The following is a 57671-nucleotide window of genomic DNA, read 5'->3' on the forward strand; positions in this document are numbered from 1 at the left end:
AACCATTTTCTTGAAGTTTAAGTCGTACTGCTTCTTCTTCATATCTCGTTCCCCTCCGCTTGATTTCATTGTATCTAAGTAAGGGGTGTACTGTCCAAGTCTAAATAGGGGCTAAATAGATAGGGCAACTCGCACACTTCCCAGGATCCGAGGCATAGTGCCGGTAGCCTTTCCGGTCAGTTGTTCGGTAGTGAAGCTCTTGTTTTTGTGAACAGACATACAAATCTCGTTCTTTATCGTATGTAAATTGCCATTTGTGGTACAAAATTTGTGTGGAATGGAAACGACGATGTGCAATAACCCCAAAAATTTTACGCGTTTCAAGTCCTTTACAGATAGGTGCTGTCAAATAACCTGAATCTAAAGCAACTGCTTCTACATGAAAACCAAATCGTTCACTTTGACGATCTAAACGAGAGAGGTATGGCACAGAATCATGTACATTTCCTGCTGTGACGAAAACATCGGTTATGAGATTGTACTTCACATCGACGGTACGGTGATCCAGATAAAAGAAGCCCTCCGGTTTCCCATCTCGCATCATATAGCCGCTGTCTTGGTCCGTCGTACTCACCTTCACTTCTTTGTCTTCGTTCACCTCCTCTCGTGGTTTTAAAGCTTTTTTCCATGTGCTTTCCGGTCAGCTTCAATGGCAGCATTCAGTTCATCTAAATAGTCTCGTGTGTTCTGCTGTACCTGTTCTTTCGTGTGCTTCTTTTTATTTGCATTCGCTTTTACGTGTGTAGAATCGGAAACCAGCACACGACCGCCTACCATGCGATGAGAGATCGCTTGCATCACAATTTCATCAAAGATGTCTTGAAAGACAGTCGTATCCTTGAAGCGAGTCCGGCGGTTCCAGCTAATGGTCGTGTGGTCTGGCACACGATCCGTTAATCCCAATCCCAAAAACCAGCGATAAGCCAGGTTGGTTTGAACCTCGCGTTCCAGTTGGCGCTCCGAACGAATGCCGTAAAAATAGCCTAAAAAGATCATCTTAAAGAGTACAAGTGGATCAATGGCAGGACGTCCATTATCCTGAGAGTAAAGATGACGGACCTTTTCATCAACAAAGGAGAAGTCGATGTACTTATCGATTTTGCGAAGCATATGATCGGCAGGCACTAAATCCTCAATAGAAACCAATTCAAAATGTTGCTGTTTATCGCGATTAGAACGCAGCATATCTAACACCTTCCGATCGAATGAGTTAATATAATTATACTAAATTAACGCGGTGTCGTGTTAAATTATTTGAACATAAACAAGGCCGTCGAGACTTTCTCGACAGCCTGAGGATGCCTTTTAATAAGGCATCCTTTTTAATCTTAGCCTGAATACCCTAAATGTTTTACAACAAAATATTTGCTGCAACAAGAATCATGATCACCGCTTTCTTAAGGTTGCGATACCACATTAACTATAAAATACAATTATATATACTTTACAATTTGGAAATGATCTTAAAAAGAACTCATAATAGGAGGATCAATCTTGGATATATGGTATGTATGGGAATGTAATCAATGCGGTTCAACAATGACAATAAACTACGATGCAACCGATGAAGATTATAACAGGATTAAAAATTGCGGTTGTAAGTTTGATGGTATATTAGAGTGGAAGCATAATTATGATGATGTACATTATAATTAATATTAAAAATTGACTCAGACAAAAGTCTAACAAAACTATTGTCTTGAGGAGTATCGAGCAATTGAACCAAACGAAGCACAGCATCCAATATAGATAATTCGATCTGACCGACAAAGCTGCCCGTTAGCTTAATAAAATGAGCAGGCCACCGCAGCACCTGCTCATCTACTTCTGTTTTTCAACTATCGTTACCCGTTAGTTGAACGATCACACATTTATGATTCATGCATTTTGTTGCTGCCATTCGTCTTTGATAAGCCCATAAATTACCCTATCAAGAAACTGGGTATGTAACTGCTCATAATTCCTAATAGTTCCCTCCTGAGTAAATCCTAGACGTTCAGGAATAGCACGACTCTTGATGTTGTTCGTCGCTACACCGATCTCAATTTTTCGCAAATTCAAATCATTGAATGCGTGAACTACGAGAACATTACATGCTTTTGACATAAGACCGATTCCCTCGAATTTCGAGCCTAACCAGTACCCTATTTCTGTTCGTTGAGCATCCCAGTCTATCCTTAAAAAACCTATGGATCCCGCAATCTGCCCCTTATGCCATATCCCGGCCCAGTATCCATTATTATTTGCAAACCTATTTAAAGATCTGCTAATAAAAGCTTTCGTATCGTCGACGCTATTGGTTTTATCAGGGAATTCAAGCCATTGTCTTATGGACTCACGACTACTATTAATTAAATCAAATAGTTCTTGAGAATGTCTCTCTTCAAGAATAGACATGTATGTATCTTCATCAATTATTGCCTTGTACATAGGGCTAAACCTCCTTTTCAAAATCACACCAGCTTCGTTTGTGATGTGATTCATTAAGCTCTCGTTCTTCGTTAGCTCAATGGTTAAGACACACGGTTCAGGATGGTAATAACGATAAAACCTGTTTAATTGAATCTATTTGGTATAAGGGTTCATCATGTCCTTCAAGCCACGGATGAATGCCGCGTATCCAGACAGGGGTTAATCCAGCAGTATATGAACCAATAACATCATTAGCTGGATTATCCCCTATATACCATGTTTCAGAGGCACTGACATTTATTTTTTCAAGTGCAATAGCAAAAATATCGCTATCGGGTTTCTTCACTTTAACTGTTTCAGAAATAATAATCGTATCAAGATAATCACGAATACCTAAAGCATCAATTTTGTTGTTCTGCGAGAAAGTGCCACCGTTTGTAATAATCCCGAGTATAATGCCACTAGATTTTAGGGTATCTAAAACTTTATACAACCCGGTTGTTGCAACACTACAAAAGGGAAATCTTGATGCCCAATGCTCACTAATTTGAAAAGTTTCAAGCGGCTTATGTGCCCAAGGAAGCTCCTCAACGAGTTGGGCAAAAACATCGTCTCTCAATCGGTAACCATTTTCGTCTGCACTTTTCAATAACTGATAGAGATCTTCAGAAGATACATCCGTAAAATAACTTTTAAAGATTTGTAAAAACTCAATACTATACCTCATGAGCGATTTGTTTCTATCCGTCAAAGTTTCATCTAGGTCAAAAAGAATTGCCTTAGGTGGCATTATTTCACTCCTCTCAAAAGAATTCAATCTCACTAGATATATTCTCTTGTCATTTAAACTATCCTGCCCGTTAGCGTGGAAAAGGCAACCGATCGTTTTGGCCAGCTGCCGCGGTGCCTTTCTTTATTCAGCTATCGTTTTACCCGTTAGTTTAATAACAATCTCGCATACGAACAAGCACCGTAAGGGGAGCATATCAGTAGCAAACTGTTCCTCGGCCTATGCAATATACAAGCAAACATTAGCTTTGATTGCTGGCTCTTTGCTGCAGGATCCGATCAGCTAAAGGGAACGCAGTCAATCGATACTGGAATCGCATACTAAATATTTTTACGGTATTCATTCGGCGACATGCCGGAGTATGCACGAAATAACTTATTGAAGTAACTGGAATTGTCATAAGCAAGCTCTTGCGAGATTTGCTCAATCGTTTGATTGGATTTATCCAGCAGCTCTTGAGCCTTCTCCATTTTTCTTTTGGTAACGAATTCAACAAAGGTTTCACCGGTTTCTTTTTTGAAAATGCGGCTGAAGTGCGTAGGATTTAGATTTAATCTTCTTGCCATTTCATCCATACCGATTTTTTCGTTTAAATGCATGTGCACATATCTTTGCGCTTCAGCGATTTCTTTACGAATGGATTGATCCTTGCTTACTCTGACCGAGTCCATCTTATCAATCAGAAAATGATATAACCAATCTCCAAGATGGTCCAGCGTATCCATGGCATAAATTTTTTGCTGCAGCAATTCCGCATTGTAATTCGTCAAAAAATGATGTATAACGGAATACTTCAGCTCGATGTCAGATACGATTTTCAGCACCCAGCCGCGCACGGAATCTACGGGATACCTCTGCGATTCAATATGCTTCGACCATTTTCCGACCATGCTCTTCAGAAGCTCCGCATCGTCCGATTGTATACCCTTTCTCATATCATTTACTGCCTCGATATAGTGAACAAATAGTTCATTCTCTGTCGGCTCCATCGGCTGCACATTTAGAATACAGTGCTCCCCCGAATAGAAGCGGAACGTCTGGGTGTTTAACAGTAATCTAATCTGCTTCTTCAACGTTGTCATTGAATCAAAGCCTTCGCCCAAATAAAAAGAGACCCCGATTTTCAAGCTGCGAAGGAATTTTTTTTGGACCATCAGCAAATCGTCGGTTATCATACCCTTTGTATTTACTTTAATCGACTTCGGAAAAGGATATAGAATGTAAAAAGTTCTCTCATTAAGGGTTAACACGATAGGATCAGCCATTTGAACAGATTCGTTCAACGCGTTTTCCGCAACAAAACGGATCTGATGCGCTCCTCCAAAACGATCCTCTAAATCCGAGAAACGCTCAAGTTTGCAAAGCACAGGCAAATAGCGGCCGCCAGCCGTTAGATGAATGCCCAAACTCTCGGCTCTCTGCTCCCACTCCTTCTCATCCCATAAAGGCTGGTCGATCAGCGATTGCAAAAATGTTGTTTTTAGCGATGAGAGACCATGCGAGACGATGGCTTGCAGCTTCTGATGATCGTTTTGTATCGCTTTTTCTTTTTCAAGCTGCAAAATGAGCTGGTTTACAATGTCCGATAACTGTTCGATATGCATCGTTTCTTTCAAAATATAATCATTTACATTCAGTTTTACCGCTTGCTGCGCAAAATGAAATTCTTCATGGCAGGATAAAATGACCGTCTTAAGACCGGGATTTAGCTTGCGCGCTTCTTCAATTAACTCTAAACCATTCATGATTGGCATCCCGATATCCGTGATTAAGATATCAGGCGGTTGGCTCTTGCATGCTTGAAGTGCTTCCTCCCCATCCGAACAGGCCGCTATGAGTTCTAATCCCAGCTCCTCCCATGGGAGCTTGGCTCTCAAATATTCAAGAACCGGCATGTGATCATCTGCAATGATTACTTTATACATTTTGGTTTCCCTCCAATACGGTAGCGGGGAAAATGAATAGAACCGTCGTCCCTTTTTGATATTCGCTTTCCATTATCATCTGAAAATAATCGCCATATATTAATTTTAGCCGATCATACACATTCGTCAGCCCTATCCCCGCCGGTGTTCCTTCGTTTCGATCATATCTCTCCATGATTTGCAGCTTACTGCGCTTTAAGCCAACATTTATGTGTTCCAATGTGTCAACGCTCATACCGGCGCCATTATCTTTAATCGTGATGTGTATAGCTTCTTCCGTTTTTTCCACACGGATAGAAATGATACCGCCTCGCTTTGAAAAACCGTGCTTATAGCAATTCTCGATAATAGGCTGGAGAATAAATCTTGGAACGGTTTCCATATGCAGCTCCGCATTGATTTCGATCGTTGACTCGATCTGATGCCGCAAAGAAAAGTTCATCAGCTCCATATACTGCTGGGTAATTTCGATTTCGGTTAGCAAAGGAACAAATTCCTGCTGGGTGGAGAGGGTTGCCCGCAGCAGCGAAGATAACGATCCGACCAGCTCGGCATTCTCATCATCACCCTTGAGAAGCAGCTTTAATCGAATCGAACTTAGGACATTAAATAAGAAATGCGGATTAATTTGTACCTGCAGCATCGCAAGCTCCGCTTGTCTCTTAAGCTCTTGCTCCAGCTTTATTTGCTCGATCATCTCCGAGATGCGGTCGAGCATATGATCAAAGGATTTGCCAAGTCGTCCTACTTCATCCCCTGCCCTCACATTAGATCGGATTTGCATATCACCTGATTCTACCTTGAGCGCTACATCACCTAAAATTTTTATCGGTTTGGTAAATTTACGGAGTAAATAGGTAAGAAAAAGCAGAAACCCCGTGGCAAACAAGATTTGCAGCAGCAGACCTGATCGATATATCCGGTTTACTTTGTCCGTTAATTGCTCGTAGGGGATCAAGCTAACCAATGACCAATCGGCGTATTGTACGGGCATCGATACATAAATTTGATTTTCACCTGCAATGTTAATCATTTCAGGTGAACCGCTTGTCCTTGCCGACATAAGGCTGCTGAAGTTTTTGCCGATATAACTGTCGTCGCGGAAAGATAGAATCCGTTGATTCTGATCCAATAAATAGATGTCTTCAGTCAGGTTATCAATCATATCGCTAACCGTATTTTCCGAACGGCTGACAATCAAATAGGCGAACGGCTCTGCGGAATAATCTGTCAATGCGCGGGCTGTCATGATCACATAGGGATCTTCCTCTGCCTGAAATTTCAAATAATTGGGTTGTACACCCAAATACATGTTTTCGAACGGCGATAATCCAGATAAGCTCTTGAACCATGGCAGCTTGCGAAAAGAGGTAGGATCAAACTCGTAATAAGAATAGTTGGAGTAATAACGTCCATCCTTTGTGAGCAAAGTGAGGCGGATATCCGGCCGGGCGCTCGCCATCTGTTCAAGTAGGGCTGTAATTGACATGGTGTTTAACGGTTCTTCCGGACTTCGGAGTAAGATCTTTAGCTCATCATTGAATTGAACTCTATTCGATACTTCAACCATTTCTTCGATAATGCTGTGAATTTGGTACTGAATAATTCTTAACGACTGATTCGCGCTGTTCAATGCTTGTTCGCGAATGATTTGTTGTGAAAACAAGCTCGTGTTATACAGCATAATAAGCGTAGGAACCATCAAACAAGCCATGGATGTCGCGATCAGTTTTTGCCTAAGCGACAGTTTTCTCAAGAAGTTGATTTTCATTCGATGCACTCCTTTCCCTATAAACTGACGAAAGCTAGAGCACCGTAAAGGCTGCTCCAGCTTAGTTAACTATTCACTTCTATCCTTCAATAAAATGACCTCTAGGTTGTATATTTCCATGGGAGTAATTATTGATTCGAATCAATCAGTTTTTGAATTCTCCCCTGCGCCGAATTCATCGTTTTTTCGATGTCTTGGCCTTGAAGCATCATTTTATCGAATTCTTCCTGCATCATTTTCTCTACTTCAGCTGAGTAGGCTGGTGGATTTACGACGGGTACCATCACGCTGTTTTTCAAAAAGTTCAACGCCGATTCCTTGTCAATCATTTCAGGGCTGGACGTTGCAGCGATAATTTTATCTAGGACCTCTTCCATATTGGCTTTTTTCCAGGATGGAATATTCCTGCCCTGCTCCACGAGCCCATTTGTTGTAAACCAACGGATGAACGTATACGCTTCCTCTTTATGCTTGGACTTACTGTACATCGTCAATATATCTGCTGATACGGATGTCGTGATCGGATCTTCTTTATTTACTTTTGGATATGGCGCAAATACCGTTTTGAACGCAGCCGGCACTTTTTCTGTGCCCCCCGTCTCGGGAAGGAAGAACGTTCCTGTCACGATCATACTCGCGTCTTCATTGAAATACTGAGGACGATAGTTCAGCTTTTGGCTAACCACCTCGGTGTAAGGAGTTGCCGATTTGTCCTTCTCTGCTTGCAAGCGCACTTCCAGCGATTTAAGCATAATCGGATTCATAATATTGGCCGATTTGCCATCGTCCGTGACAAGGTAGGCGTTTTGAGGTTGGTTCACGAGCCCAATCATAGCATACGGATTAGTCCAGCTATGGAAATACGTTCCATACCGTTTTTTCCCGTCGCCGAGTTTTGTCATTTTCTTGGCATAGTCGAGATACTCGTCCCAAGTCCAATCTGTCGGAATTGGCAGTCCCGCTTCATTCAAATGATCTTCGTTAATCGCAACGAGCATATTGACCGATTTCCCTGGCAGACCGTAGATTCTGCCGTTCTCTTGCGTATTGACACTATATTCATCCTCAAATTTGATTCCCTCTTTGTTCAAATAATCATCAAGCGGCTCGATCATGCCGAGCTCGACCCGCTGCACGTAAAAAGAAGGCTGTGAGAACATGATGACGTCCATGTCTTCACCAGAAGCTGCGGCCAAATCGACTTTTTTCACTTGTTCGGTGGCATTGTTATCTCCTGCCGATACGAATTCTACTTTGATGTTCGGATACTGTTTCTCGAACGCCTGCTTCACGATATCGAAATTTTCAGCCTTTAGATTGTACCAGGTGTGAACCTTAATCGTGACCTGTTTTTCATCCTTGTCTTTAACGGTCCCGGCATTTGTTTCATTCGTTCCCGATGATGAGGAACAGCCTGCCAAAAATAATACCGCAGCCATAAATACGATGGTCGAACTCGTCATCCATTTCTTAATCATGTCGTTTCCCCCTGGTTTCTCTTTTCTATCCTTTGACGCTGCCTGAAGCCACACCTTCAATAACATGTTTTTGACCGAAGATGAAGATGATCAGCAATGGCAGGATAGCAGATACGGCACCTGCCATCATGAGCGAATAAAACTCTCCATTCACGTCGGAAAATTTCGTCATCCCTAACTGAAGTGTATACAAATGATCTGACCGCAGGAAAATCAACGGATTCTGATAATCGTTCCATGTCCATATAAAACGCAGAATCATTACGGTAGCCAAAGCTGATTTTACTAACGGCAGCGTAATTCGTACAAAGATGGTCCAATGGTTGGCCCCGTCTATGCGCGCCGACTCGATAATTTCGTTATGAATACTCATATAAAATTGTCTAAGCAGGAAAGTCCCGATCACGGAGGAACCGCTCAACAACACTAAGCCGGCATGACTGTCAAATAGGCCTAACCAACGGTACATAATAAATTGTGGCACTAAGATCGCTTGACTCGGAATCATGAATGTAGCGAGAATAACGATGAACAGCAAATCGCGCCCCTTGAATGAAATTTTTGAAAAACCGTACGCAGCCATTGCTGAAATAATCAGGGAGAACACGGTGGTCAGTATGGTAATCTTGATCGTGTTCCAATAGTACAAGCTGAAGGGCAGCGAGCCCAACCAAACTTCCCGGTAATTTTCAACGATATTCCAATTTTTCGGAATCCATTGAATAGGATAAGCCAGCACATCAAGCTCCGGCTTGAAGGAAGCGGAGAGCATCCATAGGAATGGCATGACGAACATGATTCCTGCGGCACTCATTAATAAAGTCACAATAATACGGCTAAAACGCAACGAGCTCATAGGAATCCCCCCTAGTAATTTACCCATTTCTTCTGGCCGATCCATTGCACGACGGTGATTGCCAGAATTAAAAGAAGAAGTGCGATGCCAATCGCCGACGCATAGCCGGATTTCAATTGAATGAAAGCGACTTCATACAAGTAGAACACGATGACGGACGTCGATCCCGCAGGCCCGCCATTCGTTAAGATCATAATCAGATCAAACACCTTAAAAGAACCGACAATGCCGGTAATGAGCAGGAAGAACGTCGTTGGCGAAAGCAGCGGTATCGTAACTGTGAAAAATTGACGAATTTTCGTTGCCCCATCGATGTCAGCTGCTTCATAGAGGTCAACCGGAATGTTTTGCAGCCCCGCCATGAAAATAATCATTTCAAAGCCTATCCCCGCCCACACCATAATAATCATGACGGATATAAGAGCAAAGTTCGGATCTGCCAGCCAAGCCGGCGGATGATCAATTCCGAGCGACATCAGGAATCCGTTAATGGGTCCGCTGCTTGGATGGAATAAAACCCGCCACAGAACGGCTACGGCAACAAAGCTAGATATGAAAGGCATGAAATAAATGACTTTAAAAACACTTTTAAAGTAGGTTGCTTTATTGATGAGCACCGCCAGAGCTAATGAGATAAATAAGGAGACGGGTATAACTAGAATCAAAACAAAATTGTTGGTTAACGACCGGATAAAATTTTCATCCGAAGCCATTTTTGTATAGTTATCTAATCCAATAAATTTGATATTGCTTAAGCCCGCAATAAAGTTCCAATCGGTAAAACTGATTATTCCGGAAAGTATAATCGGAATGATCGTGAGTATGGTCGCCGTAATTAGCATTGGCGCGATAAACAAATACCCGGCTAACGTGTCCTGCAAAAATTTCTTTCGTTTTTTTAGGGGAACCTTATTTCTAGCGGTTCCGGTTTCATGCAGCACTTGTTCCAATTTGATCACCTCATGTTGTTTCGTCTATGGTTTCATTATAGGGAGGACTGCATTCGAATACAGGGCAATAATTTTTCTCTATTAGAAATAATTTGCGCAAAATTCGACAGCTTGGCGAGAAGTCATTTCTAAAAGAACGAAAAGGCGATTCCCCGCATCACGCGGTAAGAATCACCTTTTCGCCCCGGGTTAATGCGATATTGAACGAATTAATTCCATTGGTTATTGATTCGAATCAATCACCTTTTGAATTCTTTCTTGGGCAGCATTCATAGTCTTATCGATGTCCTGTCCCTGCAGCATCATGCGATCAAACTCTTCTTGCATCACTTTTTCTACTTCTGCCGAAAAAGCAGGCGGGTTTTTCGCTGGGATCATCACGCTGTTTTTCAAAAAGTGCAACACGGATTCCTTGTCAATCATTTCAGGATTAGCTGTCGCAGAGACAATCTTATCCAGCACTTCTTCCATATTGGCCTTTTTCCAGGATGGAATATTTCGCCCCTGAACCATAAGCCCTTCCGTGGTAAACCAGCGGATGAACGTATAGGCTTCCTCTTTATGCTTCGACTTGCTGTACATGGTGACATAATCAGATGAGATCGTTGCATTCATAGGGTCTTCTTTATTTACTTTCGGATACGGCGCGAAAACCGTTTTGAACGTCGCCGGCACTTTTTCCGTTCCACCTACTTCGGGAATAAAGAACGTGCCTGTCGCTATCATACTTGCAGCTTGCGTGAAATATTGCGGGCGATAGTTCATCTTTTGGCTAAGCACCTCGGCGTAAGGCGTCGCCGATTTTTCCTTCTCTGCTTGCAAGCGAATTTCCAGCGACTTACGCATAGCCGGATTCATAATGTTCGCAGATTTGTTATCATCCGTGACCAAGTAGCCATTTTCTGTATTGCTAACTAATCCGAGCATCGCAAACGGATTAGTCCAGGTATGGAAGTAGGTGCCATAGTGTTTTTTCTCGCCATCCTGTTTGGTCATTTTCTTGGCATATTCCAGATATTCGTCCCAAGTCCAATCCGTCGGAAGCGGCAGCCCAGCTTCCTTCAAATGGTCTTCGTTGATAGCCACGAAGAAACTCACTGATTTTCCTGGCAGACCATAATACTTGTCATTCTCTTGCGTATTGACGGCATATTCGTCGTCAAATTTGAGCTGTTCATTATTTAAATAATCGTCAAGAGGCTCTAACATCCCGACTGCGATCCGCTGTACGTAGTGTGCGGGCGAAGAGAACATGATGACGTCCATGTCCTCGTTTGAAGCTGCGGCCAAATCCACTTTTTTCACATGTTCGTTAGAATTATTATCCCCCGCGGATATGAAATCAACTTTGATGTTCGGATACTGTTTCTCGAATTCCCTTTTCACAACATCGAATTTCTCGTTTTCAAGGTTGTACCACGTATGAACCTTAATCGTGACGGGTTCCTTATTGCTCCCAGCATTGCTTCCGGCGTTTGTGTCTTTCGTTCCAGTTGATGAGGAACAGCCTGACAGTAGCATGGCTGCAGTCGTTAAAACAATTGCAGAGCCCTTCATCCAATTCTTAATCATTCAACTTCCCCCTTAAATGAATGAATCTATTTTTTGACACTTCCCATGGCCTTGCTGTATTCATTTGTTTTTGGCCATGATGAAGATGATCAACAGAGGTAGGATTATAGACACAAAGCCTTTAAAGCGCTTTCAAACCCTATGGAAAGCTGTCTGATTGCGGTTCGTCTATGATTTGATTATAGGGAGCGCGAAGTTCAAAAACAGGGCAATATTTTTTCTATTTTGAAAATAATTTGCGCAATAAACGTCTTTTTGGTCGGTTATGAATCTGTTTAACTCTGAACAGCTTTACATATAGAAGGCGCAGCCATCGGCTGCGCCCGTTCGTATATCATTCCAGCCTTTTACAGTTATTACTTCTTCCCAAGAAAGCGCCAAAAATTCCGGTTCAGCATATCATCCAGATCTCTTTGTATTTCATCTTCCGTAACGGTCCAGCCGCTGTGATGCAGCTTCTCATATTTGTCCGCCAGCACATTCCCGATAATTCTTCTGGAATGCTCCCATTTATAGATCAGCTGCTCGAAGACGCGGCAGTCAGAGTGCTGCGGAATCATCGATGTCCCAAGAAGCTCTAAGCGGAACCGCGTCATTTCTTCGACCATTGACTCGATGTGAAGAAACCACCAGCATCCGAAAATCATCAGATTACGGAACTTGCGGGCAAGCACCGTCAGCTCATGCTGGTTTTCTCTTGCCAGCATCGTAATAAGAAACTTCTGCTCCGGGTATCGGCGGCATAACGCTTCCACTGCCGACACGTCGGACTGCATACTCATATCGCCTGCCAATCCCAGTGACGGATTCACTTTTCTCCGAACGCCAATCATCAGAGCAAACGGAATGTCTTGCTCTTGGCATACCGGAATCATAACCTCATCAATCATTTTGCTCCGATGATCATCGGCTGGATATGTGAAATCGCCCGTCATGGACACGGCAAGGTAGAGCGCATCCATGCGAGTGATCCATTCCGATAGAAAACGGCGGGTCTCCTCTTTCGTCCGTTCCGTCCACTCCGCCTGTACATCATAACCTAGACCTTGAAGCTCGCTCACGGCATGAGGCCAATCATTGAGCAGTGCATCCACTCGAAGCGCTGCATAAAACCGTGGATCCGTTTTACCTTTCCCTGATTGCCAGACAGGACGTTCTACGGGGTCGAACGGGTCGTTAGTCATCACGATTTTCTCGATTCCCGCGATTTGCATGACCGTATCGACCTGTTCATGCACCGTGCGTTTCTCTAGCGCTAGGCGGTAATCGTCAAGGTTACGAGAGGATACGTCCAGTCCAAGCCGTTTGAGAATCGTTATAAATCCGGTAGCCGCCTCGCTTACTGGTGAATGGTCAAGGAAAAGCAATTTCCATATCCAATCCGCTTGCTCCCGCTTAGTCATAGACCAGAAGTGGTCGTACTCTTCCTCCGACCACCTGAAACTCTCCGAAATCAAATAATGATAGGTTAGTAATTCATCAATGCCCCATAAAAGCAAACTCCCGAATTCAGGCGCATATAAATGCGTATGCATATCGGTGACGGGCGTGCTAAGCGCCAAGCGCTCAACCGTCTGCCGAAGATCAACCAAACTCATATCCATTTGTGTACTCATTTTCATTTCCCCTTTTCTTAGCTATTCCATTGATAGTGATAACTGCCGTCTTTATCAATACGCTCAAACGTATGGGCTCCGAAATAATCGCGCTGAGCTTGAAGCAGATTTGCAGGGAGATGCTCCGTGCGGTACGCGTCAAAGTAGGATAATGCCGAAGCGAATGCAGGTACAGGGATGCCATTCAGCGCCGCGGCTGCAACCACTTCCCGCCAGGCTTGCTGATAGTCATTCACGATATGTTTAAAATAGCTGTCTACGAGCAGGTTCGGAAGATTCGCATCGTGATCAAAGGCATTCTTAATGTTTTCAAGGAATTGCGCACGGATAATGCAGCCTCCGCGGAATATCATTGCAATGCTGCCGCAATTCAAGTCCCATTGATAAGTATCGGAAGCCATTTTCATTTGGGCGAAACCTTGCGCATAGGAGCATATTTTGCTTGCATACAGCGCTTTCCGCACTAGCTCGATGAAATCATCCCGGTTTCCGCTATATTTCGATACAACAGGCTTGTCAAACATCGCCGAGGCTATCTTGCGCTCTTCTCCCATAGACGATAAATAACGCATGAACACGGACTCCGTGATGACAGGCAATGGAACGCCCAGATCCAGAGCATTTTGCGATGTCCATTTTCCCGTGCCCTTCTGCCCTGCAGAATCCTTAATAATATCAACCACTCTTTTACCCGTTTCCGGATCGATCTTCGTGAATATATCCTGCGTAATCTCAATCAGGTAGCTGTTTAGCTCCCCCTCGTTCCATTTCTTAAAAATTTGATGGAGCTCCTCCGGCTCTGCACCGATGACTTCTTTCAGCAGATGATAAGATTCGCATATCAGCTGCATGTCCCCATATTCGATACCGTTGTGTACCATTTTGACATAATGGCCCGCTCCGTCCGGCCCGATATACGTACAGCAAGGCACGCCCTCGACTTTGGCAGAAATAGCGGTCAAATATGGCTCAACATGTGCATAAGCCTCCTTGGTTCCGCCCGGCATAATCGCGGGTCCCTCCAACGCGCCCTGCTCCCCGCCGGATACGCCTGAACCGATAAAACGAATGCCTAGCGCCTCCAGCTCCTTCGTTCTACGCTGTGTATCAACAAAGTACGAATTGCCGCCGTCAATGATAATATCTTCTTTACCCAGGAATGGAAGGAGCTGTTTAATCGTATCATCCGTCGCATTCCCGGCTTTAACCATCAACAGGATTTTCCTTGGCAGCGCAAGCGAAGCGACAAAGTCCCCTAAAGATTCATATCCGTATAGCTTTCGGCCGTCAGCTTCTGCAAGTAACTCTTTTGTTTTTTCATAAGATCGATTAAAGACGGCAACCTCAAATCCACGGCTCTCCAAATTTAATGCCAGATTTTTCCCCATGACAGCAAGGCCAATAACACCAATCTGTTGTTTATTCAAGTACTTCTCTCCCTTTGTTCAAATGAGCTTAATATTTTAATTGCATATATAGAGAAGGATGACAGGCATCCTATCAATAACAACGTTGTTAAAATAAGCCGCGCTTACTCCAGCAAATAGCTTACCCCGAGAACAAAACTGAATAAACAAGCGGCATACATCGTAACCGGAAGCAGCGGCCGAATTTTTTTGGCAAGATCATGAAACCAAAGGCTGACAATCGCTATAAGTGTGTGTGAGAGAAGCAATCCTATGCTAAACGCGGCTACCGCAAGCATACCGTGGTTCGCTGCGGCTGCTCCGGCGACCGTGGTGAACAAAAGAAGCTGCGTTGGCGTTTCCGCACCGATGCCATGGATGACTCCGACCGTAAATACATTCCGGCGCGTAAAAGTAAACGGCTCGTCGTTTCTCCGCCTAAGCTTCTGAAATATAGCAATCCCGCGGCTCCAATAGACACCGCTCCCATTTCTTCTGCCAATCAAAATAAGGATTGCCATAAAGATCAAAGTAATGCCTACCGCCTTGCCCATCCAGTGATCGGCCCAAATCGGCACGGTCCAAGCAAATAAAAGAATACTGCAGCCAAGCACGAAAACGACCGCTTCATGCCCGCCCGCGTACCAGAGAGACAGCTTCATCCTCTCTTTCTTCGAGCCCGAGCTGCCTCCTGTTATATCAGCTAAAGCTGCGACATGGTCCAAATCTATGCCATGGCGCAGACCCAGCAGTATAGACAAAGCTAACAAACCTATTAACTCCACTTTTATCCCTACTCCTATTCGCTGAGCTGTTTATAGACTTCGCTGTAGACAGTTTCGAGAGGAATGCCGTACGTTCTTGCGGCTTGAGCCGCATCCTCATATTCCGGCGATTGGCGAATGATTTTTTCTCCATCTAGAGCCTGCTTCACTCTCACCGATCCGAAAGGAGTTTCCACCTGAATCCACCGGCGTGCAAGCGCCTTGCGCTGCCATTCGCTTCTTCGTACGCCGAAAGTCGATGTTTCTGCAAGCATCGTCTCCTCGCAACGTGCGCTGTTTGCTGGATGGCATAGAACGGTGATAAGGACGCCGGGACGATTTTTTTTCATATAGACCGGCGTATGATAAACATCGAGAGCTCCGGCTTCGAATAGCCTCTCCATGGCAAAACCAAGCGTCTCCCCCGTTGAATCATCTACCTGTGCTTCGAGGACGACAATCGTCTCGTTAAAACTTTTCTCTTGCTCTTGCTGGTATAAAACAGCTCTGACAACGTTCGGATGATCGAAATTTTTTGTACCTGCGCCATAACCGATTCGATCAATCGTTCCTGCGGGCAATGGACCAAAGCTTGAGGCCAGCGCTTTGACAATCCCGGCACCGGTTGGCGTTGTCAATTCCCCTTTCGCCGTGAACTCAGACAATGGCACTCCTCGCAGCAATTCTGCCGTCGCGGGAGCAGGAATCGGGTATAAGCCGTGGGCCATACGCAGCCTGCCCGTTCCCGTTGGTACGGGAGAGACAATGATTTTGCCAGCATCCAAGCTCTCCAGTGCAAGGCAAACGCCAATGACATCCAAAATGGAATCCATCGCTCCTACCTCATGAAAGTGGACATCGGCTGGGTCCATGCCATGGATCTTGCCTTCCGCTTCAGCGATTAAGCGAAAGATGGACAGACTTCGCTCTTTCACCCGATCCGGCAGCGTTGAACTCTCGATCATTCTCATGATGTCAGATGCTTTTCTGTGCTCATGCGAATGCTCATGATGATGGTCATGTGTGTGAACATGCGAATGCTCATGATGATGGTTATGTGCGTGAGCGTGTGAATGCTCATGATGATGGTCATGTGTGTGAGCGTGCGAATGCTCATGATGGTGATCGTGTGTGTGAGCATATGAATGCTCATGATGATGGTTATGTGCGTGATCATGCGAATGCTCATGATGGTGATGGTCGTGTCCGACGTTATGCTCACTGTGATCGAAGCTTAGCTTCAGCCATTTCGCGGTTATTCCTCTTCGGTCGACCTTTACGAATTCCATCGTGAAAGGATCGATCGGTAATTTCGATAAATGGCTGATAATATAATCCGTATTTGCACCCAGGTCCACGAGTGCGGATAGTGCCATATCTCCTGCGATGCCAGAAATACAATCCAAATAAACCGTCCTCATCCTAAGTGCCCTCCGCTACCAATTGTAAAATCATTGCTGCTTGAAACCCTGCCCCGAAGCCGTTATCGATATTGACGACCGTCACGCCGGCGGCGCAGGAGGTCATCATGGCAAGAAGCGTTGTAATCCCTTGAAGATTAGCGCCATAACCGATAGAAGTAGGCACCGCTATAACCGGCCTGCGGACGAGTCCTCCGACAACGCTGACTAAGGCGCCCTCCATACCGGCTACCCCAATCACAACAGACGCTTCCCGGATACGTTCCTTTTGGCTAAGAAGCCGATCGATTCCCGCGACTCCGACGTCAAAGATACGATCAACCTCGCAGCCCATCCATTCCGCTGTCCCTGCCGCTTCCTCCGCCACCGGTATATCCGAAGTCCCTCCGGTCAGAACCGCCACTTTTCCTGGGAGCTTGCGTGCCGATTGACCCAGCGAGATAAGTCGAGATCCGCTATCATAACGAGCCTCAGGGTACCTTGCGATCACTCGCTCCGCCATCTCGGCCGTTGCCCGGGTGACAAGCGCCCTGCCATGAATTTCAACGAGCCTTGAGAAAATGGTTTCAACCTGATCCACGGTCTTTCCCTGTCCAAAAACGACTTCCGGATGTCCCGTCCGCTCGTTGCGCCCCACATCCAGCTTACAAAATCCAAGATCCTCAAACTCATTCATATCGCCGAGCCCCCAAGTTCAAGCACTTTATTCATACTGCCGCTGCGGTAACCGGAAAGATCCATCGCAACGTAGATAAATCCAAGCTCTTTCAATCGCTCTGAAATGATGGAGGCGTGGCTAATGAGCTGCTCCATTGCTCTCGGCTCTACTTCGATTCGTGCGATATCGCCATGACTCCTGACCCTTACTTGCCCAAAACCTAGTGAACGAATATAGCGTTCAGCTTCTCCAACACGTCCAAGCTTCTCGATCGTAATCGTCTCGCCGTAGGCAATCCGGGAGGAAAGACAAGCGAATGACGGCTTATCCCAAGTCGGCAGACCGTGCTCACGGGAGAGATCACGGATTTCTTCCTTATAAAGTCCGGCTTCCTGCAAAGGCCCCCGCACGCCTCGTTCTTTCGCCGCTTGAACCCCAGGCCTATGTTCATTCATGTCATCCGCAATAAGCCCGTAGACGATATGGCGGTAAGCTCCGTCCTTGATGAACGGCTCGATATGCTCGAATAGACTCTTTTTGCAAAAATAACAACGGTTTGCATTATTCTCTTTGTAGCCAGGAATACTTAATTCAGACGTTTCGATCACCTTATGAGTCGCGCCAATGTTCTTCGCCAGCCGGATCGCTTCCTCAAGCTCTTCCGTCGGATAGGTTTCCGAGTCGGCCGTGACCGCCAAGACCCGCTCGCTTCCCAATGTTTTTATTGCGGCATCCAGAAGAAAAGTACTGTCAACGCCTCCAGAGAACGCCACCACAACCGATTCCATTTCCGTTAGAATCGTCTGCAGCTTGCTGTATTTATCATGCATAGTATTGACACCGCCTTCCGTTAAATTCATCCAACCGACATATGCTGCAGTTTCGATATTTCCCTCATAGGCTCTTTCAATCGATCGTATAAGCTTAAATATAGCGGAAGTATTTTTTGATAAAGCTTATGATTGGTCATATCGGGTTCATAGAAGCTGCCTTTCTGCTCCTTCCACCTCAGCAGCGGGCCGCGGCAGCCATCCATAGCGTATAATCCAAGCTGAGCAGCTCCGAGTCCTGAGCTTTCTACTGACTCGGGTACCCGTACGGGCACGCCCAGCATGTCGGCCATCATTTGGCACCATAAGGCAGAACGGGCAAAACCTCCGGATGCCCTGACCTCTTTAGGCTTTTCACCTGCCTGCTTCATTAAGGAAACGATTGCCGTAATCTGAAACAGAACGCCTTCCATTGCAGCGCGAAGCATATCCGTTTCCCTATGCGCAAGCGTCAATCCGAACATGACACCTTTGGCCTGGGCATCCCAGAAAGGAGCCCGTTCTCCCGATAAGAGAGGCAGAAAGAGCAGGCCGTTGGATCCTGGAGGCACAGAAGCGGCTAAAGGAAGCACCTCATCAATCGATTTCCCAGGGTAGAGGCGATCCGAGATCCACCTGGCTACGATAGCACCGTTGTTGGAAGGTCCTCCGACAAACCAATGATCTTTCGTCAAAGCGTAGCAGAACAGTTTCCCATCCGCATCGAAAGTAGGCCGTTTTACGGTCGTCCGTACAGCTCCGCTTGTGCCAATCGTCACTGCCAGCACACCTTCCTCCACCGCGCCAATTCCAAGATTGGCTAATACTCCGTCCTGCGCCCCGAGAATGAATGGCGTGTCCGTACCAAGTCCCATCCGTTCTGCCGCTTCACTGTTCAGCCCATCGATTCGCTCCGTCGAAGGAACAAGCTTGGGCAATTGATCCTCACGAATGCCTGCCAGAATTAATGCTTCCTGATCCCACGTCAACGTCTCGAGATTAAATAAACCGGTAGCGCTTGCTATCGAATGGTCCATCATCATAATTCCAAATAACTTATTCAAAATATATTCCTTTATTCCGGCGAAATGATGCGCGGAATGAAATAGATCCGGCCGTTCCTCCCTCATCCAGACCAGCTTGACGAGCGGTGACATCGGGTGGATCGGCGTGCCCGTCCGCGAATAGACCGATAATCCCGTTCCGTCATTCATCAACCGCTCGGCCTGGGCCGCGCTGCGCAGATCCGCCCAGGTGATGCTGGGCGTGAGCGGAAGCCCGTTCGCATCAAGCAGAATCAAGCTGTGGTTGGCCGAGCTAAAGGCAGCACACCGTATTTCCCCAGCCTGAAAACCGCCTTTCTTCATAACATGACCAACACTATCAATTACAGCCTCGCAGATGACATCGGGATCCTGTTCGGCATACCCTTGCCTCGGAGTGTGCAGCGGATACTCAATCGAGTGGCTTCCAAGGATCTGTCCTGTCAGGTCGACGGCCAACGTCTTCGTGCTCGTCGTTCCGATATCAATGGCTATGACTATTTTGGCATCCGCATTCATTTTGGCAAAAATCCTTCCTCGTCGAACTTCCACTCGTAAGGCCCTTCCAAAATCTCGATGCGCGGATTTCTTTTTGCTTCCTCAAGCAGTGATTCGGAAATTTCAATCGTTCCAAGATGCAGCGTATCCCGAATACGAACCAGCTTGCACTGTGTGTAATCCAAAATGTTGCAGGTTTTGATCGCTGCCTTAATGGCATCGCGGTCATTCTCAAGCGTTGTCGCTTGTTTCGTCGGCGCACAGACCGTTGAGGTTAGTCCATTGGCGTAAGTAGCTGGCCAATCCGTCTTGCTAACTAGTCTGCTTGTCGTGAAATCGGCTGTGCCCACTCCGTTTGCATTGCCCTGGGACTCTGGCGTCAGGTCGAGAACGACCATCTTGTTCACCTCAGGTCCCCCATGCGCATAAGGCGTCGGATACCTGCCCGTGATATTGGGATCCGCTCCGTCACCGCTAATATTTTTACCGATGTAATCAATAACTAGAACGTCCAGATCATTGAAAAAGATTTGCGGGAGTCGGCTCTTCGCTTCGATTAACAGCTCCTTCTCTCGTTCCTCCATCGTATCCGTTCCGAGAACCTCAATCCGGCAGATTTGGTCATACGCATTTTCCACGACCGCTACCCCAAACCGGATCGGAAGCTTCTCGATCATCACGCGAGCCATTGCCGGTACATTCTCAGCCATATACTTGAAGCCCAGCTGATGGCAAGCCTCCGCTCCTTTTTGCTTCCCAAGTCCGATCGAGATCATTTTAAACATGCCGCTTTCAATCGCCCCTCGAAAAGCCGTATGCGGTTTGATGCGGTTAATGACGATGATCGCATCCGACTCCGTGGCGGCGATTTTGTCACAGTAAATCGGCAAGCCGTTCGGCAGGCGATCAAGCTCTACGACCTCCATCGATGAACGAACCGGACAACCCATTCGCTCCTCGTCTATGCCCAGATGGGCAAGCACCTCGGTTTGCCCTTCTGCCGTGGCTCCCCCATGACTTCCCATACAGGGCACAATGAAAGGCTCGGTGCCGATTCTCTTCAATTCGTCAATAACAGTTTTTGTGAGCTCATCGATTCTGGAAATTCCCCGGCTGCCTACAGCCACCGCAACCCTCTGTCCTGCAGTAATCCCGGTCATGGAATCGGCCGTAAGCAGCCGCCCGATCAATTCTCCGATAGGATCCTCAAGTATAGTGTCATCAAACGACTGACGAATCTTCACCATTTTCGGTATAGGCGTATTTTCAACTAAACTTCGAAGTAAATTACTCATATGGTCATCGCTCCAAACCCTCCGTCAACCCGGATCATCGCTCCGGTGACAAATGATGATGCTTTTGCTGAGGCCAAGTAAACAATGGTTCCTTTAAGTTCCTCCGGATCTCCGAAGCGGTTCATTGGTGTGTGCTTCATAATCGATTCCACTCTGTCCGGCGATAAGATTTTTTTGTTTTGTTCTGCCGGGAAGAAGCCGGGAATGATGGCGTTAACCCTTACCTTGCTTGGAGCGAACTCCCTGGCCAAATATTGGGTTACGCTATTTACCCCAGCTTTCGATACCGAGTAAGTAAATACCCGGGACAGCGGAGGCGAAGAGGATACGGAAGAAATATTGATTATGGAGCCGCCATACCCCTGCTCGATCATCCTTTTACCAAAAACCTGGCTGGCCAAAACTACGCTTTTGAGGTTAACATCCATAATCCGGTCCCATTCCTCCATTTCGAGATCAAAAAACGGTGTCGCGCTATTCGTCCCCGAGGCATTAACAAGCGTATCCACACGGCCGCCCCATTCAAGCACTTTATTCAAAACCGACTGCAGTTCCTCTTTTTTTGTCGCGTCCGCCTGCAAAGGAATCGCGATTCCGCCATTCCGTTCGATCTGCTCACAAACGAGCCGAGCTTTTTCCATGTCCCTGCCAACGACCGCCACTTTTGATCCTGCTTCCGCAAGCGCAGCAGACATGGCACTGCCTAACACGCCATTGCCACCGATAACGACAGATACAGTATTTTGTAATTCTAACATCTATAAAACCACCTTTAACCCCAAATTAACAACGTTGTTATTTTTATGATATCCGAATATCCCATTGCTGTCTATACGAAAAATATGCCGCTTTCATTTGCAAAAAATGTATTCTATGATAAAGTGAACGACATAAATGAGAACTCGGACTTGTGCCTTCCGGAGGGAATCCATGGTAACCATTAAAGACATCGCAGACCGAGCCGGCGTCAGTTTCTCCACTGTCTCCAAGGCATTGAGAGACAGCCCGCTCGTACAGAACAAAACAAAACAGCATATACTTTCTATCGCAAAGGAAATGGGTTACCAACCCAATATCGCAGCCCGAAGCCTCGTCTCCCGAAGAAGCGGAGCGATTGGCGTCGTATGGCCATCCATTGAACGAGCCGCCCTTTCCTCCCTGATTACAAAGATTAATGAACAACTTGAAAAAAAGGGTTATGTTACTTTGCTTTCCATAAGCCATTTGGAATCAGCGATCGAAATCTTCCGTCGTTACCAAGTAGACGCCATCCTCGTCTTTGGGGACAGGGATAGTATTTCCAGCTTCAACAAGTTAAATCCGCTGCAGATCCCTATTCTGACTTATGGCGCTGCAGGCTACACACCGTACTCTGCCGTTGACGTAAACCGAGGCCAAGCCGTTCGTCTTGCCGTACGTCACTTGGTTGAATTCGGTCATAAGGATATCGCCTATATCGGCGAACCTAACTCGCAAGATCCGCTGCAGACCGTTAAGATCGAAGCTTTTCGCGACGAAATGATCCGTCTGGGCTTACAGGTCAGGAACGACGCCGTGCTTCACATGAATGGCTTAGAATTTCACGACGGATACATGGCCGCACGTACGATGCTGGAGCAAACGGCATGTCCTACAGCCGTCATCAGCGGCGGCATCGATTTGACACGCGGCATCATTCGGGCCATAGGAGAGCATGGACTTCGCGTTCCGCAGGATATTTCCGTTGTCAGTTATGACAACCTTCCTCAAATGGAAGACCTTGAAACGCCGATGACCGTTGTCGGCGTAGCCATAGACACGATAACATCCGTTATTTCAACAACCATTCTCGAGCTTATTGAAGACCCGGAATCACTTAAAACCGTGTACTTAGAACCAGAGCTCGTGATCCGCGACTCCACCTCCCAAAGGTGATTGACGAAGCAGGTAAGTGATTATTCTTTTCTCAAATAACCTTTTACAAGAGTTGCAGCCAATAAAAGCAATGGCAGGGCTAATCCAAACGTTAGATTAAAAAACGGGAAAATGGTTCTGCTGAAGTTAATCATGTAACTTGAATTCGCTACAAAAAACAAAGCAACATTCACAATTAGAATACCAAGCGGAATTATTAAAAATTTGCTGTCTTTTAAATTTAAAGTTTGTGCTAAACCATAAACGATCAGATAAAAATAAGTACACATTTTAATAAAACAGGTGAAAAACCAGGCGAACGCAATCGTTGACTCTACCCGTTCGAAAAATTTGCCAATGCTGATTTTTTTGGCTAACGCATAACTTGGGTAGGTTTCACTCGATGTAATCTCTAAGCCTAATACAAGAATCGAAAGAATCGTAATCAAGAACAACAGCGACCATCCGATAAAAGCACCTGATAATAGAGCTTTTCTAACCTTTGCTTGCTCGTTTGCATGAGGGAAGATCAACAAAAAGAGCACGAGCTCTAAAAAGGAAAAACTCATCAATGGAACAGCGCCTCTTATGACAGGTTTAAATCCATCTTCGAGGATGGGCAATAGATGTTCAATATGGACTTGGGGTATAAGAGAGATAAACATAAAGGCGAGCAGGAAAAGACTTATGGCCACCAGAATTTCGGCAGTGCGGGAAATGGATTCTATCCCTAATTTCACTGCGTATATGACAACTAAAATAAAAATGACGTAAATCGCTCCGATTGGCGTTTCTGGCATCGTTTGATGAACAAATCCTCCCATCCCCATTAAGGTAAGAGCACTTAATAAGACAGGATAAATCATAATAAATAGCAAGGAAGTTATCTTTCCAACCCATTTTCCCAACACCGCTTCAAAAATCTCGGTTAAAATTTTCATAGGATGCTTTTTATGTAAGGCCAAGTATAAAAAAAGTATGGGCAGTGTTAGTAAGAGCGCCAGAATTGCAGCTAACCAAGCATCTTGTTTGGCTTCCATTGCAAGAATTGAAGGTATCGTAAGTATCGAAGTACCTGTTACATTCATGATGACCAATATTGAAAGCTGCCTGGCCGAAATCTCGCTTCGATGCTCCATACCTCCGCCCGCCCCCTCAGTTATAGTTAATTTAATAGATAAAGAGATGGAAGCTCAATGCACGCAATCAAAGTTGACAGAGCGATCATACTGGAAACGATTAGCATGTCTTATCATTCCTTTCCAGCTACTTTTGACATCGAATGAATGACTGTACCCATATTCTGGATTTTCACTTCAGCTTTAACTGCAACTTGGAGGTCGGAAAACTTCTTATCCCAATTCTCGTTTAACTCTCTCCATGCTCTTGGATCTGCACGATGCAGAACTTCGCCGAAACCAAAGATATCGGTTTTATATTTGGTTTTCACTGTTTTGATCGTATTGAACAACAATTGCTCAAGATACCCCGATGCATCCTCCTGAAGTGCGACAATGTTGGCCGGATTTGCTAGATCCATATGGCATGCGATCTCGTCAATGCTTATCTCTGTTCGAACGAATAGTTCAACCCGGGGTACACCCTGCTGAATTTTTCCTTTGATCTTCGTTTTAGAGCGCATGACCTCATACGAAATTTTTTGCTTTCCGCTCGGGCAGTCGATGACTAAGCCCGAATGGGTTACATTATCAGTGATGTAGTTGAAGCCTAGGCTCTCCTGCTGACTTAGCCAGCCAATGAGTTTGTCATCCTTAAATACGGATAGCCCCAGTAGTTCAATTTCGCTGGAGGGCTCTATCGTCTTTAGATTATCTTCTGAATTGCCTTTCTTCAAGCTGCCGGTTACTTTGAGACCAGGTAATACCGCACTTTTCCCCGTGCTCGACAAGGTGGTAATGAGGGCATCCAATTTCACTCCCGCCGCTGACGACAAATAATCTTCTGAAGTTTCAATCGATTGATATACCTTCGCCGCTGGGACATTATCAATTGGGCTCATCACCGTTAATATATTTTCAGCAGCTGTGCCTTTTGCTATGACGATGTCAAAGTCTGCTCGAAAGTACCAATTCCTTCTCAAAAAATCTATAATTTCATTTAGACCCTCTCTTGCTGTTTTTTCACCGATTGCGAGTATACGTATATGCCCTAAGTGTATCCTTCTTGGACTCGTCTTTGTCATCTTCCGCAGTGCCTCTGAAATGGAATAACCTTTCGCTTTAAAAAGGATGACGGGAGATTGCCCTCCTCCCCCTTTTTTATTAGTTGCATATTGTTTCGGTTCTAAGACTTGTACGGCTACCTCATACATATCCCCTTGTTTATCGACGGACATCCCGGCAGCTAAAGAATATTCATTCAATTCGTTACGACTCCAACAGCCTGTTACAAATGCTAATAAGAAAACAGGCAATAAAATGACAGCTAATTTTCTTTTCATCCTATTCCCTTCTGAATACGTCGCTTGGCCTGATCTGCTTTTATTTTGGCGGACGCACGCGCTGCCGCATTAGATTATGTCGTGCAATTAATTTCGGCCGGAAAATCATGAACCTGATCGGTGCCCTCAATAAGCCATCTTTCTGACCTTGCAGGTCAAATGGTGCAAACGGACTTAAATAGGGAACGCCAAACGAACGTAAGCTGCTTAAATGAAGGACCAAAGTAATGAATCCTAAACTAATTCCAAATAGTCCAAATGAAGCGCCCAAGAAAATAAAAGGAAATCGCAATAACCGGATAGATATGGCCATATCATTCGATGGAATAACGAAGTTGGCAACTGCAGTTATGGAGACCACGATGACCATCGCAGGAGAAATAAGTCCCGCTTCAACTGCTGCAGTTCCAAGAACGATTGAGCCAACAATGGACATCGCTTGTCCAATATTCCTAGGCATTCGAATACCAGCCTCACGTAAGATCTCAAAAGTAATTTCCATGATCATGGCTTCGATAAAAGCGGGAAAAGGTACGCCTTCACGTTGAGCAGCCAAACTACCGAGAAGTGTGCGCGGAATCATTTCAATATGAAAAGTGGTGACGGCAACGTAAACAGACGGCGCTAATAGGGCGATAAATATCCCCAAATAACGTAATAATCGAATAAGTGAACCGATATCAGCACGATGATAATAATCTTCCGCAGAATGTATAAAGGAAACAAATAATGCAGGTACTACAAGTACATAAGGAGTACCGTCAACTAATATAGCCACTTTGCCCTCAAGCAGCGATGCCGCTATCACATCCGGTCTCTCCGAGTTAAATACAGTCGGGAAAGGGGTCTTCGCTTCGTCCTGAATCAGCTCTTCTATGTAATTGCTTTCAAGGATGCCATCTATGTCGATTCGCTTTAGACGCGTGAGCACTTCTTTTACTATCTTCTCGTTAGCAACTCCGTTGATATAGAGAAGCGCTACATCTGTTTGTGTCAAACTCCCGATTTGTATGGTTTCCAACCACAAATTCGGGGATTTTATCTTCCTTCGGATCATGGCCGTATTCGCCCTCAAATTTTCCGTAAAACCTTCCTTAGGCCCTCGAATAACCGTTTCTGAGGTTGGCTCTGTAATTCCGCGCTCCTTCCAGCCGCTCAGGCTGATTGAAAATCCGGATAAATATCCATCCATCAGCAAAATAACGCTTCCTGACAACATCGAATGAAACATGCCGTTAAAATCATCTACATCATGTTTAACTGCCGTTGTTGTTAAAATATAATCTTTCAAGTATTGCAAAACGTTTGCTTCGGATTTTAATTCTTCGGAAGATAAATAATCGTTTTTTATCATCAGTGATTCCAGAACAAAATCGTTTACTGCATTTGAATCGATCAGCCCGTCAATAAAGATGACGCAAGCTTTTACATCCATCATCCCTAGTTTGATTTCACGAACAATAACATCTGTACTATTACCCATTCGTTGTTTCATTTTATGGATATTCTCTTGTAGGTCAGCAGCCAATAGTTCATTGGTTTGCATGAGATCACTATCCATCAAAACACCGCCTTCTATACTTTCTTTGCTTAAAATTCCCTATTGTCTCTTTTTCATGCATGGGATAAACCCTCGATCCGTATCCCAAACCAAAACAAATAAGCCCGAGGCTAGGCCCCGGACAATTGAAAACGCAATCGAATATTCTCTATAACCGATTATTATTTTTTAACTGCTCATTTAACCAGACCAAACGCTGCTTCGATAAATTGTAAATCCACACAATAGCAACTAACGCGATCAGCGAGCCAAGCGCGGGAATCAGTGTGATCAAACTCTTTATTCCTATCGCAGCTTCTTCCGTTTGAATCTGCAATCCGGAATTATACCCAACGGCAACGAGCGCAAAACCGCCGAGTCCTCCCGCAACCCCTTGACCAATTTTACGAACTAATGAGTAAACGGAATATACGGTCCCCTCTTCGCGTTTGCCTGTAATGAACTGCTGATAATCGATGCAATCCGAGACCATGGCCCAAACCAATATATTTAAGAAAGCCATGCCAAAGCTTGAAACAAAGTAAAAACCAATATACACATAGGGGCTTGTGATCGGTAGAACAAACATAATGAAATTAATGACAACCGCAATAATCAAGCCGATGACAGCGCTCTCTTTCTTCCCGTATTTCTTTACTAGAGGAGAGACGAGCGGCATGGCAAGGAGCGCGGAACCCAATCCAATTAAACCTGCAATAGAGATTAGTCCCGGTGTTTTGAAATAGTCTTTGAACAAATAAGGCGTTATTGCGGATACCACCATCAAAGAGACCATCATTCCGAAGGAAGCGAGCATGATGCCGAGTAGTGCTTTGTTTTTAAATAAGCCTTTTACTGTTATCAATAAGTTTACTTTCTCAGAGGCAGGCTTAACTGTTCTTATTCTTTCTACCGTCAACCGGTAGGAGCTTAAGTAACAAATAATCGCCAACACGGCGCAAATGATGGCTATCGTTACAAATCCGTTTGCTGTGGGCGTTTTTCCGCTGCCGAATATAATAATCGGCGCCACCGTCATAATAAAAACATTAGCTAGAATAGCACCCATCGTCCTGAATGTAGAAAGCGATGTTCTTTCCACGGGATCCGATGTGATAACGGATGCTAATGAACCATAGGGAATGTTTATTGTAGAGTAAGCCAAGCCCCATATAATGTAGGTTGCCGTTGCCAGAAAAACCTGCCAGCCTGCGGCGACCGGAAAATAAGTAAAGGTCAGAATACCGAAAGCGGTTACAGGAATTGCACTATATAACAGGTAAGGCCTAAATTTACCTTTCGCCCCGACAGGCCTGGAATCGACATAAGCTCCCCATGCCACATCAAATAATGCGTCCAGTATTCTAGCCACGAGCAAAATCATGCCGGCAGTCGCAGCGGATATTCCATAAATATCCGTATAGAACAACATTAAATAACCGCTAATTAATGTAAAAAACAAATCGTTCCCAACGTCTCCGAACATATAGCCGACTTTATCTCTGATCCCGAATTTTCTTATGCCCTGAATGGCCGGAGCCTCCGTCTTTTCCAACAGCTTCGCAGTTTGTTCCATGTCTTATCCCCCGAGTAGGTACAAAATCTCGGGAAGGGATAGACGTTAGCCAGCGGCCTTCATCTATCCGAATTCCCGAGTTTACATTTACTTTCATTACATGGTGCAAGGCCAATCGCAATTATTGCTTATAACCGAAATCCGGAATGGCAGACCATCTTTCGCGCAGTGAGTGGGCTGCGTATTTAGGCTTTCTATCCCTTGTGAAAATACCCTTCTTGTTCCCTTGCACACGGATAAATCCTTGGCTTGTATTAAAATCGGCAAAGTTCCACACCTGCTCGCCGACGAAATTATCGAATTCATCAAACACTTCGTGATTCGCACGCAGGTACTCGACTTGATATTCTTCCGTAAACATGACGGCATCGATATCATGTAGTCCTGCAACCGTATCAGCGCCGTATTCGGTCATCACAATCGGTTTGTTTGGACAGCGCTCGCGCCATCCGTTCAGCTCCTTACGGAGATTCACTTTCGCATTTTCCAAATCCCCGCCATCCACATACCAACCGTAATACCGATTTAATGCGAGTACATCGACAAGCTCTGCTACTTTGCATGTATCGGGTGTTGACATTAAATGCGTGACGATGGTTACCGGTCTATTTTGCGGGTCAATGGCTTTAGTCAGTTCAACAAGCGGTTTAAAATACTCGTATGCTCCTTCTTCCTCAGAAGCCGGTTCATTCGCAATCGACCACATGACCACGCAAGCATGGTTCTTATCCCTAGCAATCAGCTCTTTAATTATTTCTTGATGATGTTCCTGCGTTTTTAGTTCAGCCCAAGTATTCCTTTTTGGACCTCCGCCAAACAGCGCGGCCATAAAATTCAAATGAAGTCCTACAGCAGGAGTCTCATCGATAACGACTAAGCCTTCTTGATCGGCTAATCTCATTAACTCTTCCGAATAAGGATAGTGTGCCGTACGGAATGAATTAGCTCCGATCCATTTCATTAATCGGAAGTCCATAACATTGGCCGATTCATTAAAGCCTCTTCCGTTAATAGGGGTATCTTCATGCTTGCCGAATCCTTTGAAATAAAACGGCTTATTATTAATCAGGAATTTCCCGTCGATGACCTCAACTGTTCTGACTCCGAAAGGCTGGAAATATACATCAACGATTTGATCGCCGTTTAATAGCTCTACTTTAAGGTTGTATAAATAAGCGTTAAGCGGCTCCCACAGCTTCACATCGTCGATTCTGATTTCGCCTTGCGCTTCGTCTGCTTCCCCGACTATTGCACCGTCTGCATCTAATACGCTAACTCTAACGCCAGCCTCTCCCACAACATCCAAAGAATAGTTCACAATCCCTGACTTCTCATTTATTGAAGGAACGATCGTAATGTCTTTGACATACGTTTGGGGAGTCGAATAAATCTTGACTGGTCTATGAATTCCTGCGTAATTAAAGAAATCGAAGTTCGGCTGATTCCGAGCAACCTTGCCTACGCCGGGAATATCTTTCTCCGTGTAGATCCCAATCGGGAGCGTTGTTTCGTCCACGATACTATTTACGGCAACCGTTACACGGTTTGTACCTCCAACCAGATTTGAGCTAAGCTCGGCTTCAAAAGGGGTGAAACCGCCTTTATGCTCCATCGTGAGCTCTCCATTCACATAAACCTTAGCCGTATGCGTTGCCGAACCGAACCGCAGCACGATTCGCTGGGACCTAAAGATACTCGGTACTGTAAATTCTTTCTCATACCATACCCAGCCTACGTGATTACGAATATCGGCGGTTACACCCACATCATTGAAAGACGAAGGAACTGCCATATTCATCGTTTCGCTAAGCGAAGATTGAAACCATTTCTCTTCAAAACCTTTTCCGGAATCCAGCTTGAATTTCCAAATGCCGTTTAAATCAATAATTGCACGGGAATCACTAATAATGGGGTATAGCATCTCTCTACTCCTTTTTGTGTACCTTATTGTGTTTCTGTAAGTTAAAGTTTATACTAAAAGCGCTTACAAATATAAGTACTGTATTAGCATATTCGGGACTAAATTAGCGTCAAGGGGACACAATTGAACATGGGACATGATTTTCTCCAAATCACTCCGATCAGTACGACCATTTTTCATTTGACGGGTATTAATACTTTAGTGTTAGACAAAGACGGTTCTACTCTATTCGCTCATGAGCATGACCAACTGTTGGACATTCTTTTTGAAGAACAGAGAGAAACTCTTCAACACCTCTGCAAGGAAGCGGTACGACTTGATCAATGCTGCCTCTATACGAACGACTGGGGACTCTCCTACTTAGCTCGAAATTTTCAAACCAGCAATAACGGCACTCTCATTCTGGTAAACGGCCCATTCTTATTGCAAATCCCGGATACGAGTAAACTAAACATTCAACAAAACAGTCGATTTGCATTAGAAGAGTTTTTTAGAGGATTGACGCTTCTGGGGATCTCCAAAGTACAAAGTATTACCAACATTCTCGATAAAGCAGAGTCGCTTTGTCATGTTCCGATGAAGGTTATCCCCGCAAGACAAAAACATGTAGAGCAGCATCAAAAATCAATCACTGATTCTAACTATTATCAGCCTGATGAACAGGATGTCGAATTAATCGAACACAGATATCGTTTTGAGAAAGAAATCATGCATGCTGTAGAACTTGGCGACACTGAGCTTATCAACGATTTGATGATAAAAATGAAAAACATGTACGATCTCTCAGACAGGTTCCCGAACCAACCGGTCAGAGCCATGAAAAACGGCTTAATCATTTTTAATACGTTATTACGCATAGCCGCAGAAAACGGAAAAGTGCAGCCATTTTTCCTGCACAAAATTTCCGAAAAATTTTCCAAGCAAATCGAGCGTACCGATAAAATTGAATCCCACGATACTTTAATGGCACTCATGAGCAATGAATATTGCGAATTAGTGAATCATAACGCGATATCGGGCTATTCCCCTTTGATCAAGAAAGCCATGGAGCACTTAAACACTTACATGGGCAAACCTCTGAATTTGGATAGCTTGTCGCAGCATTGTTTTGTTCATCCCTCACATTTATCGAGACAATTCAAAAAAGAAACAGGAATGACCCTGACGGACTACCAAAACTTAATCCGAATTAATGAAGCGAAACGGTTATTGAAAAACGCTCAAGATACGATTGCCAATATCGCTGGAGCCGTCGGCTTTAATGATTCCGGATACTTCACACGTATTTTCAAAAAAATTGAAGGCATAACGCCAACGGAATACCGCAGCATACAATAAGATTATTACTCAAGCAAAAACAGACCTGAAGCCGCTGGGCAGCATCAGGTCTGTTTAAGTTAACTGTACTCACTTATACAAATAGGCGTAAATGTTATACATCAAAACAGCCGATTCAGCCCTAGTCGTTGTTTTTTTAGGATGAATCGTATTTCCGTTACCCTGCACAAGCCCTGTCTTTACTAGAGCAGCCACGCTATTAACCGCATAGTCAGAAATATCTGCAGAATCTTTAAATAGTTTTAGTGGGGCTTGCTCTGAATTTGTTGTTATTGGTTTAACCGCTTCAAGTGCACGCTCTGTCAATACCATCATGTCTTCCCTTGTAATTGACATGTGAGGTTTAAATAAATTATCGCCCATGCCTTTCGTAATGCCTAGGCCTCTAGCAATTCTCAAAGCATCATTATAGTAATCGCCTTCTTGCACATCTGCAAACCTATTACCCATTCCCTTACTGCTTTCCAGCTCTAAAGTCCGTACTAACAGAACTATGAAATCAGCGCGCGTAACCGGCTGACCAGGGTCAAATGACTTGTCCGAGATACCGTTAATAATCCCTTTAGACGCTAGTACTTCAATCTGTTTTTTCGCCCAATCCAAGGATACAATATCGTTAAACGTTTTTTGAACAAACGCTATTGCATAATTACTAAAGTGTGTTGTCTTAAATGTCACTGTACCCGTTTTGGCATCATACCTGCCATTTGGTACCGAAACAACTTTCCCTTCACCGGACAAATACCATACAACGATATGCTCAGGGTTCCGCAATTCCTCCGCATTAGGCGAGTAGGGTAAGGTTACCGTCACCGGGGCTTCCGGGTTGTTCCAGGAAATGGTTTGGTCACCGGCATGCAAGCTTATATCAATAACAGGTCGATCACCAATCTGACTCAAAACACTCATATCCAGTTTGCTGATATCGGCTTTCTCTATCCTTAGCTTAACTCCATCGGCAGCTATTTCACCTGCTTTAAACATATGATTGGAAATGAGTACCGTAGCAAGCGGTGAAACAACTTGAACTTGAACTGTATTTTCACTATTTGCGAATGCTGTTGTCGGTAATTGCAGTTCATATGCGTTCGCACCCGGCACTTCCTTACTTGAAATTTGTATATTTTTAACCCCTTTTTCATTTGGTGCTGCCTGCTGAACGGCTTGGTCCCAAGCGGCTTCGTTTACGACTGCTTTTGCCGTTTTCGTTGCAGCGTCCAGCTTTACATCAGGAGTCAGTGTACCTTGTCCTGGTTGACCATTTGACGGGTTTACATTCGTTCCCGGTGTTGAATTGCCTGGGTTGCTACCTGGATTACCACCGATAATCGATGCCGTCACCTTCGCATCTGTTGTTGGCGTAGTAACGTTCAATTGACTATCCACTAGCTTTACGCTTTTTAACTGAATCGCAGGGTTTCCTTGACCGATTGTTACAAATGTTACTGTGGCGAGATTTCTGGTTCCATTCTCACCCGATATATCACCAACCTTAGTAAACGCGAATTGAAGTTGATTTCCAACCGGCTTAAGTTCAACTGGAAAGCCATCGGCAATTCTGCTTTCACTTTTCATATATTTCAGCCTTGTACTGTCAAAATCAAGGTTTAATTCGAAAGCATACACATCGGTTAAATTCGTACCAGTAATGGTAACCTGAATCTCTTTACCTAGCGTCACCTGGTTGTTATTTAATTGTAATCCAAACGATGGCGCACCATCTGCAGCAAATGAAGCCTGCGGGAATAAAAACAGGATACTCATCAATAACGTTAGGTTGAATAACAGTACGTTTCGTCTCATTCCAAGACCCACCCTTTCGGTAAGAGCAAGGGGAGGAGTTTAAACTCTTCCCCTTGCCTCTACAATTAGTTGATTTGTTTTGCTAGCGTGGCAATATCGACAATGTCAATTTTACCATCATCTTTAAGATCGAATAATTCATACTTAGCCCAATCGGCGCCGTCTGAATTTTTTCCATAAGCAACAGCAATCATGCCGAGATCACCAATGTCCACCTTGCCGGAATTGTTAAAGTCGGGGCTAAAGTAACCTCGAGAAGCATTAGGCAGTTGCATTGTTTCTCCATTACCGTCAGATACAACGATGTTTGATAATGCAATTGCGTTAGGCGACACTATATTTGTTTTTGCTTTAAGTTGGATACGCAGCAAATCACCATCTGTGTTGATCACATTGTCTGATCCTAAGCTAGCGAGCAAAATCTTCACTTTTCCTGGCTCAATTAGCTTTTGACTCGCAATGTTTAAGCCTAACTTCAATGGCGTTGCAGCAACAAATTCGTATTGCTCTGGATCAAAATTAAGTGTCAATTCTTGAGCAGCAATGCCCCCGGTAGCACCTTTCGCTACATTGCTCAAACCGTAATTCAAGCTGAATGTGGTTCCTTCCATAACCGCAATTTTTCCAGTTAAAGAAGTTTCAATTTGATTGTAAGATAATCCAAAACCAAACGTGTAGTCATCGCCAACTGCATTAGTGTAAGTGTAGTCGAACGCCTCGGCGTAGCCTGGTACGTCCGGTGCGTTGTTCAATACTGCTTCTTGGTTAGCTGGGATCGTGATCGGCAGTTTGCCTGTAGGGTTAAAGCGTCCACGAAGCACATCGAGCAGGGCTTCAGACTTGACGTTGTAAGTCGCCACGACCGCCGCAGCGCCGGGCTCGATCTCATTAATAACCCACGGATTGGTCATGTTAATCACGAGGGCGGTCGGAACAGCAGCCTCGATCTGCTTAACCTTTGCGACGTCGACACGGGTGAGCTCGTTCAGCTGGATCTCCACCGTGGAGAGGTCAGGGTACTCGAATGCTCTCGGACGTACCCACACGAGGGCGGCGGTCGCTTCCTCGAGCGTGTCCACGATTTTCACCGATGGATCCTCCTTGGCGATGAGCGCCTTCAGTGAAGTGGTCTGAGCGGCGCTGCTGGTACCGTTGAACACCTCGACATACAGCTTTGTAGTAGCAAGGTCTGCGTCGGTCAGAGGCAGCATACCCTCATTGTTGCGCAGGAGCGTAACCGACTTGCGGTGAGCCTCGTCGGCCCGTGCCTGGTTTGCAGATGAGTCGGCGATCGCCTGGGCCGCATCCGGGTCAACGTACGGGTTCTCGAACAGTCCGAGATTGAATATCTCCGTAAGCAGAAGCGTCAAATGAGGGGTGAGCTCTTCTTCAGCGAGCACGCCCGTGCTAACCGCGGAAATGAGTCCTGCTGGATTGTTGTTGTCCGAGAAGATACTCGTGCCGGCTCTGATTGCTTTAGCGAACTTCTCCTCGATCGATAGGTGCTCCACGCCATAAGCCATGCCAGTCAGCACGCCGCTGTCGCTGTTCACGTAGCCCTTGAAGCCCATCTTGGTCCGCAGCAGGTCGGTGATAATAGCCTTGTTATAGGCGCCCGCCACCTCCTCGAATTGCTGGGTATCAGAAACCCACAAATCTTTCGGGAGCTGATCGGCACTCATCTCGTTGTTAGGAACGTTATAGAAGGACATGATCGAGTTCGCACCAGCGTCAATTGCAGCCTGGAACGGCGGAAGTTGGTACTGGAATAAGCTTCCAGGTGTCGGGTAGAGCGTATACTTGCCGTGCGGTAAGTGCGGGTCCAGACCTCGTAATACAGGTCCGTCGCCAGGGAAGTGCTTGACGGTATGGACAACAGATTCGCTGTTGATCTCCTCCCCTTGGAAGCCTTTGACAAGCTCAGTGGCTATCATCGCGTTTAGCTCCGGGCTCTCTCCGAAAGATTCACTGATACGGCGCCAACGCGGCTCTGTCACGACTTCAACTGTGGAGCCGTAGATCTTGCGGATGCCGGACGCGCGCCACTCTTCGCGGGCGATCTCTGCAAAGTCGCGGTTAAGGGCTTGGTCTTGTGTTGCCGCCATGCCTAAAGCTCCGGGCCAAATGGAGAACTGTCCAGAGGCCTCTTGGAAGCCGAACTGGAGAGATTCTGCAATGTAGTTCCGCGGGTTGGAGGTAAATACGATCGGGATACCCAGCGGCGTGCCTTCCGCGATCTGCTGATATGTGTTGTTCCGTGTGGCTATGTTGAAGGCAGTAGGGTTGTCGCGCAGGATGAAGTAGCGCAGGTTACGATTCTTGATGAAATCGTCGACGGTGGTAGCGTTAGGATTAGAGGTGATCTGCATGAGACCTGCCTTTTCCGCCAAGCTCATGCGCGGAATGAGATCGGCCACGCGATCCGCGGTAGTTAGCTCCCAGTTTTCATAAGCGTCCAGTACGTTGTTCCCATTTGAATCTTTATAAGACTTGCCATCGATCATAAGCACATTTTTTACACGGGCATCGATTACAGGCTGAGTCGTGCCGCCGGCATCCGCACTTGCTTGAATCATAACAAAAGGAGAAGATAGCATTGAAAAAACAAGCATAGATTGTACAATCTTTTTAGAACGTTTCGAAAATGAAGTCATATTTCGTCCCCTCACTCTAATGAAATATTTTTAATTATTTTCGATTCCGTATTTCGATTGCCACTTTCGATACAGCGCTTTCATTTTGTATTAAAAAAAAATCTTTCATTGGTAATCGCTTGCAAAAAGATTTAATTTACTTTGTTTCCTTCTGGTGGACTTCTCAAAGTATTATCCTCCTCCTCAACACTTGTCTACATTGTATAAATTTATAAACTTTAAATATATGTGTTTTTTTTGGGATACTTTGCATTATTTTGATTATTTTAAGGTTAGATTAAGGTTTCTTTAAGGTTTCATTTTCCTATACTCACTCGGTGTCACTTTCACTGATTTTTTAAAGGTATTGCTAAAATATGCCAAATCCGTATAACCAAGCCGTTCAGCAATTTCCGAAATACGCAGAGATGTCTTTTCCAACAATCTTGTTGCTTCCTTCATTCTTATACTGGTCATATAATCTGTATAGTTAATGCCGGTCTGCTGTTTGAACAGCTTGCAGAAATAGCTTGCGTTCAAATGCACCATAGCGGCAGCTTCGGTCATTGCCAAATCTGGTACGGATAAGCTATCGATATGCCGGATGACTCGCTCGATAGGGGAAATTTCATTTAAATCCATAGTTTGATGATCTGGCTTCGAAGCTCTCCCCTTCTCCTGTTTCTCCAACCACTTCTGCAAACAAGCAGCCATACTGTCTGTCTCGACAGGTTTAAGCATATAATCAAAAGCACCATGCCGTATGGCCTGCTGAGCATAAGTGAAATCGTCATGCCCGCTGACAATAACGACTCGTGTCATGTGCTTGCGCCGCTGTATTTCCTCTATTAATGCCAGCCCGTCCATCACCGGCATCCGAATATCCGTTAGAACTATATCTACATTATTTTGGCTCAGCCAATCAATCGCCTCCATGCCGTTCGTTAATTCATGAACGACTTTAAAGGGAAGCTCGGTTTTCTCGATTGTCTTTCTTAATGCGGTGCGTACCCATCTCTCATCCTCCACGATTAGGATGCTATGCATTCAACTACCTCCCTTTGAAGTGTCTTGTAGAGGCAAATTAATTCCAACTGTTGTTCCTTCACCTGGCTGACTAACGATGAATAATCCATATTCATCACCATGGATAAGACGAATACGCCGATGTACATTCATAAGACCAATGTGCTTGCCCGTCAATTCGATTCCCTCCCGCAGATCGAGTTTTTGAATCAATTCTGACAGCATAGCTGGGTGAATTCCTGGTCCGGAATCAGTTATCAAAAGAGTGAATATTCCATTGTCAGGCGATCTTTCGGCACTTATGACAATATGCGTCGTTCCCGAACGAGGCTCAAGCCCATGAACGATACAGTTCTCTATTAAGGGCTGTAAGGTGAACTTTGCTATCTTTTGATCCAGCGCCCAATCCGGTATATCCACAAGGTAATCCAGCTTCTCTTCAAACCGGAATTTTTGGATTCGCAAATAAATATCTCCGATCTCCACTTCTTGCCGCACCGTCACCTGAGGAGCCTCCTCTTTCACGTTATACCTCAGAAGCCGTGCGAGAGAAGCCGCCATTACAGAAATTTCATCCCTATCGTACAGAAGCGCCATACCTCGGATCGTGTCCAAAGAATTATAGAGAAAATGTGGATTGATCTGTGCTTGAAGCATCTTCAATTCCGTATCCTTTTGACGTAGATTCAATTCCGTCGCTTTCAATTTAGAGAAATAGATTTCTTCAAGCAGTCTGGAAAGCCGCTCCACCATCTTATTAAAGCCATGTGACAGCAAACCGATCTCATCTTTGGAATCGACAGAAACCTTGCAGGAAAAATCACCGATTTCTACACGTTTGATGTATTCATGCAAGCGTTTGATGGGTTTGACTAAGCTGGCAGCAAATCCAATACTAAGTACATAAGCAACCAACATAAAGCCTATAGTTGTAAACAGAATGGTTCTCCCTATATAATCCGTACCACTCATCAGCTCGTCATATGGAATAGAAGTGACAAAATACCATTTCAATATATCACTGCGGCTGAATGTCAATAAATTTTTGCTCTTATCAACGGATATCAACGATCCGCTGCTCTTAAGCTGCATCTCTTGTACATCCATGGCATTAGCTTGTTGACCGATTAGTGAGAAATTAGGATGATAAACATAAAGCCCTTGTTCATTAACTATAGACAGATAACCGCTCTTACCTGGTTTGACTCTATACGCAACATCCTGTAAGCGCTTGTAATTCACATCAATAATCAGCATGCCGAATGGTTTCAAGGTTTGTGGACTAACGATTCTCTTCATAACGGAGATTACCGCCAACTCTTCTTGCTTCCAATGGATAAGACGACTGATGATTTTGGGCTCACCGCTTTGAGGGATCGTATTATACCAATATTCACTCCTAAGATTAAGTGCGGACTCATCATCCGCATCATCGGCAGAATCGACAACTTGAATATCGTCGAGAATAATCGTGATATTGAGAATGTCAGACCGTGAATATGCTGAATTCTTCAATAAATTACGTATACTTTTGACAATCTCACTGCTCTCTACTTCCTCACGAGTCTCCATTTTAAGGAAGTTTACGGTGTCAGGATGATTAATAATTTTGAGTGTGTTAATTTCAAAGTCGCGCAGGTAGTCCTCCACATAAAGCTGAACCTGATCGATAATTTGTAAGCTATAATCTCGCGCCTCTCTCTCCAGCACCTGCGAGGATTGACGGTAAGAAATAAGGCCTACAAACAACATCGGCAACACAACCAATAGCGCTGAGAATACTAATAATTTTGTCATGAGTGACCGATCGCGAAGAAGAATGATCTGAATGATGTATTCATAATGCTTTTTCCAGGACGACATTCATTGTTCACCTTCTTCTATAATCTTGTCTTCAAAATAACGTCTTATTGTATTCATGTACATTGAATTATTTGTTATTCATTAGAAAAAGAGGCTCACTTGGAGCCTCTTTGTTTGTTTTTTGCTGCTAGGTTCCTGCAATAGCTTTGTTAATTAACGAGCAGCATCGATCGCATCCAGAATTGTTTTATATTGCTCACGATTAGCGTCAATGATTGGTTTAACAGCTTCCTGCCATGGTGTCACATCTGTAACTTCAGTAATGGTTGCACCTGCTGCACGTACTTGCTCTTCGGATACTTTCTCATACTTGGCCCATTCTTCGCGTTGGAAAGTTATGGATTCAAGAGCAGCTTCTTTGATAATAGCTTGATCTTCTGGAGACAATTTGTCCCAAGCTGTTTTGGACATCATGAGAACTTCAGGTACACGTTGATGACCATCAAGAATATAATTCTTTGCAACTTCGTAGTGTTTGCTGGAGAAGTAACTAGGGTAGTTATTTTCAGCACCATCGATAACGCCTGTTTGCAGTGCACTGTATACCTCGCCATAAGGCATTGGAGTTGCACTCGCTCCAAGTGCATCAATCATCGCGATGTTCAGTTGATTTTCTTGGACACGGATTTTCAAACCTTTCAGATCCTCCAATGTTTTAAGTGGCTTTTCAGAATAAAAGCTCCGAGCGCCTGAGGTATAGTAACCCAACCCTTTCAACCTTGAGGATTCCAAGCTGTCTAACAATTTCATTCCCGCATCACCAAGCAGGAACTTCCAAACATGCTCATCATTATCAAAAATATACGGTAAGCTGAATACTCCAAATTCTTTATTGAATTCTCCCAATGGTGAACTGCTGACTCGAGTAAACTCGATTGCTCCGAGCTGTACTTGCTCTATAGCTGATTTCTCCTCACCTAGCTGTGCTGATGGGAATACATCGATGGTTATACGTCCATCAGACTTTTCCTTAACGAGCTCAGCGAATTTCATATCTCCTTTGGTTGTTGGGTAATCAGCCGGATGCGTCTCAGCAAGTCGGAAGTTGTATTTTGGACCTTCCGTAGCAGCAGGAGCAGGTGTGCCCTCAGCAGTACCGGTATCATTCTTGTTTCCCTCGTTGTTAGCGGCATTATTTCCGCCTCCACATGCAGTTAAAACCAATGCGATAATCATGAAGCAAAATAAACCAACTAGCTTTTTGTTCCTCAACATCTTTGTTTGCCTCCCTTTTTATATTGCTTTTTATTGTTTTGCATTTTCAGTATAATGAAAGCGCGTTCAGAGTGGTATGGGATAATCTTAGCGTAGATTTGTATTATTTTGTTCTTCGTCATCCATTAACTAAATTCGGAAGCCACATTGTAATAGCCGGAACATACGTAAGTAATAACAATACCGCAACCATAACTAAGAAGAACGGAATGAGCGCCTTTGAGGCTTGCCCGATTGATACCTTCCCGATTGCACAACCGACAAACAGCACCGTACCGACAGGCGGTGTGATTAACCCGATGCCCAAGTTAAGGATGAGTATAATACCGAAATGCACAGGATCCACACCTAGTGCTGTCACAACTGGATAAAGAATGGGCGTCATGATCAGAATCAGTGGGGCCATATCAAGCGGTGCACCCAGTATAAGCAGAAGAACATTAATAATTAAGAGAATCACGATAGCATTATCAGAGAAACCCAGGAGCGCTTCTGTTATAAGTGTAGGAATCTTCAAATAGGTCAAAACCCAAGCAAAGGCATTCGAAGTTGCGATCAGGAATAGAACCATTGCTACCGTCCGAAAAGTCTTCAGAAAAATAGTCTTTATATGCGATAAAGGTATATCTCGGTAAACAAAGAAAGTTAGGATAAAGGCATAAACACAGGCTAACGCTCCTGACTCCGTCGCTGTAAACCATCCGGAGAATATGCCGCCCAGAATAATAACTGCTGTCATCATCGAAAGAAATCCGTCCTTTATGATACGAGGGACTTCTTTTAGCGCGACAGGTTCTCCCTTCGGGTACTTTCGCTTCCTTGCTATAACATAGGACGTAATCATTAATCCGGTTAGCAATACAAGACCAGGAACAATACCAGCAAGAAACAGGCTTGAGATAGACACGCCACCTGCAGCTAGTGCATATAGGATCAAATTGTGGCTTGGCGGCACGACTACACCTTGAATAGCTGCAGATGTTGTAACTGCGACCGTAAAATCAGCGTCATAGCCCTTCTTCTTCATCTGAGGTATCATGACTGATCCAACAGAAGAAACATCGGCAGCGGCTGATCCGCTAATATTACCGAATAACATACATGCCACACAATTAACCATCGCCAAACCACCACGAATAGCACCAACGGTCAACTGTGCCAGATTTATTAATCGCAGCGCCATTCCACCTTCACTCATGATCTGTCCCGCTAAAATAAAGAACGGAATAGCCAACAATGAAAACGAATTCATACCCTGCACCATTCGCTGGCCAATGACAGCAAGAGGTATGTCCAAATAAATAGCAGTAAACAACGAAGATAAGATGAGTACCATTGAAATAGGAAAACGGAGCAAGATCAACCCGACAAAACTGGCGGCCAGGATAATGATGGCTATCGTTGTTGCTGTCATTCGCCCCCAGCCTCCCCAAGATCTTTATGACGAACTGTGTTCACACCGATTAGATCCAGGAACGAGTAGAAACAAATCATTATACCTGTGATCGGCATAACGACATACATCACACTTACTGGCCATTTTGTCGCCGCAAATGTATTGGCATGCATCATAACAGTGAAATCCCAGCCATAAATGATCAGGTACACCCCGAACAAAAATGTACAGGTTCCAATGATCTTGTCGAGTACCTTATTCCATAATGCTGGGAATAGATTGGTGAATGAGTCCATCGCCAAATGAAGCTTTTCACGAAAACCAATCGCAATCCCCAAAATAGAAAACCAAATAAGAAGCAATAGGGTTACCTCCTCCGACCAGAAGAAAACGAAATTAAACACTTTCCGTGTAAGCACCTGCATCGTAACGATTAATGTCATCGCAGCTAATGCGCTTAATGCAAATGTCTCTACGATTCGGTCAATCATTAAAGCTCCGGCTCTTATCCCTTTCCAAATGCGAATCATGTATTCTTTCCCCCTTTTAAGTAAGCCGCATCCTAATTGTAAGGGCTTTCTCCGAAGGAAAACATGGATCTAAATTGAGATAAATTTGTAATTTTTTGTGGTTAGTAATAGTAGAACAAAAAAGGGTTCCTAAAGCATCCAACAAATTTTTCGAATTTGAAAATATTTTTTCTATACCTTGATGAAGTCAAAAAAAAGCAAGACCCTAGGTAAACAATCCTAGGGTCTTATAGGTTATATGGGAGATCGCACCGATTTTTAAAACCAATCGGAATAGCCCATAGCTCTTAAATTGTCGCCCGAAATTTTCAAGCAATCAAAGGGATCGCGCCCGTAAAGCTCATCCTGCTCCACTAAAAAATACTTTGCGCCGCTCGCAAGGCCCGCTTCAATAATTCCTTTCATATCCAGGTTTCCTTCGCCGACTTCCGCAAATTCAATCACATTAATGAACCGTTGGAAAAACTTTGGCATATCCTTGAAGTCTGCTTCATCCACATTCATCTGCCCTACCAGATAATCTTTTAAATGCAGCAAAGAGATACGGCCCGCGTATTCTTTGATCAATGTGATCGGGTCTAAGCCCGCTCTTTGAATCCAATGGACATCTAACTCAAAACCAAGTTTAGAGGTGTTGTTCTTCATCAGATCCAATAAATATTCGCCATCATATTTCGCAAATTCAATATGGTGATTATGATAATATAATTCGATGCCATGCTTGGCTAATCTCTCCGCCATCATTTCAGCTTTCCCTATAAACGCCATTATTTTTTCTTTATCGCCCATGATATGGAACGGCAGCATACCGATGCGTAAGAAGCTGCAATTCAAGATTTTGCAATCATTCACCATTTTCTCAAAATCATTGGTTAATGTTTCGCCAGGCATGCCCGGCAGCATCGGCTCAAGGGCGGCCGACAGTGAGGCAATTTTGATATTGAAATCTTCAGATGCCCGTTTAAACGCAGCTACGTTATCTTCCGTCATCGGAATTTGAGATACTTCAACACTCCGGTACCCCAGTTCATTTAACTTTCTCATTGTCTCATAAACGCCTAGCTCTTCAATTTTTCCTTTAAGCATCATCATTTGAACGCCAATCTTACCTTTTCCCATGTGGTTACGACCTCCTTTTATGCTGCATTATTTATGAATCGGTGTTTTTCTTTCTTCTTCCACCTTCTTGCTTAATTCAGCTGCGTATAGCTCTTCATCAAATGGAATAGCTACTTCTTTGCCTAACCAGCTTGACAGATGGATCGCGTTCGCCAGCCTCACACCATGGATTCCATCGGATCCAGGCGCAAGCAAAGGTGTGCCGTCTATGATATTGGCGGCGAAATTGTCCAGGACAGCAATATGCTGGGCTCCCCAAACACTATCGAATTCCAGCACTTCTTCCTCATATATTTCGGAGAGGCCTTCTCCCATAAATATTTTCACGACATCTTCCCATTTCATGGTGGAACTCATTTCAGACTCTGATTTAATCAGTCGTTTGATCGTAATTTTTTTGCTGTCATCAACGACAATTTTCCCTTTATCCCCCAATATTTCAAAGCGGTCAGTGCCAATAACGTCATGTGTGCAGGTAATAAATACACCCGTAGCGCCATTCCCGTAGTCGAGCATTGCGGTTACTTCATCTTCGACAGCGATATTTCTTTGGTATCCGTACTTAACATTGGAATAAACCTTTTTTGGCATACCGCAAATCCATTGGAGCAAATCTAATTGATGCGGTGCTTGATTTACGAGTACACCACCGCCCTCACCGCCCCACGTTGCTCTCCACGCGCTTTGCTCGTAGTAACCCTGAGGTCTCCACCAGGTTGTAATCATCCAGTTTGTGCGGCGTATCTCACCGATTTCACCCTGATCAATCATCTCTTTGACTTTTTGATAAAGCGGATTGCTCCTCTGGTTGAACACAATGCCAAAGGTTAATGCAGGTTTGGATGCTGCAAAATCGTTCAATTCTTGTACCTGTTTAGTATAGACACCAGCCGGTTTTTCCACCAACGGGTGGATGTCTCTCTTTAACGCCTCGATGCCCATTTCGGGGTGAAGATAATGCGGAACACAGGTAACAATGGCATCGACATTGCCGCTGTTAAGCATGTCCACGTAATTATCATAAAAAGGAATGCCCGGATACTTATTCACGCACATTGCCTTTTTTTCTGGATCAATGTCACATATCGCCCCGATAACCATGTTATTGACTTTTCCATCTGCTATAAATCCGGCGTAAAGCCCGCCTTGCGCACCTATGCCGATAATTCCCATTCTTACTTTTTTCATTATGAATTCTCCTCACGTAGATTAATAATAAAAGTCGGTTTGTTGCTTAGACCGTTTTGTATCCGCTTTCAATTAACCGTGCTTAATTTAGAGACTTAACCCCTGATGGTTATTCAAGGCTCGCCGTCCCTCATTCGCACGCGTTTTTTTTCACGGTAAGCGGATGGCGTGATACCCATCTTTTCTTTAAAATACCGGCTAAAATGCGACACGCTCTCAAAACCCGCTGCACGGGACACCTCTGTCAGAGAACGGTCAGGCTCTATTTCCAACAAATATTTAACCTGATTCAGCCGGCAGCCCATTACGTATTCCATCACCGTAAAACCGGTCGTTTCTTTGAAAATATGCGATGCATAATACTTACTCAGATTTAACTCCGCAGCCAATTGATCCAAACTTATTTTTTCGGTGTAGTGCGCCTTAAGCCAAGCCGAAATCGCTTCGGCATGCTGTTCCTTTCCCGTCATTTTTTTCCGCACATGGGTGAATTTTTTTTGTGCCATTTTGTAAATGCCCAGCAGCAATTGTACGACTTCCATTTTCAATTCCGCTTCAAGCAGCTCATTTTTTTGACCTGTTCGCTTCATCTCTTCGTCTATCTGGACTAAGAAACCAGCGATCCGCTTGATGCTTCCCTCGACAAACTGCCCCGATTCATCATTCCCCGTTCGAAGCAAACAATTGTTAAGGTTATGAAAGGGGTCCAACAACTTCAAAGCTCCAAGCACAGTCAACAACTCATGCAACCAAGCGGGCGAAAAATGAAGCATACTCCTCGTATACGTAGGAATGGAACGCGGATTAGGCTTATGCAACGTCAAGCCGTCCAATAAGATGATATCGCCGGGCTGCAAATCATAAATCTGATTATTAATTAAATACCTGCACTCCCCTCCAGAAAAATAATAAATCTCATATTCGTGATGGGAGTGAAAACCAACGATAGGCATCTCCATTCCTTGCACGCGGTAAAAGGCTGTTATCCACTCATCCAGTACTTTCGCTTGGTATAATGGAATTTTCCATACATCCATTACTCTCACACCTTTACAAATAGACAACGTCGATTGCCTATGCCATTTGAAACTGCTTTTATAATATTATATTTGGTGACAAATAGCTTTCGACAGAGTTGCTCAAAATGCCCCGAGATTTGACTGAGATTGCTTTTTAAGTTCTTTAGCTGTTTTTTTGACTTCAAACTGCAAGCAAGCGTAAACCGCTGTCGCCGTCCTTTGGCGGCAACAGTTCGTTTCGCGGTGAAATATAAGCTTATTTATAAATGTGAAACTTATAAATTCTTATATTTCAAAAAAAGTCATCGCTGCCGGTGTCCCGGTAACGATGACTTTTTTCACGAAAAGAAAAGCGATGCTGCCGCCCGAAACAACCGCTAAGCGGGAGCCAATGGTTTAATAAATCGCAGCGCCAGCGCAACAAATATAAGCTCCGCTGCCATACCGATCGATTGGGCCAAAGCCCCTATCGTTCCGTTCCATTCAGGCGATAATGCAATACACACGAGCAGCGTAGTAAAGGTAAAGCTCAAATTGGCAATTTGGGAGCCGATAATGAGCTTCGTTTGCCCGCGCACGAGCACCAGTCCGTTCAAGACATCAAGCCAAGGCATAACGAGAGCAAACAGCACAAAGCCCTGCAGCACCCGGATGCTCTCCGCTTGCAGCCGTCCATGCACGCCAATGACATGCTCCAGCAAAAAAACACCTACAGGCGTGTAAGCGATCAACCCCATCAATAGAGCGGGCACGAAGCCAAGCATCAGAACGAATTTTCGGACTGCAACCGGGTCGATCCGGTAGAAATTAATGACAATCTGATGGAAATAACTAAAAAAACTGCTAATCAGCATGACGAGACTAGCCGCGATAGCGAAAGAAGCGATGGCCAGCTGAGCATCCCAAGTCTTCCCTAGCATCGCATTAATCGCCGGTCCGATCCAGACAGAAATAAACGAAGAAAACAGCAATGGCTTGTAAAAAATAAAAACATGCCGTTTTTTTTCTATCATATGGTTCTCCAGCTTTTCCGGCATCTTTCGGACCAGTAAACGTCCCTCCAAAAAGCTGACAGCAGCTTCGATGATCATCCCGAATAGGAAAATAAACGCTCCTACGGCCCCGCTGGTAACCCCTGTATGAATAAAATAGAGTGAGAGCGCATACATACCTGCCAGCCGAATCGCCATACCGATCGTTAACCATTTCGTCCGTAAATTATATATAATAACGCCTTGGTAAAAGCAGCGAATACCGGAAAACAAGCTTACGAACATCAGTACCTTATACACATGAATAACATCCTGGACGTTGCCTTCACCGACTCCGAACACGCCCCTAAAAATAAGAGTACCAAGCGGAGTATAGCTGATGATCATACCTAACACCATAATGCTGGCAAACACAAGCTGCGCAACCGTGAGCGTTGAAATAAATGATCGTTTATCCCGGACAAGCGCGGAACTGGTTTGCCTCAGCAGCACGGCCGGCCGTTCAGTAATAGCAAGCAGACTCATCGCAACCGCATAGCTGGCTATAATGCGTTCAGGGTCAGCGGCCTTGCTTAATGTACTGTTAATGATAACATGTGAAATCGTGACTAAACTTGCCGAAATACCCAGCGGCAGAAAAAAAGACCATAATTTCTTCAAGCTTACGGTTTGTTGCTTTGATTGCGATAATGGCAGGTTCATTGCTTAAGCTCCTTCAAGTCTGACGGTTGAATAATCATCTGTGTTTGACTTCTAGTTCAATTATAGCTCTAGTTCGTCATTAATTCCTACACTTCTTTATCGATTCGTTTATTCATCCGTTCGACGGTACAGGAGCGATAAGGTTCCAAAGACATAAAAAGGGCTGCCGAAAAACTTCCGGCAGCCTCGTTGCTATCTTTTGAATAAAATTGGAAAGTAGTCGTTCGCGAAAGCTTGGCCATGAATAGGACGCGGGCCCAGCAAACGGATGTTGTCATGTCGTTGTATCCCTGCACGATAGCTGGTGCCGCCTTTCATGACATGCGCTACGACGGACAGCCTGGGATCATTCGTACGGTTTGGTCCCGAGCCATGGAAAGTAAGTCCGTGATGAAAGCTTGCTTGACCTGCCTTCAGGATACAAGGCTCTTCCACCCAATCACGGTCTCCCGAATGCTTCAGCTTCAGCTCCTCCAGGTTTTGATTGAAGAACGAGTCGCTGTCTGGAATCAGTCCCCACTTGTGGGATCCCAAGATCGTCATCATACCGCCGTTCGACAAGTCCGTGTCCTGAAGAGCGATCCAGACCGTAATCATATCGTGCGTATCCGAGCACTGCCAATAGCCGTAGTCCTGATGCCATCCCACATTGCCGTCACCGGAAATCTTATCTCCAATACCCGGTTTGAATATGATCTGGTCATGCCATAACCGGATTTCATTTGTCTCCAGCAAATCTGCCGACAGTTCGCCGATCAACGGATCCGTTACGACTTTACGTATTTCATCATTGATCCACCAGCCATTGTCCAGCTTACGCAGCGCGTCCGGATTGTCACTTAGCCGAAAATGGTTCATCGGCAGTCCGTCGCCGTCATATTCTCCTGACCAAATCCGATTATGCGCTTCGCGCAACCGCTCAATTTGCTCGTCGTCAATTAGTTTTGGGCTAATCCAATACCCGTCCCTGTTAAATAATTCCTTATCCTTCTGCGTAATTTGGTAAGAACGTTCAGCTTGCAATGTCATAGATAATGCCTCCTTATTCGTGGTTGACATCATCTTAACCTTCACAGGTACCCTTTGACGTTCTTGTTATTACGAAGTAGGATAAGAAACATAGAACGCATATAGAAACATAAGGGAGATAACTCCTCATGGCGAAACCTCATACAGAATCGGATAGACAAGCTTCATTGGACAAAGAACAAAACTCCTTAGCGCGAAGCGCCCGCTGGACGTACAATACAGCAATGGATCCAATCATCCGTCTCGTACCGGAATTTGTCATGCTTGGAAGCGATGAATTGCGTAAAGCATTGCCGCTTAACGAGCATGAACATCCAGGATGCTATGAATTCGTCCTGATTGAGCGGGGAAAAGCGCGCTGGGAGCTAGAAGGCGGACTTTATGAGACGCACGCAGGCGATTTGTTCCATTCACGTCCCGGCGAGAAACACCGGGGTGGCTTCAACGTGATAGAGCCCTGCAAATTTTGGTGGTTGATCATTAGCGCTCCTCACCAGGAGGGCTGGCTTCGATTGGCTCCGGAAGAAAGCATACATATGGACCAAGCGCTTTCACGATTGCCTCGTGTTATGCAAATTGGACTGCCTCCCGTTGAGTCATTCAAGAAATTAAAAAAAGCGCTAATTATTGAAGGGCCTCACCAAAGTACCGCTGTGCGCAGCGCCCTTCTTGATATTCTGCTTGCCTTAATTCAGCCTAGCGCTGACACCTATGCAATCGCACCAGATCTGCTGCACCAATTTAACGGGCTCGTTGCGAAAATGGGCAATGAACCGGAGTGGCGTCCATCCGTAAAAGAACTTGCCGCAATCGCCGGCGTCAGCACTTCCCATTTCTATCGGACCTTTCAGGAATTTTCCGGGGAGCCACCCGTTACTTACGTCGAGCGGCTTCGCGTGAAAGCAGCTTGTCGTCAGCTTGCGGAATCCCAAGATTCGGTAACGGATATTTCACATCGTTTAGGCTATCAATCAAGCCAGCATTTTGCAACCGTGTTTAAGCGCTTTGTAGGCGTAACGCCTACCCAGTGGCGCAATTCACACAGTGATTCACCAAAATAGAAAAACAGCTGGTTCCGCGGCAAATGCCGGAGCTGGAACACCCCATTCGCAATGACAATACTTCCTCTTGCCACAAGCGTAAACGGCTGTCGCCGTCCTCTGTGGCAAAAGCAGTCGTTTCGCGGAGATATATAAGCACATTTATATGTGAAAACATATAAATTCTTATATATAAAGAAAAACGCATTCCGTTGGAATGCGTTTCTGTGTATATGTGATGTGCCTTTTGACGCTCAAAAATTATTATGAAACTGTTTTTTTCCAATCGGCAGCAAATTTCTCCATCCCTTGATCCGTTAGAGGATGTTTGGAGATTTGTTCGATAACCGAGAACGGAATCGTTGCAATATGCGCACCAGCCATTGCTACGCGAGTCACGTGATCCGGGTGACGGACGGACGCAGCGATAATTTGCGCGTCCAGGTTATGCGTGCGGAATAATTCAGCGATTTTTGACACTAATAGGACGCCGTCTTCCGAAATATCATCCAAGCGGCCCAAGAATGGAGAAACATAGGTAGCTCCTGCGCGAGCTGCCAAGAGAGCTTGGTTCACCGTGAAAATCAACGTTACATTCGTTTTCACGCCTTTTTTAGTCAAGTAACGGCAAGCTTCCAAACCAGCCAACGTCATCGGGAGTTTGATGGTGATGTTTTTGTCACTATTATTGATTTTGATCAGTTCATTCGCTTGCGCAATCATTTCTTCGGCTGTAATCGCATCAGGCGTTACTTCGGCAGAAACAGATTCAACTTCTGGCACTTCCCGCAAAATCTCAGCAATTCGGTCTTCGAACTTTACGCCTTCTTTGGCAACCAAAGATGGATTCGTCGTTACGCCGGACAAAACTCCAATTTTATATGCTTTTTTGATATCTACCAGATTTGCAGTATCGATAAAAAATTTCATAGTTAACTACCTCCGTTTTTTTATTGTTAGTTTATATTTATTTCAGTAAATCTTTTGTCAAACGGACTACGTTTTCTAAGGAGAAACCAAAGTATTCCAAAACTTCGTTACCTGGGCCCGAAGCGCCGAAAGTATCAATCGATAACACTTTTCCGCCATGCCCCGTATAACGTTCCCAGCCTAACGAAATGCCGGCTTCAATCGCTATACGCTTCGTAACGGATGCAGGAAGAATGCTCTCTTTGTAATCAGCAGATTGACGGTCGAACAATTCTCTGCTCGGCATGGCAACTACACGTACAGAGATATTATCCCGCTCCAGCTCCGCTTTAGCATTCACGGCAAGCGATACCTCGGATCCGGTTGCGATCAGAATAACATCCGGCTGATTGTTCGTTTCCGTTAGGATATAAGCTCCTTTAGCTACGTCTTCCGTATTGGCCTTGGTTGATTCATATACCGGAAGATTTTGTCTGCTCAGCACCAGTGCTACCGGACCATCATTTTGCTGCAAGGCATACGCCCATGCGCTTGACGTCTCGTTCGCATCACTTGGTCTGATAACCGTAAGTCCAGGAATCGTGCGCAATGCAGCCAGATGCTCTACAGGTTCATGCGTAGGTCCATCTTCCCCGACGGCAATCGAATCGTGGGTGAATACGTAAGTTAAAGGCAGCTTCTGCAGCGCAGCCAAACGAATTGACGGACGCAAATAATCACTGAATACGAAGAAGGTGCTTACGAAAGGTTTTACGCCGCCATGCAGCGCCATTCCGTTGCCAGCTGCCCCCATCGCGTGCTCGCGAACGCCAAAGTAAATGTTGCGGCCTGAATAAGAATCTACGGCGAATGATTGCTCTCCCGTAATGTCTGTCATCGTCGAATGCGATAAGTCCGCGCTGCCGCCAAAAATGGAAGGAACAGTTTTCACGTAATGATTGATAGCTGCTCCACTCGCTACGCGGGTCGAAATGGTTTTGGACGCGTCAAACGTAAGAATGTCTGCGGCATCCAACAACACTGAACCGTTGATAGCTTGCTCAAGCTCCTTGCCTTGCAAAGGATACTGCGCTTTATAAGAAGCGAACAAATGGTTCCATTCTTCTTCCTTAGCCGCGCCTTTTTGTTTAAGCTGCTCATAATGAGCTTTGACTTCTTCCGGCACGGTGAACTCATTCTCATATTCCCAGCCGTAAGCTTCCTTAGTTGCCTTCGCTTCTTCTTTGCCCAGCGGATTGCCGTGCGCTTTGTTCGTTCCCGCTACCTTGCTGCCATAACCGATAATCGTCCGAATTTCGATAAGCGTTGGCTGCGAATCATTTTTCTTCGCGGCTTCGATCGCTTCGGAAATACGCGTTACGTCATTTCCGTCCTCAACCCGTATATATTCCCAGTTAGCCGATTCCGTTCTTTTTTTCATATTCTCGCCGAAGGAAAGGCTAAGCTCTCCATCCAATGAGATGTCGTTGGAATCATACAATACGACTAATTTGCCAAGCTTCATATGTCCAGCCATGGACATCGCCTCGTAAGAGATCCCTTCCATTAAACAACCGTCTCCGACAAGCGCATAGGTGTAATGATCGATAACCGGCAAACCGTTTTGATTGAATTTCGATGCCAGATGGGCTTCAGCCATCGCCATCCCGACAGCCATGGCAACACCTTGTCCTAAAGGACCTGTTGTTGCATCAACGCCATCAGTATGCCCAAATTCGGGATGTCCAGGCGTTTTGCTGTTCAGCTTGCGAAATTGCTTTAAATCCTCGAGCGATACCCGATATCCGGATAAATGCAAAAGGCTGTACAACAAAGCCGAGCCGTGACCCGCAGATAAAACAAAGCGGTCGCGGTTAAACCATTTGGCATGGCCGGGATTGTGATTTAAAATTTTGGACCAAAGGGCGTAAGCCATCGGCGCTGCTCCCATTGGCAGCCCAGGATGACCGGAGTTGGCGCTGTTTATAGCATCGATGGACAAGGTTCGGATCGTATCGATTGCTAATTGATCAATTGTTTTTGTAATAGGCATAATATTCTCCTTCTTCCTCTCTCCGTTAGATCTGGTTTCTATTTCGTCTTTCCACTATAATACGATTATCGACCATACAAGTAATTAATATATTTCACAGGAGCTATAGACCATATCTATGAACAACAATTACGAATTGTACAAGGTTTTTTATTGGGCTGCGAAAACAGGAAGTTTAACAAAGGCGGCTAAAGCCTTGTACCTCACTCAGCCCAGCGTCAGCCACGCCATCAAGCAGCTGGAGGACAGCTTTGGCATCACTTTGTTTTATCGGAATTCAAAAGGCGTTACACTTACGCAAGAGGGTACCATGCTGTATTCCTATATTGAGCAGTCTCAAATCTTAATATCACTAGCCGAAGAGAAAATGGCTGCGCTCAAAAACCTCGACAGCGGTGAGCTTCGCATAGGCGGAAGCGATTCGCTGTTCAAGCATTATTTGCTGCCGTACTTGGAAGACTTTCACCGTCATCATTCTGGCGTCAAGCTTCACTTGAATCACGGAACTACTCCGGAAATCATTACTTTCTTAAAAGAGGGAAGAATTGATTTGGGCGTCGTACGTATGCCTATCGTTGATTCACAGCTTGAAGTGACGGAGAGTATAAAGCTGCAAGATTGCTTCGTAGCCGGGGCCCGTTACGACGAGCTTAAGGACGTGGTTCTATCGCTTGAAACGCTGCTCCAGTATCCTGTCATCCTATTCTCGCGCAATAGCCGGGCACGAATGGCCATTACGGAATTATTTCAAAAGTACGGCTATACGCTCAAACCTGAGATCGAGGTCGGAAGCGTGGATCTTCTTATCGAGTTTGCCCGGAAAGGACTTGGAATTTCTTACGTGACCAGAGAATTTGTTTCGAATGAGCTCGAAGAGGGATCTCTCTTCGAAATTCAATTAGATGTGCAGCTGCCGCCTACGCATGTGGGTATCATGATTATGCGAAACATGCCTCTTTCCAGTGCGGCCAGCAGATTCATTGAGCTGGTTCGATAAACGCGACAAACAGGATCCCCAAAAAAAGAGGATCCTGTCCATGGACATGACCAGTTGTTCTATTTTTAAAAGGGAATCTATACCTATTTAAAGAATTACTCTGGTGCAAGACTACATTTTGATGGGGGAATAGCACTGGGATTTCTTGACGGACTGATGGGCAATGCTTCCGAACTGAAGATGGAGGATGTACACAAAGAATTCAAGCATTTGCTGGGGAGCACAGAAAGATTCGAGAAAGCGTACAAATTAATTAGGGATTTGTTTATTTTTACCGATAAACGGCTTATCCTCGTAGACAAGCAAGGGATTACGGGAAAAAAAGTTGAAATCCACTCTTATCCCTATAAAAGCATCACGCATTTCAGCATTGAGACAGCAGGAACGTTCGATATGGATGCGGAACTGAAAATCTGGATTTCCGGGACGGCAGCTCCTGTTGAGAAAAAATTCAATAAAAGCCTCAATATTTATGAGCTTCAGAGCGTGCTTGCCGATTACGTGATGAAATAAGAAGAGAATTATGATTGGAATAGCCATCTCTATACGGGATGCTATTCTTTTTTTATCCGCCAGGCATCACTTGACATCAGATCTTTTCGCTCAAATCCTGTCACATTTAGATGGAATTTCTCCCGTTAAGAGAATTTCATTGTGCCGTGTTCTTCAATTAAATGGAATTTCTCCCGTTAATGCAAGACTTCTTAAGATAAAGTAGCGAATCAAGAGAAATTAACATGAGGTTTTCCCGTTATATTGAGAAAATATGAATAAAACGAATCATTAACGGGAAATTTTCCCTCTAAATTAAACGCTGCATTCCGAAGAAACCTGTCTCTTTCCTCCAGAAGATGATTCATTTTTCATTTCCCAAAGCACCTTGCTTACGATTTGTTTAATAAAACATAAAACGCACATTATGTCCGACGCATATAGGCGCGTACCGTGATCGTAAGCAAGGTGCTATCGGTGCAAAAATGGCCACAATGACGGCAGCTCCGACGAGTGAGATAACTAGATCCCAACCAATGGTTCCCGTGTTGGCAAGTTCACGTACGGCAGTAACGAGATGCGAGATCGGATTGATGTTAACAAACCATTGAAGCCAGCCCGGCATAGTATTGACCGGCACGAAGGCGTTGGAAAGAAACGTGAGCGGGAACAGCACAAGCATCGATATCCCTTGTACGCTTGAAGCCGTACTTGCAATCACGCCGAAGAAGGCAAATATCCAGCTAATCGACCAGGCGCATACAATCACAAGAATTGCAGCAATGGCGACATGATCCAGGCCTCCATAGGGACGGTAGCCCATTATATATCCCATGGTAAAGGTGAGAACAGTCGCAATGGTATATAAGATCGGTGACCCGGTCGACGTTCGTTACCGGTGCAGTAATCTTTCCTGCCTCGTACGATACGTTTGACTGAATGCCAAGCACCAAAAAGAGGCCAGCCTACGTGGCTAACCCCTTATACTATGACGGTGCCTAGTAAAACAACGATCGAATCCCCAAATCCTTCTTAATTGATAAAGCCCAAGCCTTGCAGCATTCGCTTAATTATAACGACTGCTTGCGCTCGAGTTGTCTCGTATCCTGGAGCAAAATTCCCATCTCCCAATCCATTTACGAGTCCTGCCTGCGCTGCCCAGTCTACCGAGTCCTTCGCCCAATCGCTAATGTCGCCGTAGTCGCTGAAGGATTGGCTTACCGGGCTAGCCGTTCCATTTTCTTGACCTGCGAACGCAGCAGCCCTTGCGATCATGACTACCATTTCCTCTCGGCTTATTCGATCCTCAGGCCGGAAAGTCCCGTTTCCGGAGCCTTTCATCAAGCCGGCATGCACTGCCGCTGCAACAGAGCCGGCATACCAGGCGTCTAGCGATACGTCCAAGAATGCTTCATTCGGCTGTTTCTCACTCAAGCCAAGAGATCTAACCAGCAGGGCAGCGAATTCCGCTCGGCGGATTTCCCGTTCCGGCTCAAACATCCCCACTGCATTGCCTTGCACGAGAAGCTTGGAGGCCAACAGGCTAATATCCTGCTCTGCCCAATGGCTGCCCGCATCCGGGAATGACTTCGATAATTCAATAACCGCGTAAACGCCGTTTCCTTCTGAACGAGGAAGCACTGCTTGTGTAATGCCATTCTCTGTGAAAAACTTTGTTGGCACGAAACGAAGTTCTCCGGTTTTGGAATCGACAATGACGCCGGTCGCTTTGTTCGGATCCATGCCATACGGCAATTTGATCGTAAGCCGCGTATAGACAGAAGCATCGGACACCGATTGCTGCTCCCCGTTCACCTCGGCAGACAGGCTGAAACGGATCGGAGCAGCAATAAACTTTGCGCCAAGCGCATTGGCTTGTGACTCCGTTAGCTGCAGCAACTGCCCGTTAATCGGACTAATCGTCAAAATGGCCGCTGTGCCAGACATAGAGTGAAGCAGTTTTGCAGGCAAATCATAAGCACCATCTTCGGATTGAACCGTCACGGTAACGCCTTTGGAGCCTGCCGGGAGCGGCAACGGTAATTCTACCTTCACTGCAGCGTTTTGAATGAATGCAGCATTCAGCACGACTTTATTGGTCTTGTTGCTCACTGCCTCATCCCATGCCTGAGCAAACTTTTTTTCATCCACAACCAACCTAAACGCTTTGGCACCGTCAATGGAGGATTCCTCGAGCACCTGAAACGCATCTTTTCCTAGACTGACAAACGGTTCTGCGATCTCGTTTCCGTTTCCATTTCCGTTATCATGCTCGGTCGTCGCGGTCACTTTCAATGCCGAGCTGCCGTTCTGCTCGCCGTCATAGGCGACGACATGGAACTCGTACGCAGTTCCTTTGCTTAATCCTTCAACCTTATACGTATGGATGCCGCCAACCACCTCAGCAAGAACTTTCCCGTTTATTAGAATGGCGTATTTCGCAACGCCTACATAGTCAAACGCGGCCTGCCAGTTCAAGGTTACGCTGTTTTTGGTCACCTGGCTTACCGTTAATTGTCCGCCGTCCCATACTGGCGACTTGCGGTCCTGTACAAGAACTTCGACGCCGGTACTATAAGTGGAATAGGTAACACTGGTAACTGTCGCTCTTGCCGTTCCCGGCTTCAAGCCTGTAATTAGGCCCGTTTCGCTGACATGAATAATAGGATCGCCGCCTGACCAGCTGACCGATTGATCCGCTTCCTTCGGTTGAACAGTCGCCAGAATCTGCGCGGAATCACCTGCCTCCAGTGTCAAAATCGGGATGTCGACAGTAATTCCAACGGCCGCAGGCTCCTCCTCCGATGCCAACTCATAACGAACCGTATACAGACTGACACTGCCGTCCATTGCCGTTACTCTTGCAGATGCGGTGCCTTCAACTTCTTCCGCTTGTATGATTACGATTTCTGCCGCAGTGGAGAACGGCTCCGCTGACAAGGTCGGCACATCCGTCATGCCCTCTGGCAGCACAAGCCGGTAATTTTTCGTGCGAGGACTGAAACCTTCGACCGGAATGCCGTTCACGTTCAAATCTGCCAATGTAGAATTGCTGTCCGGAAGCATGCGTTCATCTTCGGGATTCCAGCCGTCCGTCCCTCCAAGCACCTCTTCTATTGCATATTGAGCCGCTTCCTCCGGAGTCAATTGAATAGACCAGTTGACGCGCTGAGCAGCATTCGCACCCGTTCCTTGACTGCCGTACTCGCGGAACCGCGCCGTCTTCTCGTTCTCACTATTGCCCCAATTGTTCCAGCCAGCCGGTTTGATATGATCATCCATGACGGCGTTGATAAAGACGACATTGGCATCAGGCCTCCACGGTCTTCCTAAATCAACCTTACCCGTCAAGCCCGGCTCCGCAGTCAGCCTGCTGTTCAGAAATACATACCCAGGCTTGCCAGGCGCCGTTGAAGCCGCTGTTACGTAGCCTGGTCCTGCGCTGTGCAAAATCGAGTTATTGAATACGGCCGGAGCATTGCCAAAAATGAAATCAACACTCCCCGCGATATAGCTGTCGGCAAAATAGGATCTGCCTTTATCGGCAAGCAGCGTATCTTGGAAACCAAGCAGCTTCACATTCCGATAAATGCCGCGATCTCCCTCGGCATATAACGCCACAGCCTGCCCGTCATTGATGCCCGCGCTGTTCTTCACTGTCAGATTCGAAAG

Annotated in this window: 43 protein-coding genes and 2 pseudogenes (1 of these 45 running past the window's edge); 6 read left to right on the forward strand and 39 right to left on the reverse strand. The window is 45.2% G+C overall.

Annotated features, from left to right (window positions below; translation table 11 throughout):
- Positions 1-118: 118 nt before the first annotated feature.
- Positions 119-1185, reverse strand: a pseudogene (locus RCO25_RS22465) (IS1182 family transposase); the annotation flags it as partial.
- Positions 1186-1494: 309 nt separating this feature from the next.
- Between RCO25_RS22465 and RCO25_RS22470 the strand changes: the two are divergent.
- Positions 1495-1656: a hypothetical protein gene (locus RCO25_RS22470; RefSeq protein ID WP_308998361.1), complete on the forward strand. Its 162-nt coding sequence runs from the start codon at positions 1495-1497 to the stop codon at positions 1654-1656.
- 222 nt (positions 1657-1878) lie between these two features.
- On the opposite strand, the gene RCO25_RS22475 is transcribed toward RCO25_RS22470, so the two are convergent.
- The 17 genes from RCO25_RS22475 to RCO25_RS22555 all read right to left on the reverse strand — a co-directional run bounded on the left by RCO25_RS22475 (position 1879) and on the right by RCO25_RS22555 (position 22022).
- Complete coding sequence (locus RCO25_RS22475; protein ID WP_308998362.1) at positions 1879-2430, reverse strand: GNAT family N-acetyltransferase; 552 nt, start codon at positions 2428-2430, stop codon at positions 1879-1881.
- A gap of 97 nt (positions 2431-2527) precedes the next feature.
- Positions 2528-3202, reverse strand: coding sequence for an HAD family hydrolase (locus RCO25_RS22480; RefSeq protein ID WP_308998363.1), 675 nt, complete (start codon positions 3200-3202; stop codon positions 2528-2530).
- A gap of 320 nt (positions 3203-3522) precedes the next feature.
- Positions 3523-5127, reverse strand: coding sequence for a helix-turn-helix domain-containing protein (locus RCO25_RS22485; protein ID WP_308998364.1), 1605 nt, complete (start codon positions 5125-5127; stop codon positions 3523-3525).
- The gene (locus RCO25_RS22490; RefSeq protein WP_308998365.1) at positions 5120-6898 is read right to left on the reverse strand and encodes a sensor histidine kinase; all 1779 of its coding nucleotides are present in this window, start codon (positions 6896-6898) and stop codon (positions 5120-5122) included. Before RCO25_RS22490 ends, RCO25_RS22485 begins: the two co-directional genes overlap by 8 nt.
- Before the next feature lie 128 nt (positions 6899-7026).
- Positions 7027-8376, reverse strand: a complete 1350-nt coding sequence (locus tag RCO25_RS22495) for an ABC transporter substrate-binding protein (RefSeq protein WP_308998366.1) — start codon at positions 8374-8376, stop codon at positions 7027-7029.
- Positions 8377-8401: 25 nt separating this feature from the next.
- Entirely contained in the window at positions 8402-9232 is an 831-nt protein-coding gene (locus tag RCO25_RS22500) for a carbohydrate ABC transporter permease (protein ID WP_308998367.1), read from the reverse strand.
- 11 nt (positions 9233-9243) lie between these two features.
- Positions 9244-10182, reverse strand: a complete 939-nt coding sequence (locus RCO25_RS22505) for a carbohydrate ABC transporter permease (RefSeq protein WP_374992149.1) — start codon at positions 10180-10182, stop codon at positions 9244-9246.
- Between the two features lie 222 nt (positions 10183-10404).
- Positions 10405-11754, reverse strand: coding sequence for an ABC transporter substrate-binding protein (locus RCO25_RS22510; protein ID WP_308998368.1), 1350 nt, complete (start codon positions 11752-11754; stop codon positions 10405-10407).
- Between the two features lie 356 nt (positions 11755-12110).
- Positions 12111-13370, reverse strand: coding sequence for a glucuronate isomerase (locus tag RCO25_RS22515; protein WP_308998369.1), 1260 nt, complete (start codon positions 13368-13370; stop codon positions 12111-12113).
- Positions 13371-13387: 17 nt separating this feature from the next.
- Positions 13388-14797, reverse strand: a complete 1410-nt coding sequence (gene gndA, locus RCO25_RS22520) for an NADP-dependent phosphogluconate dehydrogenase (RefSeq protein ID WP_308998370.1) — start codon at positions 14795-14797, stop codon at positions 13388-13390.
- Between the two features lie 104 nt (positions 14798-14901).
- Positions 14902-15561 carry a HoxN/HupN/NixA family nickel/cobalt transporter gene (locus RCO25_RS22525; RefSeq protein ID WP_308998371.1) on the reverse strand — a complete coding sequence of 220 codons (660 nt, stop codon included), beginning with the start codon at positions 15559-15561 and terminating at the stop codon, positions 14902-14904.
- 14 nt (positions 15562-15575) lie between these two features.
- Entirely contained in the window at positions 15576-16961 is a 1386-nt protein-coding gene (gene larC / locus RCO25_RS22530; RefSeq protein WP_308998372.1) for a nickel pincer cofactor biosynthesis protein LarC, read from the reverse strand.
- 1 nt (position 16962) lies between these two features.
- Positions 16963-17637, reverse strand: coding sequence for a nickel pincer cofactor biosynthesis protein LarB (larB, locus tag RCO25_RS22535; RefSeq protein WP_308998373.1), 675 nt, complete (start codon positions 17635-17637; stop codon positions 16963-16965).
- Complete coding sequence (larE, locus tag RCO25_RS22540; protein ID WP_308998374.1) at positions 17634-18449, reverse strand: ATP-dependent sacrificial sulfur transferase LarE; 816 nt, start codon at positions 18447-18449, stop codon at positions 17634-17636. Before larE ends, larB begins: the two co-directional genes overlap by 4 nt.
- 26 nt (positions 18450-18475) lie before the next feature.
- Positions 18476-20023: a gluconokinase gene (locus tag RCO25_RS22545; RefSeq protein WP_308998375.1), complete on the reverse strand. Its 1548-nt coding sequence runs from the start codon at positions 20021-20023 to the stop codon at positions 18476-18478.
- Positions 19987-21264, reverse strand: a complete 1278-nt coding sequence (locus RCO25_RS22550) for a nickel pincer cofactor-dependent isomerase, group 22 (RefSeq protein ID WP_308998376.1) — start codon at positions 21262-21264, stop codon at positions 19987-19989. Before RCO25_RS22550 ends, RCO25_RS22545 begins: the two co-directional genes overlap by 37 nt.
- Positions 21261-22022, reverse strand: a complete 762-nt coding sequence (locus tag RCO25_RS22555) for an SDR family oxidoreductase (protein ID WP_308998377.1) — start codon at positions 22020-22022, stop codon at positions 21261-21263. The genes RCO25_RS22550 and RCO25_RS22555 overlap by 4 nt, the downstream gene beginning before the upstream one ends.
- A 172-nt stretch (positions 22023-22194) precedes the next feature.
- Between RCO25_RS22555 and RCO25_RS22560 the strand changes: the two genes are divergently transcribed.
- Positions 22195-23178, forward strand: coding sequence for a LacI family DNA-binding transcriptional regulator (locus RCO25_RS22560; protein ID WP_308998378.1), 984 nt, complete (start codon positions 22195-22197; stop codon positions 23176-23178).
- Positions 23179-23198: 20 nt separating this feature from the next.
- On the opposite strand, the gene RCO25_RS22565 is transcribed toward RCO25_RS22560, so the two are convergent.
- The 5 genes from RCO25_RS22565 to uidA all read right to left on the reverse strand — a co-directional run bounded on the left by RCO25_RS22565 (position 23199) and on the right by uidA (position 30655).
- On the reverse strand, positions 23199-24296 hold the full coding sequence (locus RCO25_RS22565) for a GerAB/ArcD/ProY family transporter (protein WP_308998379.1): 1098 nt from the start codon (positions 24294-24296) through the stop codon (positions 23199-23201).
- A gap of 113 nt (positions 24297-24409) precedes the next feature.
- Positions 24410-25618, reverse strand: a complete 1209-nt coding sequence (locus RCO25_RS22570) for a Ger(x)C family spore germination protein (RefSeq protein ID WP_308998380.1) — start codon at positions 25616-25618, stop codon at positions 24410-24412.
- A gap of 40 nt (positions 25619-25658) precedes the next feature.
- Positions 25659-27179, reverse strand: a complete 1521-nt coding sequence (locus tag RCO25_RS22575; RefSeq protein ID WP_308998381.1) for a spore germination protein — start codon at positions 27177-27179, stop codon at positions 25659-25661.
- Between the two features lie 148 nt (positions 27180-27327).
- Positions 27328-28734, reverse strand: coding sequence for an MFS transporter (locus RCO25_RS22580; protein WP_308998382.1), 1407 nt, complete (start codon positions 28732-28734; stop codon positions 27328-27330).
- Positions 28735-28855: 121 nt separating this feature from the next.
- Complete coding sequence (gene uidA, locus RCO25_RS22585) at positions 28856-30655, reverse strand: beta-glucuronidase (RefSeq protein WP_308998383.1); 1800 nt, start codon at positions 30653-30655, stop codon at positions 28856-28858.
- Between the two features lie 129 nt (positions 30656-30784).
- On the opposite strand from uidA, the gene RCO25_RS22590 reads away from it, so the two are divergent.
- Positions 30785-31993, forward strand: coding sequence for a helix-turn-helix transcriptional regulator (locus tag RCO25_RS22590; RefSeq protein WP_308998384.1), 1209 nt, complete (start codon positions 30785-30787; stop codon positions 31991-31993).
- A gap of 69 nt (positions 31994-32062) precedes the next feature.
- Here RCO25_RS22590 and RCO25_RS22595 read toward each other — a convergent pair whose 3' ends face one another.
- From RCO25_RS22595 to RCO25_RS22650, 12 genes are all read right to left on the reverse strand, one after another.
- Complete coding sequence (locus RCO25_RS22595) at positions 32063-33796, reverse strand: S-layer homology domain-containing protein (RefSeq protein ID WP_308998385.1); 1734 nt, start codon at positions 33794-33796, stop codon at positions 32063-32065.
- Positions 33797-33861: 65 nt separating this feature from the next.
- Positions 33862-36450 carry a glycoside hydrolase family 3 N-terminal domain-containing protein gene (locus tag RCO25_RS22600; protein WP_308998386.1) on the reverse strand — a complete coding sequence of 863 codons (2589 nt, stop codon included), beginning with the start codon at positions 36448-36450 and terminating at the stop codon, positions 33862-33864.
- Positions 36451-36738: 288 nt separating this feature from the next.
- A complete protein-coding gene (locus RCO25_RS22605) occupies positions 36739-37476 on the reverse strand; it encodes a response regulator transcription factor (RefSeq protein ID WP_308998387.1) in 738 nt (245 codons plus the stop codon).
- On the reverse strand, positions 37477-39318 hold the full coding sequence (locus RCO25_RS22610) for a sensor histidine kinase (RefSeq protein ID WP_308998388.1): 1842 nt from the start codon (positions 39316-39318) through the stop codon (positions 37477-37479).
- A gap of 153 nt (positions 39319-39471) precedes the next feature.
- Positions 39472-40533, reverse strand: coding sequence for a TRAP transporter substrate-binding protein (locus tag RCO25_RS22615; RefSeq protein WP_308998389.1), 1062 nt, complete (start codon positions 40531-40533; stop codon positions 39472-39474).
- A gap of 118 nt (positions 40534-40651) precedes the next feature.
- Entirely contained in the window at positions 40652-41947 is a 1296-nt protein-coding gene (locus RCO25_RS22620; RefSeq protein WP_308998390.1) for a TRAP transporter large permease, read from the reverse strand.
- On the reverse strand, positions 41944-42459 hold the full coding sequence (locus RCO25_RS22625) for a TRAP transporter small permease (RefSeq protein WP_308998391.1): 516 nt from the start codon (positions 42457-42459) through the stop codon (positions 41944-41946). The genes RCO25_RS22620 and RCO25_RS22625 overlap by 4 nt, the downstream gene beginning before the upstream one ends.
- Positions 42460-42717: 258 nt before the next feature.
- Positions 42718-43578 (reverse strand): sugar phosphate isomerase/epimerase family protein, encoded by an 861-nt coding sequence (locus tag RCO25_RS22630; protein WP_308998392.1) that lies wholly within the window; start codon positions 43576-43578, stop codon positions 42718-42720.
- A gap of 27 nt (positions 43579-43605) precedes the next feature.
- Complete coding sequence (locus RCO25_RS22635; RefSeq protein WP_308998393.1) at positions 43606-44766, reverse strand: Gfo/Idh/MocA family protein; 1161 nt, start codon at positions 44764-44766, stop codon at positions 43606-43608.
- Between the two features lie 113 nt (positions 44767-44879).
- Positions 44880-45803 (reverse strand): AraC family transcriptional regulator, encoded by a 924-nt coding sequence (locus RCO25_RS22640; protein ID WP_308998394.1) that lies wholly within the window; start codon positions 45801-45803, stop codon positions 44880-44882.
- 359 nt (positions 45804-46162) lie between these two features.
- Complete coding sequence (locus tag RCO25_RS22645) at positions 46163-47479, reverse strand: multi antimicrobial extrusion protein MatE (RefSeq protein WP_308998395.1); 1317 nt, start codon at positions 47477-47479, stop codon at positions 46163-46165.
- A gap of 192 nt (positions 47480-47671) precedes the next feature.
- A complete protein-coding gene (locus tag RCO25_RS22650) occupies positions 47672-48508 on the reverse strand; it encodes a phytanoyl-CoA dioxygenase family protein (RefSeq protein WP_308998396.1) in 837 nt (278 codons plus the stop codon).
- A 128-nt stretch (positions 48509-48636) separates the two neighbouring features.
- Here RCO25_RS22650 and RCO25_RS22655 point away from each other — a divergent pair, with 128 nt between their 5' ends.
- The gene (locus RCO25_RS22655; protein WP_308998397.1) at positions 48637-49569 is read left to right on the forward strand and encodes a helix-turn-helix transcriptional regulator; all 933 of its coding nucleotides are present in this window, start codon (positions 48637-48639) and stop codon (positions 49567-49569) included.
- Positions 49570-49812: 243 nt separating this feature from the next.
- On the opposite strand, the gene fsa is transcribed toward RCO25_RS22655, so the two are convergent.
- Both fsa and tkt read right to left on the reverse strand, forming a co-directional pair.
- Complete coding sequence (gene fsa / locus RCO25_RS22660) at positions 49813-50478, reverse strand: fructose-6-phosphate aldolase (protein WP_308998398.1); 666 nt, start codon at positions 50476-50478, stop codon at positions 49813-49815.
- A 37-nt stretch (positions 50479-50515) separates the two neighbouring features.
- Positions 50516-52504, reverse strand: a complete 1989-nt coding sequence (gene tkt / locus RCO25_RS22665; RefSeq protein WP_308998423.1) for a transketolase — start codon at positions 52502-52504, stop codon at positions 50516-50518.
- 124 nt (positions 52505-52628) lie between these two features.
- Here tkt and RCO25_RS22670 point away from each other — a divergent pair, with 124 nt between their 5' ends.
- Together RCO25_RS22670 and RCO25_RS22675 are read left to right on the forward strand one after the other, a co-directional pair.
- A complete protein-coding gene (locus RCO25_RS22670; RefSeq protein ID WP_308998399.1) occupies positions 52629-53507 on the forward strand; it encodes a LysR family transcriptional regulator in 879 nt (292 codons plus the stop codon).
- Between the two features lie 135 nt (positions 53508-53642).
- Positions 53643-54020: a PH domain-containing protein gene (locus tag RCO25_RS22675; RefSeq protein WP_308998424.1), complete on the forward strand. Its 378-nt coding sequence runs from the start codon at positions 53643-53645 to the stop codon at positions 54018-54020.
- Positions 54021-54424: 404 nt separating this feature from the next.
- On the opposite strand, the pseudogene RCO25_RS22680 reads toward RCO25_RS22675, so the two are convergent.
- A pseudogene (locus RCO25_RS22680) lies at positions 54425-54870 on the reverse strand (ABC transporter permease); the annotation flags it as partial.
- Positions 54871-55031: 161 nt separating this feature from the next.
- On the reverse strand, positions 55032-57671 hold the 3' portion of the coding sequence (locus RCO25_RS22685; RefSeq protein WP_308998400.1) for a pectinesterase family protein. 2082 nt of this gene lie beyond the right edge of the window; only the last 2640 of its 4722 coding nucleotides appear in the window; the start codon falls outside the window, past its right edge — the gene reads right to left on this strand; its stop codon occupies positions 55032-55034.

It is taken from the genome of Paenibacillus sp. LHD-38, from assembly GCF_031157315.1.
Classification (GTDB): Bacteria; Bacillota; Bacilli; order Paenibacillales; family Paenibacillaceae; genus Pristimantibacillus.

Coding starts and splice junctions, on each gene's coding strand:
- RCO25_RS22475 (WP_308998362.1), bottom strand. CDS start 2,430: ATGTACAAGGCAATAATTGATGAAGATACATACATGTCTATTCTTGAA.
- RCO25_RS22480 (WP_308998363.1), bottom strand. CDS start 3,202: ATGCCACCTAAGGCAATTCTTTTTGACCTAGATGAAACTTTGACGGAT.
- RCO25_RS22485 (WP_308998364.1), bottom strand. CDS start 5,127: ATGTATAAAGTAATCATTGCAGATGATCACATGCCGGTTCTTGAATAT.
- RCO25_RS22490 (WP_308998365.1), bottom strand. CDS start 6,898: ATGAAAATCAACTTCTTGAGAAAACTGTCGCTTAGGCAAAAACTGATC.
- RCO25_RS22495 (WP_308998366.1), bottom strand. CDS start 8,376: ATGATTAAGAAATGGATGACGAGTTCGACCATCGTATTTATGGCTGCG.
- RCO25_RS22500 (WP_308998367.1), bottom strand. CDS start 9,232: ATGAGCTCGTTGCGTTTTAGCCGTATTATTGTGACTTTATTAATGAGT.
- RCO25_RS22510 (WP_308998368.1), bottom strand. CDS start 11,754: ATGATTAAGAATTGGATGAAGGGCTCTGCAATTGTTTTAACGACTGCA.
- RCO25_RS22515 (WP_308998369.1), bottom strand. CDS start 13,370: ATGAGTACACAAATGGATATGAGTTTGGTTGATCTTCGGCAGACGGTT.
- larC (WP_308998372.1), bottom strand. CDS start 16,961: ATGAGGACGGTTTATTTGGATTGTATTTCTGGCATCGCAGGAGATATG.
- larB (WP_308998373.1), bottom strand. CDS start 17,637: ATGAATGAGTTTGAGGATCTTGGATTTTGTAAGCTGGATGTGGGGCGC.
- larE (WP_308998374.1), bottom strand. CDS start 18,449: ATGCATGATAAATACAGCAAGCTGCAGACGATTCTAACGGAAATGGAA.
- RCO25_RS22550 (WP_308998376.1), bottom strand. CDS start 21,264: ATGAGTAATTTACTTCGAAGTTTAGTTGAAAATACGCCTATACCGAAA.
- RCO25_RS22555 (WP_308998377.1), bottom strand. CDS start 22,022: ATGTTAGAATTACAAAATACTGTATCTGTCGTTATCGGTGGCAATGGC.
- RCO25_RS22560 (WP_308998378.1), top strand. CDS start 22,195: ATGGTAACCATTAAAGACATCGCAGACCGAGCCGGCGTCAGTTTCTCC.
- RCO25_RS22565 (WP_308998379.1), bottom strand. CDS start 24,296: ATGGAGCATCGAAGCGAGATTTCGGCCAGGCAGCTTTCAATATTGGTC.
- RCO25_RS22570 (WP_308998380.1), bottom strand. CDS start 25,618: ATGAAAAGAAAATTAGCTGTCATTTTATTGCCTGTTTTCTTATTAGCA.
- RCO25_RS22575 (WP_308998381.1), bottom strand. CDS start 27,179: ATGGATAGTGATCTCATGCAAACCAATGAACTATTGGCTGCTGACCTA.
- RCO25_RS22580 (WP_308998382.1), bottom strand. CDS start 28,734: ATGGAACAAACTGCGAAGCTGTTGGAAAAGACGGAGGCTCCGGCCATT.
- uidA (WP_308998383.1), bottom strand. CDS start 30,655: ATGCTATACCCCATTATTAGTGATTCCCGTGCAATTATTGATTTAAAC.
- RCO25_RS22590 (WP_308998384.1), top strand. CDS start 30,785: ATGGGACATGATTTTCTCCAAATCACTCCGATCAGTACGACCATTTTT.
- RCO25_RS22595 (WP_308998385.1), bottom strand. CDS start 33,796: ATGAGACGAAACGTACTGTTATTCAACCTAACGTTATTGATGAGTATC.
- RCO25_RS22600 (WP_308998386.1), bottom strand. CDS start 36,450: ATGACTTCATTTTCGAAACGTTCTAAAAAGATTGTACAATCTATGCTT.
- RCO25_RS22605 (WP_308998387.1), bottom strand. CDS start 37,476: ATGCATAGCATCCTAATCGTGGAGGATGAGAGATGGGTACGCACCGCA.
- RCO25_RS22610 (WP_308998388.1), bottom strand. CDS start 39,318: ATGTCGTCCTGGAAAAAGCATTATGAATACATCATTCAGATCATTCTT.
- RCO25_RS22615 (WP_308998389.1), bottom strand. CDS start 40,533: ATGTTGAGGAACAAAAAGCTAGTTGGTTTATTTTGCTTCATGATTATC.
- RCO25_RS22620 (WP_308998390.1), bottom strand. CDS start 41,947: ATGACAGCAACAACGATAGCCATCATTATCCTGGCCGCCAGTTTTGTC.
- RCO25_RS22625 (WP_308998391.1), bottom strand. CDS start 42,459: ATGATTCGCATTTGGAAAGGGATAAGAGCCGGAGCTTTAATGATTGAC.
- RCO25_RS22630 (WP_308998392.1), bottom strand. CDS start 43,578: ATGGGAAAAGGTAAGATTGGCGTTCAAATGATGATGCTTAAAGGAAAA.
- RCO25_RS22635 (WP_308998393.1), bottom strand. CDS start 44,766: ATGAAAAAAGTAAGAATGGGAATTATCGGCATAGGTGCGCAAGGCGGG.
- RCO25_RS22640 (WP_308998394.1), bottom strand. CDS start 45,803: ATGGATGTATGGAAAATTCCATTATACCAAGCGAAAGTACTGGATGAG.
- RCO25_RS22645 (WP_308998395.1), bottom strand. CDS start 47,479: ATGAACCTGCCATTATCGCAATCAAAGCAACAAACCGTAAGCTTGAAG.
- RCO25_RS22650 (WP_308998396.1), bottom strand. CDS start 48,508: ATGACATTGCAAGCTGAACGTTCTTACCAAATTACGCAGAAGGATAAG.
- RCO25_RS22655 (WP_308998397.1), top strand. CDS start 48,637: ATGGCGAAACCTCATACAGAATCGGATAGACAAGCTTCATTGGACAAA.
- fsa (WP_308998398.1), bottom strand. CDS start 50,478: ATGAAATTTTTTATCGATACTGCAAATCTGGTAGATATCAAAAAAGCA.
- RCO25_RS22670 (WP_308998399.1), top strand. CDS start 52,629: ATGAACAACAATTACGAATTGTACAAGGTTTTTTATTGGGCTGCGAAA.